We start from the raw sequence: 57,671 nt of genomic DNA on the forward strand, positions 1-57,671 counted from the left end.
ATGAACAAATGTCAGCTCTTTATCGAAGATGATCTTCGATTTAACAATGAACAAGAAGCGCTTACTTATATTAGTGAACAACTACAACAAAAAGGGATTGTCAAAAAAAGTCATTTAGAAGCATTGATAGAAAGGGAAAAAACATTTCCAACGGGTATTGCGCTTGATGGTTATGCGGTTGCCATTCCTCATTGTGAAGCTGAGCATGCTATATCGCCGGCTATCTTTATTGTTCGAACACGATCACCTGTTGCGTTTAATCGAGCAGATGAAGACAGTACTGTAGAAGTTTCATTAATCATTTCACTGGTCGTGACTTCACCAGAAGATCAACTCACGCTTTTAAAAGCATTATTTTCAAATTTACAAGATAAAGAGTTCTATCACTTCTTATTAAACGCACAGCAAGATCAGATAGCTGAGCGATTTAATAACGTGATATTTAATTAGAAAGTTGTTTAGGAGGCATTATGAAAAAAAAGATTATTGTTGCGTGTGGTGGTGCAGTTGCAACATCAACTTTGGCTGCAGAAGAGATAAAAGAACTCTGCAAAGAAAATAATATTAAGTTAGATCTTGTTCAGTGTCGTATTAATGAAATTAATACTTTTATTGATGATGTCGATTTGATCTGTACTACAGCCAGAATGGATCAAACTTTTGGTGATATTCCGATTGTACACGGTATGCCTTTTGTTTCGGGGGTAGGGATTGATCAGCTAAAAGATAAAATATTGTCGATTCTAAAAGGATAAGTATATGTTTACCGAAATTATGCAGTACATTTTGGATCTTGGCCCTTCAGTCATGTTGCCGATTGTGATTATTCTCTTTTCATTAGTGTTAAGAATGAAAGTGGGTGATGCCTTAAAAGCTGGCATTCATATAGGCATCGGTTTTGTTGGAATAGGTTTGGTTGTGGGTTTGCTCACAAGTTCAGTTGGACCAGCAGCAAAAGCCATGGCAGAAAGATTTGATATCAGTTTGAATGTTATTGATGTTGGTTGGCCCGGCGCTGCGCCGATGACATGGGCATCACAAATTGCTTTAGTTGCAATTCCCATTGCTATAGCCGTCAATATTGTGATGTTGGTTTCTAAACTCACTCGAGTTGTTAATGTTGATATTTGGAATATTTGGCATATGACCTTTACTGGTGCACTGGTTTATATCGCATCGGGATCCTACTGGTTAGGTATCGCAGGTGTGATTGTCCATGCCATTATTGCTTATAAGCTAGGGGATTGGTTTGCCAAAGATACTAAAGAGTTTTTTGAACTTGAAGGCATTGCTGTTCCGCATGGCACATCTGCTTATTGTGGACCAATTGCGGTATTTGTTGATGCTGTGATTGAGAAAATACCTGTTATTAATAAGATTAACTTTAACGCCGTTGACATGCAAAAAAGATTTGGCGCGTTTGGCGAACCGGTCACTGTTGGATTATTTATGGGGATCTTGTTAGGAATATTAGCCGGATATGGCGTTAAAGAGACATTACAACTTGCTATTCAAACAGCCGCAGTAATGTTATTGATGCCACGCGTAATTAAACCGATTATGGATGGCTTAACACCAATATCTAAACAGGCACGTAAACATTTACAATCTAAATTTGGTGGGCAAGATTTTCTTATCGGTTTAGATCCTGCTCTATTATTAGGACATTCAACCGTTGTTTCGGCTAGTTTAATTTTTATTCCTTTAAGTATTTTTATCGCCATTATATTACCAGGTAATGAGGTCTTACCCTTTGGGGATTTAGCAACGATTGGCTTCTTCATTGCGATGGGGGTAGCGATTCACCAAGGTAATTTATTTAGAATTATTCTTTCCGGTTCCATCATCATTGCTATCACGTTATGGATTGCTACACAAATGATTCCGCTTACGACCCAATTAGCCCTCAATGCAGGTACGATCAATTCCGATACCGGTATTTCAGTCGGTGCTATGGATCAAGGTGGATCGCCTATTACTTATATCATGGTTCAACTAGTCAATTTGAAACAACCTATTGGATTTATCACTATTGGAATTTTCTATCTTTTCTGCCTATTTTTAACATGGAAACGGGCTCGAAAATATCAAGTTACAACTGGGCAAAATTAAGTAAATAGAGGTGATAAACACAAAGCAATAAATTATTGGAATGAAGTTGATTTCTATGCTTTCACTGAAATGTCAGTGAAAGCATGCATTAACAAAATTGATTATTTAAAAAGGAACATAAAATGAAAGTGATTCTAGTCAATGAAGGAGGTACGTTATCTATAAAGGATATTCCAGTACCCCAAATAATCTCACCGGATCAGATTTTAGTTAAAGTCGCTTATTCGGGATTGTGTGGCTCGGATATACCTCGAATATTTCATCATGGCGCACATTTTTACCCTATTACACTGGGGCATGAATTTAGTGGTGTTGTGACAGAATTAGGTAGCGGTGTGACCGAATTTGAAATAGGTGATTTAATCTCATGTGCCCCTTTATTGCCATGTTTTGCTTGTGATGAGTGTAAAAAACATTATTACTCACTTTGTAAGCACTATACCTTTGTTGGCTCAAGAATAACGGGGGGATTTGCTGAGTACATTTTATTAAATAAAAAAAATGCCTTTAAATTGCCAAAAGGCGTTACACCACTTCAAGGGGCTTTTTTCGAACCAATGACAGTGGGAATGCATGCCATTTTATTAGCTGGTGGTTGCCAAGATAAAAACGTGGTCATTGTAGGCGGCGGTACAATTGGATTGCTTGCTATGCAATGCGCAAAAGCAATGGGTGCAAAAACGGTAACTGTTCTTGATATTAATGACGATCGCCTTCTGCTAGCTAAACGCTTAGGCGCAGATCAGGTCTATAACTCAAAAGACCTTACAGCAGATGAAATTTATCAAGCATTATCAATCAATCGGTTTGATCAGTTGGTATTAGAAACGGCTGGATCACCGATTACCGTTAAACTCGCCATTGAGATTGCTGGCCCACGAGCTCAAATTGGTTTGGTTGGCACTTTACATAATGATCTGACGCTTTCAGAAAAAATATTTAGTTTAATTTTACGAAAAGAACTACAAATTTTAGGTAGTTGGATGAATTATTCTGCGCCATGGCCAGGCAAAGAGTGGCAACTGGTAAGCCAATTTTTTGTGGAAGGAAAAATAAAACTGGATGAACTGGTTGCCGGTATCGGTGATTTTGATTCGTTTATTGAGCAAGTTACCAGTTTAAATGGGCGAGCCATGAATGGAAAAATATTGCTCAACTGCAATTAACTATTGATTAACGTCAATCATTGAAAATGAAAACTTATCTTTTGATTTTGTTTGTTATACACTGCTGAAAAGATTTCGAAAAAGGAAATATTATGAACGCAAGTGAAAGACGCCAACAAATTATAGATATTCTTAATATGAAAGGTACGGTATTGGTCAGTGATCTGTCAGAACAGTATGGTGTTTCTGAAGTGACCATTAGAACAGACCTTAGATTATTAGAAAAACAAGGCGTGCTAAGCCGATTTCATGGTGGTGCAACCAAAATTATTGACAATGATGACATCAAATCATTTAAAGAATTGCAATTAGAAGAACGTTATCAGCGATTTATTGAAGCTAAAAAACGCATTGCAATTGAAGCAGTTAAACATGTTAAAGAAGGCGATATTATTATTTTAGATAGTGGTAGCACCACGATGTTGATAGCTGAAGAACTGGTTAAATTAAAGCATATCACTGTCATTACCAATAGTCTTACCTCTGCTTTTATTCTCTCCGACAATAGTGACATTATGTTATTTATATGTGGCGGAACACTCAGACACAAGACTCGCTCTTTTCATGGAAAAATTGCTGAGCAATCGTTAGACGGCATCTCTGCTGATATTTTATTTGTCGGCGCAGATGGAATCGATGCAAAACGAGGAATAACAACGTTTAATGAAGGTTACACCATTAGTAATATTATGGCAAATACCGCTAAAAAAGTCGTCGCAGTTTTAGATTCATCTAAATTTGGACGCAATGGAATCAACATCGTGTTACCGCTCAATAAATTAGACACTATCATTACGGATTCGGGTATTGATGATAGGTGTCGACAAGAATTTGAGCAGCAAGGCGTCAATTTAATAGCGGTTTGAGATATTTTTCTGGTCATGGTGTACTACTTTTTTAAGACAATTGAGTGGAGCGAAAAACGTTATTTTCATCAATACGGTTTAAGTCTTTTTTAACCAGTTGAAAATAGGTGTTAGTTTAAAGATTACGGTTGCTCAATGGTTATTTCTCACAAAGCATTAACATGTAGGTGAGAATATGATATTAACGATTACAATGAATCCTTCAGTGGATATCGCATACCCTTTAAATAAATTAATTATTGATGATATTAATCGGGTATCGAATGTAAAAAAGACAGCTGGTGGTAAAGGGCTTAACGTGACCCGAGGTATAAAATTTTCTGGTATACCTGTTTTAGCCTCTGGCATTATTGGTGGAACAACTGGTGAATACATTAAAAAGCAGTTAGACAAAGATAACATTGCTTATTGCTTTTATATAACTAAACAGGAGTCAAGAAACTGCATTGCTATTTTGCATGAAGGCAATCAAACCGAAATTTTAGAGTCAGGCCCAGAGTTGGACAGTAATGATGTTGAACAATTTCTGAACCATTATGAAACCATGCTTGAGCAAGCCAAAATCATTACAATATCGGGGTCATTGCCTCAAGGTTTTCCCATCGATTTTTATGTTAAATTAATTGAACAAGCTGAAAAACGTCAAATTCCGGTGTTGTTAGATTCATCAGGCAAAATGCTCTATGCAACACTGATTTCAAAACACAAACCTTATTTAATCAAGCCAAATAAAGAAGAATTACAACAAATCATTGAGATGAAGATTGATGCGGATGATACCCATTCATTAATCCAAGCACTCAACCATCCGTTATTAAGTGACATTCCGATTATTGTTATCTCATTAGGGAAAAATGGAGCGTTTGTGCGTTGCCATCATCAATATTATCAAGCCTCAATTCCCCAAATTAAGGTCATTAATCCGGTGGGTTCAGGAGATATTACTTTAGCTGGGCTGGCAGTCAGCTTGCATGAAAATGAATCGATTGAAGTGATGTTAGCTCGAGCTATGACGATGGGAATGCTCAATGCCATGGAATCACAGACAGGGTTTGTGAATATGCGTCATTACGACCACTATTATCAACAAGTGAAAATTACAAAAATTATCTAAAAATATAAGGTTAATTAGGAGTAACTTATGTATCTTATTTCTAGTCAAGAGATGTTAAAAAAAGCACAACGTGAAAAATATGCCGTACCTGCGTTTAATATACACAATCTGGAAACCATTCAAGTTGTGGTTGATACAGCTAAAAAAATGGAATCACCGGTTATACTCGCAGCAACACCGTCAACTTATCAATATGCAGGCACATCCTACTTAATTAATATTTGCAAAACCGCAGCACAAATGCTGCGCTTTCCATTTGCGTTACATTTGGATCACCACGAAAACATCAGTGATATCAAAGAAAAAATTGAAGCGGGTATTCGCTCGATTATGATTGATGCGTCACATCATCCCTATGAAGAAAATATTGAAATTGTGAAAAAAATGGTTGAATTTAGTCATCAATATAATGCAAGTGTTGAAGCCGAATTAGGCAGGCTTGGTGGGCAAGAAGATGATTTAATTGTTGAAGATAAAGAGAGTGCATTTACAGATCCGGATGCCGCCAAAGCGTATGTCGAGCGCACAGGTATCGATTCGCTAGCTGTTGCCATTGGTTCAGCTCATGGGCTCTATAAAGGTGAACCTAAACTTGATTTTGAACGATTAGCCAAAATACGCGATAAAGTTGATATTCCACTGGTATTACATGGCGCATCGGGTATCCCTGAAGTGATGGTAAAAAAATCGATTTCCTTAGGCATTTGTAAAGTGAATGTGGCAACGGAATTAAAAATTGCTTTTTCAGATGCGTTAAAGCTAGATTTTAATCATCACCCTGATGCAAACGATCCAAGACATTATATGCAACCAGCTAAATTAGCTATGGCGAAAATTGTGGAAGAAAAAATTCGCATTTGTGGAAGTGCAGGAAAATTATAATAGAAAAGTATGGGTAATTAACTTGAAATGAGCGTTAATTTATTACACTGGCAGTCACTTACTGTCAGTTATTAATGGGGGGTATGTATTGTCACTAAAAAGTGATTTTCATAGTTATAATGGTGAACTCATTTTATTTTTACGAAATGAGTGACTCACGGCTAACATCAAAATACCTCGTTAGGTTTTAGGATTTGATAGAGTGTGCTTAAGTGACTTTTTAAGCACACGATCGACAAAATTAATGTTATTGGATGAGATGATTCAGCACTTGTTTAAACGTTGAAAATGAACAAAATCCATTAGCATTAATAGGACAATTTTCCATTTCTAATACGACTTTATGAGGTGGGTTTTGACGGTTTAATTGTACTAAATCACGGATCTGGTCGGTGGATTGATAAAAATATTCAATTTTCATCAGTGCTTCGCCATTGTGATTATTACGCCATTTTTGAAAGACAATTTTCCCACCAATAGGGGTGGTTTCAAACTGCTCTGGTAACGTGTAATGCTTAATTTTAATTGTTGAAAGTAGAGAGGCTACATTGGAATCATGTCCTACTAACAGCGTAAATTTAGGATGTACTTCATTTTCTGAAAAAGCGTGATTAATATAATTAACTAATTTTGCTGACACCTGTTTTGCCACAACGGGCGATCCAAATAAAACGCTATTGTAGTGCTCTTTGATCGCAACTAACTGTTCGAATTGTTGTTTATCCTTTATCTGCCCCCAAGCAATATCATGTAAAGGCGATCCTTCATAATATTGTAATATAAAAGCATCAGCAATGGATGTTCCCGTGCGAAGTGCGCCTGTTATGCCAGGTTCCTTGCCTTTTTCAATAATAAGCTCGGTGGGTAAATGTGCAAAATCACACTGTTTATGTGTAATACAATTGGTTGAATTAGAGTAATTTAGGATAGTCGACATGTCTTGATACGCTTTACCCAGTTTTTCATTCAGCCCTTCAATGCCTTTGGTATCGGCAGTTTGGTTAATTGAATTGATTGCGGCCTGTTTAAAGGCTGAACTATTATCATCAATGACAGGGAAAAATAGCGGATCCATGCTGCCAAGTTTTTCTTTATGGATAATCGGCACAAGACAACCCGGAAAAGCACCAACTGCAAAAAACTGTCCGGTGGCAATTGTGCGTTGCAAACTATTGGTATAAATATAAACATCTTGGTCGTTTGGACAACGATCTCGATTTAATAATTTGTTATCGACTAACCATTCACTGAAATAGTGACCAAAATAGCTTTCTAATGCTCCACCACGAGTCGTTAAATAACTCGCTGGGGTATCCCATTGCGGCCATTGATTGGGCGTGACTTTACCCAACGTACTATTAGGGCTAGCTAATGGTGCTCGCAAACCATGGCGACTAAAAACAACAACTTGTTCTAATGTAAAATCGTTCACTGTTTCGATAGCTGGTACATTGAAAGATAAAACAGTTGTTAATGCTATGATTCCCTTTAATATTATCTTTTTCATCTGATCTCCTAATTTGCTTAAATCAAAACTCAACTGCTATTAATGATGAGTTATTATTCAGGCATTTTCCATATTTATTAAACTTGTTTGGGGTGAGTGATATATTGTTCGTTGAATTGATTAGATTGATAAACGATATTGCCTTTGACTAAAGTTGCAATCAATTGATTTTGTTCGTTAAGAACAACCAAATTAGCGATTTTATCTGGCGCAATGCTACCCAATGTGTTGTCTATGCCTAATGCTTTGGCTGGGTAATAACTACCATGTAGCCAAGCCTTATCAAAAGAAGTATTAGTAAAGTTTGCCAAATTATTAACTGCACAATCAAGAGTTAATGTGCTACCTGCCAAGTTTCCATCATCGGTGCGAACAACATTATCTTTCATATGCACTCGCAACTGACCTAAATAATAGTCACCATTAGGCATACCCGTTGCACGCATAGCATCGGTGATTAAAAGTAAATTTTCTCCACAACACTTATGGGCAATTGCAACTGCGGCAGGGTGTACATGGTGACCATCAACAATCATTTCGGTTTGGCAATGATCTATGCTGAGAGCTGCACCCACTACACCTGGGTTACGATGATGTAATCCTGACATGCCATTATAGCAATGCACTACGCCACTTGCGCCTGCTAAAAGTGCAGCTTTTGTTGTTTGATAATCTGCATTAGTATGCCCAATCATGACCCGAATATTTTGATGACGTAACCATTTGATAATGGCTAAAGCATTGGGATACTCGGGCGCTAAAGCGATACACTTTAATGTTCCTTCGGCTAAGGTTAGCCATTTTTCAATTGTAGTGCGATCGGGGGCTTGCAGTAATGCTTCTGGGTGGGCACCTTTATGAATAGCATTAAAAAAAGGGCCTTCCAGATAAGAACCTAACAAAGTTGCGCCTGTTACGCCTTGCTGAATGCTGTTTTTAACTTGTCGTAGTGCGGCTTCGATTTTGTCATGGCTTTCTGTCACCGTCGTTGCCAAAAAAGCACCTACCCCATGTTGGGCTAAAAAATTGCTCATGGTATTGAGTGATTCATGGGTCGCATCCATGGTATCGGCGCCCATGACACCATGAATATGCGTATCAATCAGTGCTGGTAATAGTTTGATTTGATTAGGACACGGTTTATCACTCGGTGTGATATCCGTGATGATTCCGTTTTGAATGGTGACAATGACATTATTAAGCCAGCCAACCAGTGTTAACACCTTTTTGGCGTGGATTTGCTTAAATTCCATCAGAACACTCCTCATTTTTAGGTGATTTTTTTTGGTGCTCGTGCCATAAGCTCGTTATCGCTCTTTGCCCATTTTCAATGGTTTCTTGACGAATTGTTGCTAAGTCCAGATCCTCTCGCTGTAATAATATTTCAAGTAATAATGGCAGATTAGTCCCACTTATCACTTCAATATTATTATATTGATAACTCAACATGGCGGCTAGTCGAAAAGGCGAACCACCAACAATATCTGTCAAACATATCACACCTTGACCACGATCACACTGTTTTAATGCCGTATTTAACTGTTCTGCTAATTGTTCGCTACTCATGCCATCAGGAAAATTAACGGCATTAAATTGTGTTTGTTCACCAATGATTTGTGTTGCTGCTTCAAAAAGTCCGGTAGCAAAGCTACCATGACCTGTTAATATTACGCCTAACATAAATTTCCTCTATAAAATTCCCACTAATTTGCCGACCACACCAATAATCACCGTTAACCCAATTAATTTAACGGGTGAAAAGTTATGTTTCATCAAGTAATAAATAGTTAATGTAAATCCAAGTGGTAACAAATTCGGCATAAGTTTATCGAGCACATCCGCTTGTAACGCAATATGCGCTTGACCCGCATTAATTTCTAACGGCGTTGAAAAATGCACGTAAGAGGCAACCAGTGCACCAATGACGGTCATACCGACAATGGAGGCCGCGTGTGAAATACGCTTAGTATGGGATTTTAATAAAGGTAACGCACTGGTGCCAGCATGATAACCGTAATAAGCAAGTCCAAAACGTAGACCGAAATGGACTAAATTGAACATTAACAAAAAAATGATCGGACCAAACAGACTTCCTTCTAAAGCTAATGAGGCGCCAATCCCTGCGCAGATTGGTAATAAGGTGAGCCAAAATAGCGCATCACCGATTCCGCCTAATGGCCCCATTAAGGCAACTTTTACCGCCCGAATAGTCGATATGTTTTCTTTTCCTTTTTCCATGGCTAAGACTAATCCAGATAAAAAGGTCGCATCGAAAGGATGAACATTGATAAATTCCATATGCATGTGCATAGAATTTTTTAGATCATCCTTATTTTTATGAATTTTACGCAATGCAGGTAATACGGTAAAAAGCCAACCGCCAGCTTGCATCCGTTCGTAATTAAATGATGCTTGCAACGCCAATGAGCGAAACGCCATTCGGTTTATATCACCTTTAGTTAGTGTGACATCTTGGCTTTGGTCGGTAAACGTATCTGCCGAAACTTTACTTGTGGCGAGTGCTTGTGCCATACGTTTTTCTTCTTTATCTGCTATTTTTTGGTCATGATCATCATTAAATTCCATCTTCTACCTCCACTGAAGTTGCGCTTACAGACTTGTTACTGTCATGGTTATCACGGCTATAATTATAGAAATCAATCATTGCAATGGCTAAAGCACCTAACGCAATGGCTAAAATAGGTAAATTAAGATAGGTCACCCCCAGAAAACCTAAGATAAAGTAAGCAACATACGTTTTCTTCATCATAATCTTCATTAGCATTGCAAAACCAATTGCTGGCATCATTCCGCCCGCGACACTAAGCCCATCTAATAACCATTTAGGTGATTTTTCAACTAACGCGGTTGCTGCATCAGTACCAAAATAGATAGGTAAAAATGCGACAATGAAATAGAAACAAAATAGAATTATCATCCCCAGATAGTTCACCCACTCAATACCTTTAAAATTGAGCTGATCAACATAGCGATCACATTTGTGCATCATTGGCGAATAGAATGTAAATAAAAGGGTAATACAACCTTGTACCGCTATGGCAAAGGGAACAGCTATCCCAATGGCAACTTTAGGCTCGGTGTGCGTTAAAATTGCAAAACTGGTACCAATCACGCCGCCTATAACAACATTTGGAGGTTGTGCGCCGGCGAGTGGAACCATGCCCATCCAGACCAGTTCTAATGAACCACCCACATATAAACCTGTTTTTACATCACCCAAAATCAACCCAACTAACGGTCCAATTACGATTGGTCTGTGTAAATGCGTAAGTCCGTCAAATAAGTCTACGCCAGCAATACCGGCTAGTAGTCCTATCAATAAAGCATCCATTAACATAATTTGCCCCTCTTGCTATGATGATAGATTGAGTAAATCTGCTATTTTTTCGCCAGATTCGTCCGGTACACGGCGAACTTCGCAAGTGACGCCTAACTTTTCCAGCTCTTTAAAAGCAGCGATATCATTGTCATCAACGGATACCGTTTTATGGATCTGTTTTTTCCCTTCAGAAAAGTGCATATTACCAACATTGACAAATTTAATGGGTACGCCACCCTTAACTAGAGTTAGAACATCTTGAGGTGTTTTACAAACAATAAAGATTTTTTGACGTTCAGCTGCTTTGCCAATAATGTCGATAGTTTTTTGCAAGGTGAAATAACGCGTTTGAATTCCTTCTGCAATAACCATATCCATCAGATTTTGTTGTACCGGATCTTGCGCAGCGCTGTCATTGGCAACTAATAAAAGATTAGCGCCAAGCGCATTCACCCAAGTCACACCGACTTGACCATGAACTAAGCGGTTATCAATACGTGTCATAAGAATATTGGGAGTACTCATATTTTTATATCCTTTTATTTAAAGGTTTAATCGGATTGATGACTTAAATTTGATGAAATGGATAAATCGTCACACCTTTTACAACTCGATTCACTTCACCGGTAGGACAAGGATTGTCAGGGGTTAATCCAACACTCAGTGATTTTTCAAACGCTAACATTTGAGCAAAAACTAAGTAAGGAAAAATCAACCAACAATCGGAAAGATGACAATCAACCGACAATATTTGTTTATGCGTGCTCTGCTGACCGCTCAAAGCAAGTACATCTGTTGCGATACGATCGTGTTCTAACTCATTAAATAAATCGATATCGTATTGGTGGATATAAGCATCGTTAGAAAAGAAACATACCACTAAACTTTTTTCATTAATCATAAACTTAGGGCCATGGCGTAAACCTAATATTGAATCAAATCGGGTTGCAATTTTACCGGCAGTGAGTTCTAAAATTTTTAATGCGGCTTCTTGAGCGGTGCCAGTGAAGCAACTACTACCAACATAAATTACTCGTTCATGATTTTTTTGGGCTAATTGTTTTGTGATGGTTTGCCAATTTAAAAGTTGTTGCTCACAAATAGTGGCAATTTTCATGACTGCATCATTTGCATCATGAGTATCGATACCGCCTAAAAGCAGCAGTGTGGCTAATATCATGCTACTAATACTCGATGTCATCGCAAACCCAAGATCATGCGTTCCTTCTGGCAGGACTAATTGCAATATACGCTGAGCATTATTTTTTTGGTTAGCATAATCGGTTAATGCACAATTGGGATTACAGGTTAAAAATAGGTGATAGCAATCTGAAACGATTTGATCGGCTAATTTTACGGTTGCAACGCTTTCAGGGCTGTTGCCAGAACGAGCAAACGAGACAATTAATGTTTTTTTATGGGCAGATAGATATTGTAATGGATCAGCAACAATTTCAGTAGTGCCATAAGCATAAACATTGCGTTTAGTCTGTTCTCTTAGCCATGGTGCAAGGGCGACACCGCCAAAAGCGGAAGATCCCGCACCGGTAAGGATAATAACTAAATTCGGATCAGCCAGTAAAGGGGTTAGAAAGGTTTCTATTTGAGGTTGTTTTTGGGAAAGTAATTGAAGCAAATCACGCCAAATTTTAGGTTGTTGACAAATTTCTTTAGCCGTATGAATTGCGCCGTGTTGTTCTAACCACTCTTTCGAATAATTTAAATATTGTTGCATAATTGTGATCCTGTTCGTTAAGTCATAAAAATAAAAAAAGAGAAAAGTTTATAGATTGGCAATAACCACATTAATGCCTAATGTGTGTAATTGCGTTAAATATTCTTTTGGAATGTTTGAATCTGTAATCAGCGTTTCAATAGGATTGATTTTTTCAATCATACAGAAGCTTTTACGTCCAAATTTACTTGAATCCGTTATCGCAATGATTTGACCTGAAACTTGACACATGACTCGATTAACCGATGCTTCGCCAAAATTGGGTGTTGTGATACCTGCGCTAAGGTCGAAGCCATCAACACCTAAAAAAAGTTTATTAAAATGATACATTTTAAGTTGTTGTTCTACGGTTGGTCCCGAAATAGAAAAGGCTTTTTTTCGAATATTACCACCAGCAATGATGACTTCAATGTCAGTATTGATTGATAAATCGTAGGCAATATTAATTGCATTGGTAAAAACAATGAGATTTTGTTTTTCACGCAGATAAGGCACCATGGCTGCAGTTGTTGATCCTGAATCGAGAATAATGCGATCACCATCTTTAACCATTTCTGCCGCTTTTTGGGCTATCTTATTTTTAATGGTAGAGTTAATACGACTTTTATCTTGTAAAGGTCTATCAAAAGCGAAAGCTTTATTTAGCATAGCACCGCCATAGGAACGCAATACACAACCTTTTTGTTCTAAATGGCGAAGATCATTACGAATGGTGACAGTTGAAACTTTAAAAAGCTTACTTAATTTATTGACTGAAACGGTATTTTCTTTACCGAGTAAATAAATAATTTTTTCTCGACGTTGCAATGTATTCATTATTAAATCATTCATAACATAATTACTTGTTTTGCTTTCATTCTGTTATTCAATTTAAACATATGCAAAGGATCGAAAAATGATAGGTGAGTCACAAAACCGATTTTGGTTGTAAAAACGTGAAAACCTTTTCATTTGAAAGGAAGTGAAAGAAAGGGTAAGGGGAGTAATAATAACTTAAAAATAATATTGTATTGTTATTCAGTTAATTAGCAAACTTGAATGGATAATTAAAAATACTTAAATCATCAAAAAAATAACGTGTATTTCGTTTAATGAAGTGATGAAGATCACAAATTGGATAATTTGACCGAAATATTTAGAAATTTTATCAATAAAAAAGAAATGACGTTGAGTCCAAAGTTTAATACAGTGAAAGTCGTTATTGAAACCCAATGAGAGTTTCAATAACTTTATTAATGATTTAGCTTACGTCGGTTTTGGGTTGTGCAATGGATTTTTGCGTTCGTTCAAAAACGATCATCACCACAAACGCAATGACAGTTAAATAAATAATGAAAATGCCATAGGTAGATAGCATATCAATCAGTGAACGTCCTCGCATGGCGATATCTCGGAAGAATCGAAATAGCCAGACTAAAGGAAATGCATGACTAACATAGTAAGTCCAAAGTGGCATAATCCCGACCGCCATGGTTGATCCACCCATAATAAATCCTGGTGGCACTAAGAAAATCATTTTGCTTGCACCTTCACCTGGATTATTGGTTTTCCAGGAAAGTAAAAAACCTAACCAACCAAATGCAAGTCCGGTCATGAAAATGCTTGGTATAAAAATAAAATAGTTACCATCAAAACGTAATTGTCCAAAGATCACTAATACGGCGGTTATTAATGTTAATCCGGTCGTATAAAATAATGCATAAGGGACTGTTCTTGCTAATAGTGCAACAAAGCCTCTTTCTAAAACTGTATTCCACATGCCAGTGACTTTTAAACGACCGACAATCATTAAAGAAGTTAATCCATACGTCAGTGACGAAAAGAAGTAAACAAAATAGATAATTGTCGATATAGTGGAAGAGCTAGCTGGATTGAACATATATCGCGTTTTAAGTTGCATTGGCGATAAGGTGGCTTCAGTCCCTTCATGTCCTAAACCTAATGCAGACACTTTACCAACGCTAAGTTCAGCCCCTAACTCAGGAATATATTCATTTAAGCTTTGTAACACTTTGGCATTTTGTGCATCATTGGTATCATCGGCAAAATACCCTAAACGAACCGTTTGGTCACCTTTTTTAAGACTTTTCTCTAATCCTTTAGGAATATAAAGTACCCCTAAATTGCGATCGTGCGAAACTAAAGTGATAGGATTCACCGGTGATCGGATGACTTCGGATACTTCGATATAAGGCGAAGTATTGACTTTACTGATTAATTCCGTTGAATAATGTGAACCATCAAGATCAATAACTGCAATCTTACCTTCAAAAACGGCACCATGACTTAACACAATGGAAAAGATTAGCGCAACAATGGCTGCTAATCCTATTGCAACTTTATAATATGGAATGAAGTGACCTGACAACATTGCGTCAAGTTCTTCAAGCATAGATTTAATGATGTTTTGCATCATTGATCAACCTCGATTGTCATACCGGTTAAAAGTTTTGGAATAGATTCCATATATATTCTGACCTGATAAGAGGTTAAATCAGCTTGACCACGTTCACGTGTCATACGTAAATCCGCAAAAGAAGGTGCTGCGGTTGCAAAACGAACTTTACCTTTTATCTCTTTATCAAGCGCGATGACATTGGCTTTAACTGTTGTGCCCGGTTGGTAGTCATTTACCATTTTTTCGTTTACATAAATATCAATGTATTTACGATCGGTCTCTAATAACACTGCTGGTGCGCCTGTCGGAGCTAATTCACCATCTTCAAACATGATTTTTAATACTTTGCCATCTTCAGGAGCCGTTAATGTTAATCGTTGATAATTGATATGTAGCTGTTTTAAGTCAGTTTCACCTTGTGCAAGTTGTGCTTGGAGCTGAGCTAACTGATTTTGTCGATTTTGAAGTTTTTGTCGTGCAATAGCAACAGATTGTATTGTCATACCTGTTGCATTTCGAGTTTGCTCAAATTGATTAATTTGTTCGGGTGTTGCACCAATCATTAAGGTGGATAATTGGCTTTGAATCTGAACAACTTGCATTTTCGCAACCGTAAATGCATTACGGGCGGTATCAAGTTGCGATTGCGAGTTTCCCCCTGTTTTACGTAATTGGGTTTGACGATCAAACTCCATTTGAGCTAAATTTTGAGCTGATTTAGCGGCTTCTAAATTTGCTTTCACTTCTTCAATTTTACGCCAAGTGGATAATTCGGTTAAATTTGTTTCGTTTTCGGTGATCGCAATGGCAGCTTGTTCTTGAGCAACTGCCGCTTTTTGGCTGTCAACCTGCGCTTGTAGACGATCGATAGCTAATTTAGTATCGACATCTTCTAATTGCATTAACGGATCCCCTTTTTTTACAAATTGTGATTCTTCGACAAATCGTTTGATGACTTTTCCGCTCACATTTTGAAAGGCAATATTAATCTCATCTGCGGTTAATACGCCAGATTTAATGCTTTTAGCCACGGTGACGGCATCATTTCGAGAACCTAAAAAGATTAAAAAAGAGGCAACTGTTAGGATAACCAAAAATATAGCAGGGATTTTGATATTTTTTTTCATATATAGCTTATTTTCCATTTAATTAGTCAGCTAAGTATTTAGATAAATAAAATAGACTTTAAGTAAGCTTAAAGTCAGTTATTTTCGTAAAAGTTTACGCAACATCAATATTAAAGACTCTTGTTCTTGCGAGTTTAAAACTTCGGCAAAAGCACGAATCGATTTTAGGTGATTGGGTAATGCTTCTTGAATTAATTTTTCGCCAACTTCAGTCAATGAGATAAGTCGAGAGCGACCATCTTCACCACTTTTAGACATGGTGATTAATGGTGGAGTTGCAGCTAGCATTCGCTTAACCATAACTGACACGGTAGCAGGGGTAACACCTATGCGTAATGCCAAATCACTGGCACAGGTTTCACCTTCCGAAAAGAGTGACATTAATAATGCGAACTTACCTTCTGAAACATCATAATCTTTAGTCAGTTGTGCGTAAATGTTTGAACGGATTAAGTCAGCTGTGGTGATCAAGCTTAAGACCAGATCAACGCCTGAAACATCAACAATATCATCATTAAATCTTTGTGCTCGTGCTAACGTTTCACGAGACGGAAGCTTTCTTGACTTGTAATTCAATTATCATTACTCAATTTATTTAGTCGGCTAATTATACTATTTAAATTTTGATTAGCAACATTATTTAACCAAGGGTGATTGGATATTAAAGGTTAAAGCCTATCAGGGTAGGGATCCTAAATTTAATTGACGTTAAATATTTTATAATGCTTTGTTTTAAAAATAGTTATCCTTATTACTACTAAAGTGGTAATCCTTGAGGATAATTATAATCTGAGCAAAGTAACATAAAATGGAGCACAGCTATAAATTAAATAATTGAATTAAAATAAAATTGGAGCTTTATTATGAGTAAAACCAATCTCGTTATCATCGGTAATGGGATGGTTGGACATCGTTTTATTGAAGAAGTTATCGATAAAATGCAGTCTGATCTGTTCAATATTACCATCTTTTGTGAAGAACCTCGCCTTGCTTATGACCGTGTTCACCTTTCTTCCTATTTTTCTGACCACACTGCTGAAGCGCTTTCTTTAGTTCGTGAAGGGCTATATGAAGAAAATAACATTCAAGTATTACTGAATGAGCGGGCAATATTAATTAATCGTCAACGTAAAGAAGTTCACTCACACACAGGGCGAATTGTTCACTATGATAAATTGATTATTGCTACCGGATCTTATGCGTGGGTACCACCTATTAAAGGTTCAGATGGTGCAGATTGTTTTGTTTACCGAACCATTGAAGATCTTGATGCCATTCGTGAATGCGCAAAACAGTGTAAATCAGGTGCTGTTGTCGGTGGGGGGTTGTTAGGGCTTGAAGCTGCTGGTGCGCTGAAAAACTTAGGAATACAAACGCATGTCGTCGAATTTGCGCCAGTATTGATGGCTGAACAACTTGATGCCATGGGGGGTGATCAGTTACGCCGAAAAATTGAAGAGATGGGCGTTGGTGTTCATACCAGTAAAAATACCCAAGAAATTATTCATACGCCGTTAGGTAAGAAGATGCAATTTGCTGATGGTTCGTCGCTGGAAGTTGATTTTATCGTATTTTCAACAGGTATTCGCCCGAATGATCAACTTGCTAAAGCATGTCAACTTGAGATTGGTCAACGAGGTGGCATTGTGGTGAATAACCATTGTCAGACATCTGATCCTGATATTTACGCTATTGGTGAGTGTGCGTGTTGGCAAGGTAAAGTATTTGGTTTGGTTGCTCCGGGCTATAAGATGGCACAAGTTGCCTTAGCGCACTTAATGGGTGAGCCAATGCAATTTGAAGGCGCTGATATGAGCGCTAAATTAAAGTTAATGGGCGTTGATGTCGGTAGTATAGGGGATGCCAAAGGAAAAACACCCGCTAGCCGTAGCTATGTGTATTTAGATGAAAATGTACCGGTTTATAAAAAATTGGTCGTTTCGTCAGATAATAAAAAATTATTAGGTGCTGTATTGGTGGGTGATACGGCTGATTACAGTAATTTATTACAATTGATGTTAAATGAGATGGATCTTCCTGAGCATCCGGACACCTTAATTTTACCAGCTCATGCTGGGGCTAAACCCACAATGGGCGTCGAAGCTTTACCGGATACTGCACAAATTTGCTCATGTTTCGATGTGACAAAAGCAAAAATCATTAATGCGATTCACGCAGGTTGTCATACTGTAGCGGCAATCAAGGCAGAAACCAAAGCCGGTACAGGTTGTGGTGGTTGTATTCCATTGGTGACTCAGCTCTTAAACTCAGAATTAGCTAAACAAGGTATCGAAGTCAGCCATGCTTTATGTGAACATTTTAAATATTCACGCCAAGAATTATATCATTTAATTCGTGTTGAAGGATTAACTTCATTTAATGAAGTGATCAAAAAACATGGTACGGGTTATGGATGTGAGGTGTGTAAACCGACGATCGCCTCTTTATTGGCTTCATGTTGGAACGATTATATTCTCAAACAAGATTTAGTTCCGTTGCAAGATAGTAACGATATCTTTCTTGGAAATATCCAAAAAAATGGAACATATTCGGTTATTCCGCGTAGTGCCGGAGGTGAAATTACGCCAGAAGGCTTGATTGCGGTGGGGCAAATTGCTAAAAAATATCAACTTTATTCAAAAATTACCGGTTCACAACGTATCGGTCTTTTCGGTGCGCAAAAAGATGATCTACCCGCTATTTGGAAAGAGTTAATTGATGCTGGCTTTGAGAGTGGCTATGCGTATGCAAAAGCCTTACGAATGGCTAAAACCTGTGTGGGGAGTACGTGGTGTCGTTTTGGTGTTGGGGATAGTGTTGGTCTGGGTGTTGAACTGGAAAATCGTTATAAAGGGATTCGGGCTCCACATAAATTCAAATTAGGTGTATCGGGTTGTACACGTGAATGTGCGGAAGCACAAGGTAAAGATATTGGCGTTATTGCAACTGAAAAAGGTTGGAATCTTTACGTATGTGGTAATGGCGGGATGAAACCTCGTCATGCTGATTTGCTTGCTGCTGATCTCGATAGACAGACATTAATTCAATATCTTGATCGCTTTATTATGTTTTATATCCGTACCGCTGATAAATTACAACGCACTTCGGTATGGCTTGAAAATCTGGAAGGCGGGATTGACTATTTGCGTAGTGTAATTATCGACAATAAGTTAGGTATTAATGATGAGCTGGAAAGTGAAATGACTCGTCTGCGTAAATTGGTGGTGTGTGAGTGGAAAGAAACGGTTGAACATCCTGAAAACCAACAACGATTTACTCACTTTATTAACAGTAATTTGCGTGATGAAAATGTCAAATTTATTCCTGAACGTGATCAGCATCGACCTGCGACAGCCGAAGAACGTCAAGCAATGTTAGGAGAGCAATAATATGAGTCAATGGATAACAGTTTGTCAACTCGATGACATTTTACCGGAAACAGGCGTGTGTGCACTTGTCGGTCATGAACATGTTGCAGTATTTCGTCCTTATGATTCCGATGAAATTTATGCAATCAGTAATATCGATCCATTTGCACAAGCCAGTGTCTTATCTCGAGGTATTATTGGACAGCATGAAAATGACTTGTATGTTGCAAGCCCATTAAAAAAACAGCGTTTTCGTTTAAAAGATGGTTATTGCATTGATGATGCCGACTATTCAATTGCGCATTATGAAGTAAGAGTCAATACAGATGGTTTTGTTGAAGTTAAATCATCGAGTTAAAACAATTTTAAAGGTTTAGATAGTTATGTATACCGATACAATTAATAAATGTGCTGCCAATGCAGCACGTATTGTACGTTTAGCCAAAACTAACCCGATAGGGTTTTGGTTAAGTTCTGCTATGGCCGGCGCTTATGTTGGTCTTGGTATTATTTTGATCTTCACTTTAGGTAATTTACTTGATCCATCGTTAAGACCTTTAGTTATGGGGGCGACATTTGGTATTGCCTTAACGTTAGTGGTGATTGCAGGATCTGAGCTTTTTACTGGTCACACAATGTTTTTAACATTTGGCGTAAAATGTAAGAAAATTACGCATACACAGATGTGGCTAGTATTACCTCAAACGTGGTTAGCCAATTTATTGGGGTCTATTTTTGTCGCTGCTTTATATTTTTATGCTGCTACCCCATTATTATCAACCGATACCAGTTTAGTGCATAGTGCAGCATTAGCCAAAACGACCGCATCGGCTAGTGCGCTGTTTTTTCGTGGTATTTTATGTAACTGGCTAGTTTGTTTAGCTATTTGGATGGCAAATCGTGTTGAAGGCTCAGCTAAATTTATTGCGATTTGGTGGTGTTTGCTAGCATTTATTGCCTGTGGTTATGAGCATTCGGTGGCGAATATGACGTTATTTTCACTTTCATGGTTTGGTCATCATAGTGATGCTTATACCCTATGTGGAATTGGTCATAATTTACTTTGGGTATCGTTAGGTAACCTTGTTTCTGGCGTTGTTTTTATGGGCTTAGGATACTGGTATTCGACACCAAAAACTGAACGACCATAATCTTGGCTGAATTAAAAAGGATATATATTGAGGTTTTATGGATTATTTTCCACTATTTTGTAAGTTAGAAAATCGGGATTGTCTGTTAGTCGGGGGTGGTGAAATCGCTGAACGAAAAGCTCGGCTATTACTCGAAGCAGGTGCAAAGTTAACGGTTAACGCACTTGAATTTAATGAGCAATTTTTATGTTGGCAAGCGCAAAACCAGTTGATATTACAGCAAGGGGAATTTAATGCACAACTGCTTGATAATAAATGGTTAGTCATTGCAGCGACCGATTGTCCTAAAACCAATCAAACCGTCAGTCTCGAGGCTGAAAATCGCCGTATCTTTTGCAATGTTGTCGATTCGCCGAAAGATGCTAGTTTTATTATGCCTTCGATTATTGATCGTTCACCAATTATGGTTGCTGTGTCATCAGCAGGGCATGCGCCGGTTTTAGCTCGTCTATTACGAGAAAAACTAGAATCAATATTGCCTCAGCACTTAGGTAAATTAGCGCAATATGCGGGTTATTTACGAAATAAAGCTAAGCAAACCTATAAAACGCTCACAGAACGCCGTCGATTTTGGGAAAAGCTTTTTACTCATGATAGATTGGCACAAGCCATTGCCAATAATGATTCTGAACAAGTTGAAACACTAACCAATGAGTTATTTAATTTATCACTGGATCATCGTGGTGAAGTGGTTTTAGTGGGCGCAGGTCCCGGTGATGCAGGCTTACTGACTTTGAAAGGATTACAGCAAATCCAACAAGCCGATATTATTGTGTATGATCGATTGGTTTCGGATGAAATTATGAATCTTGTCAGGCGGGATGCTCAGCGTATATTTGTTGGCAAACGGGCAGGGTATCACTGCGTGCCACAAGAACAGATTAATCAAATTTTGTTAGAACAAGCGCAAAAAGGGTTACGTGTTGTCCGTTTAAAAGGGGGCGATCCGTTTATTTTTGGGCGAGGGGGCGAAGAGCTGGAAACGTTGTATAATGCTGATATTCCATTTTCAGTTGTACCGGGAATCACTGCTGCATCGGGGTGTTCTGCATACAGTGGTATCCCTTTAACACATCGAGATTATGCGCATAGTATTCGTTTAATTACCGGGCATTTGAAAGATGGTAGTCATCTTGATTGGCAAAGTTTAGCGGCTGAAAAGCAGACCTTAGTGTTCTATATGGGGCTGTCTCAAGCTGAAAATATTAGTCAACAATTAATCAAACACGGTATGAATGCTAATACGCCCGTCGCTATTGTTGAGGAAGGTACCAGTACCAAACAAAAAGTGGTAACAGGTTTGCTTGGTGAGTTAGCTAAAATCGCTTTGCAAGCATGTAGTCCAAGTTTGATTATCATCGGGCCTGTTGTTGCATTACGAGAAAAACTCAATTGGTTTTCAAATCATTAATTTAAACAGGCAAGTCTATTACTTTACAGCATAATGGTCTTGCCTGTTATCTAAACGTATACTGCCTTATATCATCATAATTTAAGGGATGACAGCTTTTAAACTTTTCGATCGAGTTAAGTATAATCAATTATCTTTAATTAATGCATTACTCTTTGCTCTGTAAATACCATACGGTCATTTCCATGCGTGATTTAAAATTTAATTTTTTAAAGATACTTTTTACATGTACTTTTACGGTACTTTCAACAATATCCAGATCTTTGGCAATGCGTTTATTCGAAAGCCCTTGCACTAGCAGATTAAATATTTCATGTTCTCGAGGCGTTAATAAGTTTATATCGTGAATTTGTTTGGTTGTTGGTTCGCCGCTGTGTCGCATATAGTGAAGGATAATATGCGAAATTGCTTCATCCATAATGATTTTACCTTCCGCAATATCTTTTAGCGCTTTAATAAAATCTTCTGGCTCCATATCCTTTAACAGGTAACCATCCGCTCCACTTTTGAGTGCGGTAATGATATCTTCTTTGGCATCCGATACCGTGAACATAATGATGCGACTGGAGATATTTTTTTCCCGTAAATAGCGTAGTATTTCTAACCCACTAACATTTTGAATATTGATATCCAGTAAGATCATATCGGGATCGAGCTTTTCAGCGAGTTTTATCCCTTCCGTTCCAGACCCCGTTTCGCCAATCACTTCAAAATGGCTAACGGTATTGATTAATTGTTTTACACCATTTCTAAGCATAGGGTGATCGTCAATAAGTAGTATCGAACTTTTTATCTGGTCCATGGGTTATTCTTCTATTATCGTAAATGGAATGGTCTTATTGGCTTTAAATATTACCATAACTTGCGTGCCTTTTTGTGGCTCAGTATTAATTGTTAGATTACCATTTAGGATTTCTGCTCTGTCTCGCATAATCACCATACCATAATGATTATCCTGCTTAACATCAGTTTGAAAACCAATACCATTATCGCTAACACTGACTGTGATAATCTGATTATCATCAATGGTTAACGCAATGATAACGTGTGATGCTTGTGCGTGTTTGTACACATTGTTTAGCGCTTCTCGAATAAATTGTAATAAATGAAAAGCATGTTTGCTTTTAATGATATTGAGCGGTAATTGATATTCAAGTTGGATATTAAATTTTAGTTTTTGGTTAAACTCTTCAATCATCTCCATTAAGCTAGCATAAAAACCTGTTTGATTGAGCCGCAAACGAAAAGAGGTTATTAATTCACGTAACTGCGAATAGGTGATATTGACCTCTTTTCGCATTGTTGCTAATAGTTCAATACTACTTTGTGATGTCAAATCAGATTGCATTTGTAGACAGCTAAGATGTATTTTTAAACAGGATAGTGATTGCGCAATTGAATCATGCAACTCTCTTGCCATTGCTGATCGCTCTTTCATTAATAAATACTGCTTTTGTTGCTCTATTTGTCGATCGAGCATCATTGCCGTGGACATCTGCTCGATAAGTCCTGTTATTAAGTTTTCCTGCTCGTCGCTAAGGGTAACATCTGTCGGTTGAATGGCAAATAATATGCCATATTTTTCACCATTGTCTTGAAGATACCAATAACGTTGAAATCCATGTTGTTGAGAATGCTTTGATTCGGTTAAACAAGCACAGCAATGCGGATTTTGGCAGAAAGGTAATTTCTGCTCATTGTCATAACTAATTTGTTGGTAATGTTCAGGGTTTTCCGATTCATAAAATCGGATTTGAAATTGAGTGAGTGGTACAAGTTCTTCTAATTGACGTAAAATCATTAAAAAACGTTCACATAATGGCTTTGATGTATGGAGCTGTTTGGTGGCGTGATATTGAAATGAGATGATGTTATTAGTTTGTTGCAATTCAGCCGTTTTTTCAGCCACCCGTTCTTCAAGGATTAAATATTGAGATTCGATTTGATCAGACATGTTATTTAACGCTAACCCTAACAAATCGAATTCATTTTTTCTGGAACGTAGCGGAAAACGTTCACTAAAATTGTGTTTTGAAATAGCCTGAGCCATATTAATCAGTTTGCGCCAAGGGGCGAGAAGATAACGACGCAAATAGTAAATCTGAGCAATAAGAAAGACCACAATAATGATAATAAATAATTGTTGCAGACGAGAAATATAATGAATCTGGTTTTCGGTCTTCTGATCGATCTTATGTACTAAATAATTGGTTTTGATAACAAATTGATCGATATCCGTTTTTATCTCATCGATGTTTTTGGCTTGTGCAATTTTTATCGCAATTTCAGTACGCCATTTATTATGTAACTCATTGAATTCATCTATTAAATCATAACGTTCAAAAAGGGCTAATTGTTGCTTTGACGACGTTATTTCACTAAAAATATTTAAACGGTCATTATCATGTTTATTAAGGGGAACCATTGATAAAAGTTGATAACTTTTCATACGAATTAGCCCTAATTGATTAATCATATAAGCGCTACCTTTGGTATCATTAGCGACTTGAATAGATAGCGATAACGCAATTAACGCAATGGTGCCTAAAAAACACATTAATAGCGACAAACGATTAATAATTGAAGCATGATAGCGAGTTTTATTATTGGTTGTTTTAGTACTCAGCATAGAATTACAATAAATTAACTAAGAAATAATGATTTATCCGTATTGTAACGCTAAAACGATATCTTGCTGATCTTTTTTGTAACTTTTTGCGATCTTTTAGTAAAGACTGCTTGCAACAAGGATAAATTTTGCGTAAAATTCACGCCCTATAAGATTAATCAATGCAGACATATATGCTAAATCAGGAATAGTCTGCTTTTTATTGCGGAGTTAAGTATGTACGCAGTTTTCCAAAGTGGTGGTAAACAACACCGAGTCAGCGAAGGACAAGTCGTTCGCTTGGAAAAAATTGAAGTCGAAACAGGTGCAGAAGTTGTTTTCGATAAAGTTTTAATGGTAGCAAATGGTGAAGACATCAAAGTTGGTGCTCCGTTTGTTGAAGGTGCAACAATTAAAGCAGAAATTGTTGAGCACGGTCGTGGCGATAAAGTGAAAATTGTTAAATTCCGTCGTCGTAAACACTATCGTAAACAACAAGGTCACCGTCAGTGGTTCACTGATGTGAAGATCACTGCAATCGCTTAATAGGAGTATCGAACAATGGCACATAAGAAGGCTGGTGGTTCATCACGTAATGGTCGTGATTCCCAGAGTAAACGTTTAGGTGTTAAACGTTATGGTTCTCAAGAAGTTCTTGCTGGTAATATTTTAGTACGTCAACGTGGAACTCAATTCCACCCAGGCACTAATGTAGGTTGTGGTCGTGACCATACCTTATTTGCTTTAATTGACGGACAAGTAAAATTTGAAGTTAAAGGACCTAAAAACCGTCGTTATGTTAGTGTAATTGCTAACAGCTAATAAAAAGCGGTTTAACGTTTATGGAAGCCTCACAGCTATTGTGGGGCTTTTTTCATTTCTTGAATTCATATAATATTAGTTAATATGATAAAACAGCAAAATGTTAAATTAGGTTTTGCCTTAGCCATGTTAACAGCGGTTATGTGGGGGCTAGTGCCGATTGCAATGAAATATGCATTGGTGGTTATTGACCCATTAACGTTAGCGTGGTCTCGATTGGCAATTTCTGCCGTCGGTATTACGATATGGTTAGCTTATAAAAAACAATTTCCTAATTTAGCGATGTTTAAAAAACGTCGACGTTTTATCTTATTAATGATTGCCGGATTTGGATTACTTGGTAATTTTGCGTTATTTGCAAGTTCTGTTCAGTATCTTTCTGCGACAACGGCTCAAGTTGTAGGTCAAATGGGTATTGTAATTTTTATGATTTCAAGTGCGTTTGTTTTTAAAGAGCGATTAAGACCAACGCAAATAATGGGTATTTCGGTATTGCTAATTGGATTAGGACTATTTTTTAATAAAAATATTACCGTTCTATTTGCTAATATATCGACTTATGGCATTGGTGTTTGGCTTGCTTTACTTGCTTCAATTTCATGGGCAGCTTATGCATTGGCACAAAAAGTGTTATTACGTAAATTACGTGCAGAACAGTTACTTTGGCTAATTTATCTTATTTGTACGGTATTTTTATGGCCATTGGCATCGCCAACAAAAATCGCTCATGCCGATGCAACGCAGTTATTTGCCATTATCTTTTGTGGTTTAAATACCATTATTGCTTATGGCGCATTAGTTATGGCAATGGAACGTTGGCAAGCTGCACAAGTTAGTGCAATTACCACATTATCACCGTTGTTTGCATTAATTTTTTCAGATTTATTTGCCGTAATTTGGCCAGAAAAATTTGCTATGCAGTATTTAAATATTTTAGGTTATATTGGCGCAGTATCAGTCGTTGCTGGTGCGATGTTTGCCACAATTGGGCACTATTTATGGCATCCAAGAAAAGGCTGGCTAATTAACCAGAAGAAAGAGGAAGAATAATGAAATTTGTAGATGAAGCTTCAATCCGAGTCGAAGCCGGTGATGGTGGCAATGGTTGCGTAGGTTTTCGTCGAGAAAAATACATTCCCAAAGGTGGCCCTGACGGTGGTGACGGTGGTGACGGTGGTGATGTCTATTTTATTGCCGATGAAAATCTCAATACTTTGGTTGATTTCCAATTTGAAAAAAATTATCGGGCAGAGCGTGGGCAAAATGGACAAGGTTCAGATTGTACCGGTAAAAGAGGCAAAGATATTACCGTAAAAGTGCCCGTTGGAACTCGAATCACAGACAAATATACGGGTGAAATTATCGGCGATTTAACGCATCATCAACAAAAAGTGTTAGTCGCAAAAGGTGGGTTTCATGGCTTGGGTAATGCACGATTTAAATCTTCAGTGAATCGGGCTCCAAGGCAAAAAACCGATGGTACGCCCGGTGAAAAACGTGATGTACTGTTAGAATTATTGCTACTTGCTGACGTCGGTATGCTTGGTTTACCTAATGCCGGTAAATCCACATTTATTCGATCAATTTCAGCAGCTAAACCGAAAGTCGCTGATTATCCGTTTACGACTTTAGTGCCAAGTTTAGGCGTGGTAAGAATGGATAATGAGCAAAGTTTTGTTGTTGCGGATATTCCGGGATTAATTGAAGGTGCTGCGGACGGTGCTGGTCTGGGTATTCGTTTTTTAAAACATCTTGAACGTTGTCGAGTTTTAGTGCATTTAATTGATATTGCACCAATTGATGAATCTGATCCTATTGAAAATGCGAAAGTCATTATTCAAGAACTTCATCAATATAGTGAAAAACTTGCCAATAAACCTCGTTGGTTGGTATTCAACAAAATGGATGTTTTAGGTGAAGAAGAAAGTGCTAAACGTGCTGCCGAAATCGCTAAAGCATTGGATTGGGATGACAAATATTATGTTATTTCAGCGGTCAATCATGAAGGGGTAAAAGCTTTATGTTGGGATCTGATGGATTATATGAATGCTCATCCACGTGAAGAAGAGCAAGAAGAAACATCACCAGAAAAAGTTGAATTTATGTGGGATGATTATCACCAACAAGCTATGGATGAGGCTTTTGATGACGACGACGATGATTTTGATGATTGGGATGAGAGTGACGAAGAAGGGGTTGAATTCATCTATCAAAAATAGTAATAACCTAAAATAAGTTAAACTTATCACTTCAAATTATCAACTAAAAAATCAGCATTGCTAAAATACAGGGTGACATAGCCCTGTATTCCTCTCTATTATTCTCACGCTAACACAATGATTTCATATTAAAAAACTTTTATTTTAAATTTTTTCTGTTTTTTTGAAAAAAGTCAAAAAAAACGCTTGCTTTTAATAATGAGAATTATTATCATTAAGATGTACTTGATTAGAGCGTCGCAAGACTTCTGAAAAAGTATGACATTGCTCACATTGCTTCCAATGTTTGCCAGCCTAGCGCAACTATGCTGGCTTTTTTATTTTAAAGTGATTTTAAATCCGATGTTTTGATAACTAATTGATCGTCAATAACCATTTTCCATTGACCGTCCTCAAAATAAGGAGGCGTACTTACTTTAAATAAAGAATTTAAACCTAAAATCCCTACTTTAAAATCATCACCAATAAATTCTTGTATCGGTCCTTTAATGGTTGTCGTCACCCCATCTTTTTTATAATTGTAATTAACTCTGGCGTCTTTAGCTATACTTATCACCATATATTCACCTTGCCATGTGCCAATATAGTTACTTTTTTCGGGTGGAATTGCATCAAGTTCGTTACATGCAGTAATAAAGATGGCAAGTATTAGAAGTAGATAAACATGTTTTATTTTCTTTAATAATTTCAAGTTGTTATTCCCTATGTGTTTAACATTTATTTTTAGTTATTAATTGTATCAAATAAAATAAGTAATGCTGCACTGCCGCCAAATTCTTTCGGTGCTTGATGAAAACAAATGATATTAGGATGCTGGGCTAACCACATTGGCGTCTGTTTTTTTAAGATGTTTTTACCATGTCCATACATGATACAAGCACAATGTGCGTTTTCGCTTAAGCAAGCAGTAATAAGCGATGCTATTTCTTTTTTCGCTTCTTGCTGTGTTAATCCATGTAGATCTAAAAAAAATTCAGGTTCATAAAATCCACGACGTAATTTTTTAATCTCATAAGGATCGGCGTTGTCATGACTATAACGAATGGGATCGTCTTGTAAGAGTGGTTGATAATCATCCGAAAAATAAAACTCAGCATGATTTTTTTCGTGTTGTCGTTTTTCAATCGCAATGGCTTTTTGAGACCGTTTTAAGGGTTTATGAACAACGGTATCTTGTGCAAGTTTTTGGGTATTGCCAATGCTACTTTTGAATAAGTTTATCTCTTCTTGAGTTAATTTAAATTTTTCAGTCATTGATAATTACTCTGGGTAAACTTTTTGTTTGAATTCACATAAATCTTCAATCACACAAGCCCCGCATCGAGGTTTTCTGGCGATACAAGTATAACGTCCATGCAAAATTAACCAGTGGTGACAATTTATTTTGTACTCTTTGGGTACCACTTTCAATAATTTTTCTTCCACTGCCTCAACGGTTTTTCCGGGTGCAAAGCCTGTGCGATTGCTGACACGAAAAATATGAGTATCAACCGCAATCGTTGGCCAACCAAAAGCCGTATTTAGCACTACATTCGCTGTTTTTCTGCCTACACCGGGTAATGCGATTAATGCATCAAAATTTTCTGGCACTTGACCTTGATATTTCTCAACTAAAATCTGACAGGTTTTGATAATATTATCTGCTTTACTATTGTATAAGCCAATGGTACGGATATAACTTTTGAGCTTATCAACCCCAAGCGCTAAGATTTGTTCCGCTGTATTAGCAATTGCAAATAAAGGTTTGGTTGCTTTGTTTACACTCACATCGGTTGCTTGTGCAGAAAGAACAACAGCAATGAGCAATTCGAAAGGGGTTTGATAAACAAGTTCAGTTGTTGGATCTTTAATGTGATCTTTTAATCTTTCTAAAATTTGAATACGAGTTGATTGTTTCACAGAGTATGATAAATATAAATAACATGCCTGATATTATATACTTTATTTGTATAAATATTGTAGGTTAAATTTAATTTTTAGCTAAAAGTCACTTTATGCGACAATAATTAAAATTACGGCAAAATAACAATCTCAATGACCTATCTGAAAAATTTTAGCGTGACGGATTGTCAGCTTAGTTATATTCATTCATCGCCTGCTTTTTAGCATGTGGTTTTTATGATAAGCTACTCCACTATTTTTTAATTTCATCAACAAGGTTTTTTAGAAATATGTCCTTACCAATGATTGTCACCTTTGCTATATACATTTTAGGAATGATTGCGATCGGTTTTTTTGCCTTTCGATCAACGCAAAACTTTGGTGATTATATTTTGGGGGGGCGCCGTATTGGTAGTGTTGTCACTGCGCTTTCGGCTGGCGCTTCGGACATGAGTGGTTGGCTATTAATGGGGCTGCCAGGGGCTGTTTTTTTATTCGGTATTTCGCAAAGTTGGATTGCAATTGGTTTGATAATTGGGGCTTACTTAAACTGGTTACTGATTGCCGGTCGGTTACGTGTTTTTACTGAAATTAATCATAATTCCTTGACCTTACCCGACTATTTTGCTCGCCGATTTGATGATAAAAGCGCTTTGCTGCGTATTATTTCAGCGGTAATCATTCTTATCTTTTTTACGATTTATTGTGCATCAGGCGTTGTTGCGGGTGCAAAACTTTTTGAAAGTACCTTTGGAATGAGTTATGGTTGGGCAATGTTAGCTGGTGCTGGCGCAACAATCGCTTATACTTTTATAGGTGGTTTTTTAGCGGTCAGTTGGACGGATACTATTCAAGCGAGTTTGATGATGTTTGCACTTATCTTAACTCCCGTTATGGTTATGGTGAACGCAGGTGGTTTTACCGATGCCTTAGCAAATATTGAATCGCTCAATCCTGATTATACCAACATCTTTGCTCACATGGATTTTATCGCTATTATTTCATTGCTTGGCTGGGGGCTTGGCTATTTTGGGCAACCGCATATTTTAGCTCGCTTTATGGCGGCTGACTCACATGATGTGATGAAAAATGCCCGTCGAATTAGTATGACTTGGATGATTTTATGTTTAGGTGGTGCAATAACGGTAGGATTTTTTGGTATTGCTTTCTTTGCTAATCATCCAGAGTTTTCAGATCTCATTAATAACGGTAAACATGAACGTATTTTTATCGAGTTATCCAAATTACTGTTTAATCCATGGGTTGCTGGTGTTTTATTAGCGGCGATTTTGGCTGCGGTGATGAGCACGTTAAGTTGTCAGTTACTCGTCTGTTCAAGCGCATTAACGGAAGATTTTTATCGAGCCTTTTTTAGACCGAAAGCAAAACAACGTGAACTTGTTTGGGTTGGACGAATTATGGTTTTACTGGTATCGGTCATTGCCATTTTGTTAGCAATTAACCCTAATAATAGTGTCTTAGATTTAGTTAGTCATGCATGGGCAGGATTTGGTGCTGCCTTTGGCCCCATTATTGTGTTTTCAGTATTTTGGTCACGCATGACACGCAATGGCGCTCTAGCAGGTATGATTACAGGAGCGGCAACAGTATTGCTTTGGATTAATTTTAATTGGTTTAATCTTTATTCACTTATTCCGGGTTTCTTATTTGCGTCTTTAGCGATAGTAATCTTTAGTTTATGTGATAAAAAACCGAATGAAATAGTGGAAGATCATTTTAAACAAGCGTATAAACGTTATCATAATAAAGTAGAATAGATTTCAATAAAAATAGAGTTATCCAAAGTCAAATTTCAACGTAATAAAATTTTTATAGGTAAAATAACATGACAAAAAATGTGATCAAACAACTGCAAGAGCGAGGATTGATTGCTCAACTGACAGATGAAAAAGCACTCATGGAACTAATTGAACAAAATCCCATAGCGCTTTATTGTGGTTTTGATCCCACGGCTGATAGTTTGCATCTAGGTCATTTGGTACCATTACTTTGTTTAAAACGCTTTCAGTTAGCCGGTCATAAACCGATTGCGCTTGTTGGCGGCGCAACAGGTTTAATTGGTGACCCGAGTTTTAAAGCCGTTGAACGTAAATTAAATACTCAAGAGACTGTTGTTGAGTGGAGCGAAAAAATTAAACAACAAGTTTCTCCATTCTTAGATTTTAATTGTGGTGCAAATGCAGCGATTGTCGCTAATAACTATGATTGGTTTGGTGGCATGAATGTATTAACTTTTTTACGTGACATTGGTAAATATTTTTCAGTTAACGCCATGATTAACAAAGAATCAGTCAAACAACGTATTGATCGTGATGAAGCTGGGATTTCATTTACTGAGTTTTCTTACAGTTTATTACAATCTTATGATTTTGCTTGTTTAAATAAAGATCATAATGTGGTGTTACAAATTGGGGGATCAGATCAATGGGGTAATATTACTGCCGGTATTGATTTAACTCGTCGATTACATCAAAAACAAGTTTATGGTTTAACGGTTCCTTTAATTACCAAATCTGACGGTACAAAATTTGGTAAAACGGAAAGCGGTGCGGTTTGGCTTGACCCTAAAAAGACCAGTCCATATAAATTCTATCAATTCTGGATTAATACCGCTGATGCTGATGTTTATCGTTTCTTAAAATTCTTTACTTTCATGTCATTAAATGAAATTGATGCACTTGAAGAAGAAGATAAAAATAGCGGTGTGGCACCAAGAGCACAATATGTTCTTGCTGAAGAGGTCACACGCTTAGTCCATGGTGAAGAAGGCTTAATGGCAGCCAAACGGATCACTGAAAGTTTATTCTCAGGAAAATTAGCCGATCTATCTCAAGCCGATTTTGAACAATTGGCGCAAGACGGTATGCCAACGATTACGGTTGAGGGCGATATTGATTTGCAACAAGCGATCGTTAATGCACAGTTTGCACCGTCAAGAGGCCAAGCCAGAACAATGATTGAATCTAATGCGATTTCAGTTAATGGTGAACGTAACGCGACAACAGATTATCATTTTTCACAAGAAGATAAGCTTTTTGGACGTTATACATTACTTCGTCGAGGTAAGAAATATTACTGCTTACTAATTTGGAGTTAATTTATGAAAAATATACTATCTATTCAGTCACATGTTGTATTTGGTCATGCAGGTAATAGTGCTGCTGTATTCCCTATGCGTCGTGTGGGAGTAAATGTATGGCCTTTAAATACTGTGCAATTTTCAAATCATACGCAATATCGTCAATGGACAGGCACGGTAATGCCAGCATCACATTTAACTGATATCGCCGATGGCATTAATGCCATCGGTGAACTTAAACGATGTGACGCAGTATTAAGTGGTTATATGGGATCCCCTGAACAAGGTAGTGCCATAACCGAAATAGTAAAAAAAGTAAAAGCTGTAAATCCCAATGCAATTTATCTTTGTGATCCTGTTATGGGGCATCCTGAAAAAGGTTGTTTTGTTGCGCCTGGCGTATCTGAATTTTTGTGTAATACTGCATTACCGATAGCAGATATGATGGCGCCTAATATTTTGGAGCTAGAAGAGTTAAATGGAAAACAGCCAATTAATAACGTTGAAGAAGCGGTATTTGCATGTAAAGCACTTTGTAAAAAAGGGCCTAAAGCGATTTTAGTTAAACATTTAAGTCGTGCGGGATATCGTAAAGATCGTTTTGAAATGTTACTCGTCACAGAACATGAAGCATGGCACATTGAGCGCCCTTTAGTTGACTTTGGCGTGAGACAGCCTGTTGGTGTAGGCGATATGACGAGTGGATTGTTTTTAGCGAATATTTTGCTTGGTAAATCGCTGGTTGAGGCGTTAGAACATACCACTTCTGCGGTTTATGCTGTTATGCTTGAAACCTTGAAACTCAATGAATATGAGCTTCAATTAGTTGCCGCTCAAGATGAAATAGCAAAACCTTCACAATGGTTTAATGCGAAAAGAATTGATTAATTTTAAAAATATGTAAAAATGGATCCAATTTAATTTATTTTTAATTCTTAACAAAAATGAGGGGATGATGGAAGACAATATTTCTTTGGGTAAGATGCTTTCCAATTTACGTAATAATATGGGATTAACTCAAGAAGATATTGCCAATAAGATCCATGTTCGAAAGGCAGTGGTCGAAGAAATTGAAAACGATCAGCGAGTTCATGCCCCTCTTGTCTTTGTTAAAGGTTATATTCGTTCTTATGCTGAAATTGTTGGTTTATCTGAGGACGAGTATCAACCTTATCTAGAAAAAATGTCAAAGCAAAATGCATCCGAAACAAAAATAAAGCAACTCATTCCTGCCCTTGAACCTAGAAAAAGAGGAAAGCGGATTTTATTTTTTAGCTTATTTGTAGTGGTTTGTATAGTTGGTGTAACTATTTATTATTTTAATAAAGAAAGTAAAAATAATTATGTAGAAGTGAGTCATTACATTTCGCCATCATCATCGAATCACGTTAACAGTTAGCAAATTTTCTTACTCGTATACAGACATTTGATGCAAATCTTGTTAAGATCACAAGCTAGTTATTTTGTTATATCATTAGGCGTGTTATGAGTCATCAGGATTCACCGATAATCAGACGAGAATCTACCCGAATTTATGTCGGCAGTGTACCTATTGGTGGTGGTGCGCCCATTGCCGTTCAATCCATGACGAATACCCGTACGACGGATGTTGAAAAAACTGTTGCTCAGATTCAAGCACTTGAGCGAGTAGGTGTCGACATTGTTCGTGTGTCGATTCCAACAATGGATGCGGCAGAAGCGTTTAAATTGATTAAACAACAAGCGAAAGTGCCACTTATTGCAGATATTCACTTTGATTATCGTATTGCTTTGAAAGTAGCAGAATATGGCGTGGATTGTTTAAGAATTAATCCGGGAAATATCGGTAATGAATCAAGAATTCGAGCAGTTGTTGATTGTGCTAAAGATAAAAATATTCCAATAAGAATTGGGGTTAATTCCGGATCACTTGAAAAAGATATTCAAGAAAAATATGGCGAACCTACGCCACAAGCAATTGTAGAATCAGCGATGCGTCATGTTGACATTTTGGATAGGCTTAATTTCGACCAATTTAAAGTGAGTGTGAAAGCGTCAGATGTATTTACGGCGGTGGATGCCTATCGACTTTTAGCTAAACAGATAAAACAACCTCTACATTTGGGGATTACTGAAGCTGGTGGCGTTCGCAGTGGTGCAATTAAGTCGGCAATAGGTTTAGGTTTGTTATTATCTGAAGGTATTGGTGATACATTGCGTGTCTCTTTAGCCGCTGATCCCACTGAAGAAGTTAAAGTCGGTTTTGATATATTAAAATCATTGAGAATTCGATCTCGTGGTATCAACTTTATTGCTTGTCCGACCTGTTCAAGACAAGAGTTTGATGTCATTAATACAGTCAATACGTTAGAACAACGTTTAGAAGATATCATTACACCAATGGATGTATCGATTATTGGTTGTGTTGTTAATGGGCCAGGTGAAGCTTTGGCTTCAACGATGGGTGTTGCTGGCGGTCATAATAAAAGTGGCTTTTATGAAGATGGTGTACGTATTGGTCGTATTGATAACGAACAGATGATCGATGAACTGGAAGCAAAAATTCGAGCTAAAGCATCAATACTAAAAAACAGAATTGCAGCAACTGAACTATAATTTTATTAGATAGCGAATACATAAATGACAGAGAAAAAAATCCAATCTATACGGGGAATGAATGACTTACTCCCAACAGATAGTGCGAGTTGGCAACAAATTGAAAAAATTGTTAAAGGTGTTCTAAATAGCTATGGCTATAATGAGATAAGAACCCCCATTGTTGAAGATACTGCGCTATTTAAAAGAGCCGTCGGTGAAGTGACGGATATTGTCGAAAAAGAGATGTATACTTTTAATGACCGTAATGATGAAAGTATCACTTTACGTCCCGAAATTACTGCGGGTTGTGTTCGTGCGGGCATTGAGCATGGGCTTTTTTATAATCAAGAACAACGTCTATGGTATTTAGGGCCTGCATTTCGTTACGAAAAACCGCAAAAAGGTCGCTATCGCCAATTTCATCAATTTGGGGTTGAAGTTTTTGGGCTTGAAGGACCTAATATTGATGCTGAACTGATTTTATTAACCGCAAGATTCTGGAAAGCACTTGGTATACAGGATCACACTTCGTTAGAATTAAATTCAATTGGCTCTCTTGAAGCTAGAGCGAACTATCGTCAAGCACTCGTTGATTTTCTTGAACAACATAAAGATAAATTGGATGAAGACTGCTTACGTAGAATGTATACTAATCCATTACGTGTACTCGATTCGAAAAATCCAGTCGTACAAGAATTACTTAATCAAGCGCCAAAACTATTTGATTATTTGGATGCGGAATCGAAAGAACATTTTGAAGGCCTGTGTCGTTTACTGGATAAAGCAGGAATAAAATACAATATTAATCAAAGATTAGTAAGAGGATTAGACTATTACAATCGTACAGTATTTGAATGGGTAACAAGTAGCTTAGGTGCTCAAGGTACTGTTTGTGGTGGGGGGCGTTATGATGGATTAGTGAGCCAGTTAGGTGGTCAATCAACGCCAGCTGTTGGTTTTGCAATGGGACTTGAACGATTAGTTTTACTTGTTCAAGCTGTCAATCCTTCATTAAATCGAGATAATTCGATTGATATTTATATGATCTCCTCGGGAGATGAAAACACGATTTCAGTAGCACAATGTGTTGCTGAATTATTACGTGACGGTTTACCTGATAAACGAATTGTGACTAATTATGGAACGTCTAATTTTAAGAAACAATTTGCCAAAGCAGATAAATTAGGTGCTAAAATAGCGGTTATTGTTGGTGAAAACGAGTTAGCGAACCAAACGGTAACTATCAAAAATTTACAAACAGGTGAACAAACTGAAGTCGCGCAAAGCGATATTGTTCAAACTTGTTTGGCAATGATATAAATCTAAAGGAAATAGGAGATAAGCGTGAGTTATCAATCGTCAAGTGAAGAACAAATGTGGGCTTTAAAAGAGTTTCTTGCGAAAACGTGGAAAATTATTGTTGCCGTTATTGTCATCGGATTATTGGCTTATTATGGTTGGAATTACTATCAATCAAATCAAGTTAAAAAATTGGAACAAATGTCAGATCGTTATGAGCAACTTGTAAAACAGTTAGATCAGACAAAACCGGAATCCGTAAATGATTTAGTTGCTTTTGCAAAAGAGGGGGATAGCGTTTATAACGTTTTTGCTGATCTTTTTGCGGCTAAATTTTATATCGAAGTAACAAAAGATTATGCAGGTGCTCAAGCATTATTGACTGATGCTTTATCTAAAACAAAAGCGGAACCGGTAAAATCCGTTATTAATATTCGTATTGCACGTGTGCAGTATCAACAAAACCAATACCAAGAAAGTTTAGCAACGTTAGATAAAGTTAACAATGAAGCTTGGGAACCAGTGATTAACGAAATACGGGGCGATATATTAACCAAAATGTCTCGTTATGCTGAGGCGATAGATGCCTATAAAATTGCGCTAAAATCAGCGGCAATGATAAGTTCAGAGCCAAATATTAAAATTAAACTAAATCAAGCTGAATATTTACAAGCTAAACAAACAGTTGAACAAGATAAACAAACTGCTGAAGAAAAAGCAGAGCAAGAGGATCAGTCAAAGACTGAAACGGAAGAAAATAAAAATTAATTTATCCTGCTATAAGGGTCTATACAATGAAGTTATCTAAATGTTTTTTAACCAGTGTTTTTATGTTTTCACTTGCTGGATGCTCGATATTTGGAGGAGAAGAAGAAGTTATTCAAGTTTCACCTTCTCCTATAGTCAGTAACCAATTTACTATTCACCAATTATGGCGTAACAGTACTGCAGGAAATACTCGTATTTATTCATTATTAGGTCCTGCTAGTTATGATAATGTTATTTATGCAGCGAGCCGAAGTGGAGAGGTAAAAGCAGTTGATTTAACGACGGGTAACACATTGTGGAATGTCGATTTATCTAAAAGTACACTTTTCAGTAGTAAAACAGCGCTCTTTTCTGGTGGTGTAAGTGCCGATGAAAATTATGTTTATGTTGGCAGTGAACGTGCTGTTGTTTATGCTTTAGATCGTCAAAACGGAAAAGTCGTCTGGGAAAAATCAGTTAAAGGAGAAGTCCTTGCTCGCCCGGTATCATCTGATGATAAATTAGTGGTTCATACCGCTAATGGTATATTACAAGGGCTTAATCGTGAAACTGGTGACGAACTTTGGGAAGTGACTTTTGAAGTTCCGGCATTATCATTAAGAGGTAACTCAACACCAGTCATTGCCCATGGTGCAGCTATCTTTGGTGATGATAATGGTCGAGTAAATGCTTACTACATTAATGATGGTCAATTAATTTGGCAACAACGTATTTCACAACCGACTGGTTCAACAGAAATTGCAAAATTAAATGATGTTGATTCAACCCCTGTAGTTGAAGGAAATACTGTCTATTCTGTTGGATTTAATGGTTATGTTGCTGCACTGGATTTAAGTAATGGTGAAGTCATATGGCGTAAAAAAATAGGTTCAACACACAGTTTTGCGGTTGATAAAAATCGATTATACGTAGTAGATCAAGATGATAATATTCAATCATTATCAAAAACGGAAGGTGGCGTACTTTGGACGCAATCAAGTTTTACACACCGCCAATTGACTGATCCAGTCATTTATCAAGATTATGTCGTATTTGGTGATTTTGAAGGTTACCTGTATTGGTTAAATGCTGAAACAGGTGAACTTGTAAATAAAATAGAAGTAAGTAGTAGCGGAATAATCGCTAAACCATTGGTGGTTGACAATAAACTGATTGTTCAAGTCAAAAATGGTGATATTTACGCTTTCACAAAAAATTTAAGTAATTAGAGAATAAACATGGTACCTGTTGTAGCACTAGTTGGTCGTCCAAATGTTGGAAAATCAACTTTATTTAATCGGTTAACAAGAACACGTGATGCGTTAGTCGCAGATTTTCCTGGATTAACCCGTGATCGTAAGTATGGACGAGCTGAAATCAAGGGCCATGAATATATTGTAATTGATACGGGTGGAATTGATGGCACTGAAGAAGGGGTTGAAAGCTTTATGGCTGACCAATCCTTACAAGCTATCGAAGAAGCCGATATCGTTCTGTTTTTAGTCGATGCAAGAGCGGGTGCTATGCCGGCAGATCATGCGATCGCTAAACACTTGCGTTCTCGTCAAAAGGCCACTTTTTTAGTTGCCAATAAAATTGATGGTATTGATGCTGATACGGCTATCTCAGATTTTTACTCATTAGGTTTAGGCGATATCCACCCCATAGCGGCAAGTCATGGGCGTGGTGTCAGTTCTTTGATTGAAACGGCGTTGGAACCTATTTTTCAATTTAAAGATCACGATGAAGATGACTTTAATGAAGACCAATTGCCACCAGATTTATCAGAATCTTATGACGATGTTGACGAAGATGATGTTGAATCACTGATTAATCAACCGATTAAAGTGGCTATTGTCGGGCGTCCAAATGTAGGTAAGTCAACACTAACTAACCGAATTTTAGGTGAAGAACGGGTTGTGGTTTATGATATGCCAGGTACAACTCGAGATAGTATCTATATACCAATGACTCGTGACGAACGAGAATATGTTTTAATTGATACGGCAGGGGTGCGTAAACGTGGTAAGGTAACGCAAACTGTCGAAAAGTTTTCAGTGATTAAAACATTACAAGCGATTGAAGATGCAAATGTTGTCATATTGGTGATTGATGCCAGAGAAGGTATCTCAGATCAGGATTTATCATTACTCGGCTTTATCATCAATAGTGGGCGTTCACTTGTTATTGCTGTCAATAAATGGGATGGGTTATCACAAGACATCAAAGAGCAAGTTAAAGCAACACTAGATGACCGACTTGATTTTATTGATTTTGCCCGTTTGCATTTTATTTCGGCTTTACATGGTAGTGGTGTGGGTAATTTATTTGATTCAATTCAAGAAGCTTATGAATGTGCAACCCGTCGGGTAAATACTGCATTATTAACCAAAATTATGCAAATGGCACAAGACGATCACCAACCACCTCTCGTTCGTGGACGTCGAGTAAAACTCAAATATGCCCATGCCGGAGGCTACAATCCACCTATTGTGGTTGTTCACGGAAATCAAGTTGAAGATCTTCCTGATTCTTATAAACGATATTTAATGAACTATTTTAGACGCTCATTAAAAATTATGGGAACGCCGATTCGAATTCAATTTAAAGAAGGGGAGAATCCTTTTGAAGGTCGAAAAAATAGTTTAACGGCATCACAACAACGTAAACGACGTCGATTGATGAAACACGTTAGAGGTCGTAAATAGTTTATGTCAAAAAAAAATATAGCAGGGCAAAGTCAAGAAGGCTTGTGCCCTAAATGTCATCATAAAATGGATGTTATGTCTGCCCAGCATTACGTTTGTGCTCACTGTAAACAACATTTTGTCGAACACTATATATGCCCCACTTGTCATCAACCTGCTCAAATGATCAAAGGCTGTGGTGCCATAAATTATATTTGTCCAACTGATGGATTAATCTCCAGCAGTAAAGTGATATTTCAATATTTACCAGAATAGAAAATCTATCTATATAAAAACCATAAGAGGTTATTTCATGCGTATTATTTTATTAGGTGCACCAGGTGCGGGAAAAGGAACTCAAGCACAATTCATTATGAAAAAATATGGTATTCCTCAAATTTCAACTGGCGATATGTTACGTGCAGCAGTGAAAGCTGGTACGCCACTTGGTCAACAGGCTAAAGAATTAATGGATGCCGGTAAACTTGTTACTGATGAACTCGTGATTGCATTAGTGAAAGAACGTATTGCACAAGATGATTGTGCAAATGGGTTTTTATTAGACGGATTCCCTCGAACTGTACCCCAAGCTGATGCTATGAAATCAGCAGGTATTAATGTTGACTATATACTTGAATTTGATGTGCCTGATTCTGTTATCATTGATCGAATGAGTGGACGCCGAATTCATGCGCCATCGGGACGAGTTTATCATGTCCGTCATAATCCACCAAAAGTAGAAAATGTTGACGATATTACGGGTGAACCTTTAACAACTCGCAAAGATGATGATGAAGAGATTGTCCGTAAACGCCTTGTTGAATATCATCAATTAACTAAACCTTTAATTGATTACTACCAACATGAAGCGAAAGAAGGTCGTGCAAAATACTACCGCATTGATGGTACCCAATCTGTATCTGATGTGACAAACGAACTTGTTAAAATCTTAGATTAATTAATCGATTGCTAAAAAAGCCAGTTATACATTTGTTATCTGGCTTTTTAATTTTGATTATAGTGTCGCTTTTAATGCCTGTGCTAAATCAGAAATAATATCATCAATATGTTCTATCCCAATAGACAAACGAATCATTTCTTGACTTACTCCTGCCTTTTTCAGTTCTTCATTATTAAGTTGTCTATGCGTAGTTGATGCAGGATGACAAGCTAATGAGCGTGTATCGCCTATATTGACCAGACGAATAATTAATTTTAGTGCATCAATAAATTTAGCGCCTGCAGGTTTTCCACCTTTAATACCAAACGATAAAATGCCAGCAGGTAAATGATTATCCATCTGTTTTACCACTAAATCATGTTCAGGATGATTGCTAAGACCAGCATAGTTAACCCATTCAACTTGTGGGTGTGAGATTAGATATTTTGCAACGTTGAGTGCATTTTGACAGTGGCGTTCCATGCGCAAAGAAAGGGTTTCAAGCCCTTGTAGTATCAAAAAAGTATTAAATGGCGATAGTGCAGCGCCCATATTGCGTAAAGGGATTACTCGACAACGTGCAATGTAAGCCGCATCACCAAAGGTATCCGTATAAGAGACACCATGATAAGATGGATCTGGTTGATTAAGCATTGGATATCTATCCGCATATTTTTTCCATGGAAACCGTCCTGAATCAACGATGATTCCTCCAAGACTATTACCATGCCCACCAATATATTTAGTTAATGAATGCACGACAATATCAGCACCAAATTCAAATGGTCGACAAAGTGCAGGACTGGCAACGGTATTGTCGACGATTAACGGAATACCATGCCGATGTGCGATGTCGGCAAGTTGGCTTAAATCAACAATATTACCTGCAGGATTGCCAATACTTTCGCAATATATGGCCTTGGTTTTGTCATCAATTTGCTGTTCAATAGCCACTAAATCATTATGAGGTGCAAATTTGGTTGTAATACCAAAATTAGGTAAAGTATGGGCAAACAAATTATAAGTGCCGCCATATAATTGCGAAACAGAAACAATATTTTCGCCAGCAAAGGTAATTGCTTGAATAGCATAAGTGATAGCCGCCATGCCTGATGCAACAGCTAAAGCACCAATACCACCTTCAAGCGCAGCGACTCGAGCTTCGAGTACGGCGTTAGTTGGGTTGGTAATACGGGTATAAATATTGCCAGCGACTTTTAAATCAAATAAATCTGCGCCATGCTGTGTATCATCAAAAGCATAAGAGGTTGTTTGATAAATGGGAACAGCAACAGCATGAGTAGTGGGTTCAGGGGTATAACCTGTGTGAAGTGCAATGGTTTCTGGTTTCATGATCGAGCCTCGTCGGAATAACAAGGCTCTATTTTGTACAAAAATTGATGAAAAAGTAAAGTGTTATAAAACCATTCTTACAATATCTATTTCACCTAATTCTTTATATAAATTTTCAATCTGATCAATGTGTGTTGCATTAATAGTAATCGACACAGAATGATAATTCCCTTTACTGCTAGGTTTGATTGACGGACTGTAATCACCCGGTGCGTGACGTTGGATAACGGACACGACTTTATCAACCAGTTCTGGTTTAGCTTCTCCCATGACTTTATAAGTAAAAGAACAAGGAAAATCTAATAATTCTTTTAAATTTGTTTTCTGTTGCATAATTTTATGTTTCTCACGTAATCGGTATGTTTGGGGTATTACTACCAGGAATAACAGTCATATATAGGCGCTTTGATGTTCTTCAAGTGATCAAGCATAAACTTCGCTTCTTAAAGTATTCAAATTGATCTATGATAGATTAATTTTATCACAGCTTAGTTAGCATTATCCTATAAATTATAAAAAAGGTTGAAAAATATGTTAGCACACTCCGATGATAGAGAACCTTTTGGTACATTGTTAGGTTATGCCCCAGGTGGCGTTGCCATTTACTCTTCTGATTATGAAACATTAGACCCAACTCAATACCCTGATGATGCCTCTTTTCGAAGTTATTCCGGGCATGAATATATGGGATATAAATGGCAATGCGTTGAATTTGCAAGGCGTTTTTTATTTCTTAATTATGGTATTGTGTTTACTGATGTCGGCATGGCTCATGAAATTTTTTCACTTCGTGTCTTAAGACAAGTCATCAATGAAGCGATATTGCCTTTACAAGCTTTTGCTAATGGTGGTAAGAAAAACCCCGAAGCTGGCGCATTACTTATTTGGGATGATGGTGGTGTTTTCGATAGAACGGGTCATGTTGCTATTATTACCGAAGTCTTTGAAGATAAAGTTCGGATAGCTGAACAAAATGTTATTCATACCCGATTACCAATTGGTCAACATTGGACTCGTGAATTAAGGATGACGGTCACCGACAATGGTTATTTGTTACATGATACGTTTGACGATACCACCATATTAGGTTGGATGATACAAACCGAAAATACACAATATAGTCTACCACAACCAACCGTACCGGCGCCTTTACTGGCTATTCATAGTCAACATATTGAAAATCAAGGTCAATTTGATATTAACTGGCTTAATGAGCAAGATAGTTTAGAAAATGCTTATATCCAAGCGGCAGGGCATGCAATTAGTCATGATGATCACTACCGATATTTCACTATTTCTGAAAGTGCCGAGCAAGAACTTATTCGAGCGACCAATGAGTTACATCTTATGTATTTACATGCAACCGATAGAGTACTAAAAGATGATAACTTGCTGATGAATTTTAATATCCCCGAAATTTTATGGCCTCGTTTGCGACTGTCATGGCAACAACGACGTTATCAAATGATAACCGGTCGGCTAGACTTTTGCATGGATGAACGAGGCTTTAAAGTTTATGAATATAATGCTGATTCGGCATCGTGTCATACTGAAGCTGGACAGATACTACAAAATTGGGCAATACAAGCTGGGCTAAATGTTGGCGTAAACCCTAGTGCTGGGTTGCTTAACGCATTAGCGAGTTGTTGGAAGCATAGCGATGCACAAGCTTTTATCCATATTATGCAAGATAATGATAATGAAGAAAATTATCATGCTTTATTTATGCAAAAAGCCCTGACACAAGCAGGATTTAAGAGCAAAATTTTACGAGGTTTGAGCGGCTTAAAATGGGATAAACGCGGTCGGTTAGTTGATGATGAAGATCGTCAAGTAACCTGTGTCTGGAAAACATGGGCATGGGAAACCGTATTAGAACAACTTCGTCAAGAAAGTGAAGCCCAAATAGCCGGATTACCAATACGGACTTGGCATCCAGAAAATGCGGTAAGGTTGATAGACGTTCTTTTACGTCCCGAAGTCACTGTATTTGAACCTTTATGGACAGTTATTCCAAGCAATAAAGCGATTTTACCGGTGCTGTGGTCTTTATTTCCTAATCATCGTTATTTATTAGAGTCTACATTCGAACTTAATAAAAGTTTAGAGAAAAAGGGGTATGCCGTTAAGCCGATTGCAGGGCGGCGGGGGAGTGATATTCAATTAGTCAGCAGCAAAGAAACCATTTTGGGGAAAACTGTCGGTAAATTTGCTAAACAAGAAAACATCTATCAAGAATTGTGGTGTTTACCGAAAGTCGATGATCGTTATTTGCAAATCTGTACTTTCACTGTCGGCGGACATTATGGGGGAACGTGTTTACGTTCTGATCCATCCTTAGTCATTCGGGGAGATAGTGATATGCAACCATTACGAGTATTGACTGATGATATGTTTTTAAAATGACTATTATGGTAAGGTAATTTTGCAGTATGTAAAAAATAAAGTAAAAAAATCTTAACTTATCCTATAGATACCAATTACAACAGCTGGATTTTTCTGTTAGAATTAAAAGATTACAAAAATATCATATGATAATGGAATGGAAAGGTCAGTATGGCAAATACACTACTTAGAACTGGTGATATTAAAGATTTTAAAATGCTTGGGCATGACGGTAAAGCTGCTTACCTAGTGGCAACCCAAATTCGTGAAATGTTCAGAGTAAAAATAGGTAAACAATATGCCGACTATTTAGCCATTCCACAACGTAATGATCAAGGAAATAGGGTTGATTGGTATATTCCTTTTGATTCGGCTCAATATGATATTGTGCCTTGGTCATCTGCCAGCGAATCAGAACAGCAATCAGCGCTTCAATTGTTGGCAGCATTTGAACAAAAGGTAGTTGAGCTAGGCAAACAATTAGCTAATAATCCAAACCTTGAAGGCGATCAATTGCTATTTAGCCGCCTAATTTATGATCCTAATCACCGTGAGGACAGCCAAGAACCAAATCTTATGGCGATTCGGTTTCCAAGCAATGAATATATTTATATCGTTAATGGCAAGCCTGTTATTACTTTTTGGGGATTTATTAATCCACAAACTCAACTAACCCAATCACCTTTCAAATGTTTAGAACAATCAGAAAGCACAGCACCTTATGTTACTGAACAAATTGACCCCCCGATAACGTCTAAACGTCCTTGGTGGAAACGTTGGTGGATGTGGTTATTAATGCTGTTGCCACTATTATTGTTATTATTACTACTGTTTTTATTACGAGGGTGCTTTTATCACCCTGAATCATCAATTACACCGCCATTGTCAGTCGATAATGCGGTGAATGTACCGGTTGAGACTGATCGGGACAAAAAACCAGAAGATAAAAAAGGTGAGAATCCTATCCGTGATGTGAATGTTATTCATAGACCGGTGGGTACTAACATAAATCATGATTCGGTGTTAAATACTGACAATCGTAATGACGTAGTTGGTACAACTGTTACAGAAGGTAACATTGATGTGACTGATACGCTCAACACGCCTACCACATTACCTGTCGATAGTCATGGTGCAGGTGATGATAATCCGCCAATTCATGACATAACGCCTGATAATGCAGGTACGACTTCTGATGTTGATAACACTAATCAAAATGAAAACCAGAATCAAAACACAGCAGCTATGGATACCAATAACGCTACACAATCCCAAAATTTAAGTGTACCACCAGATGCAATTAAGCAAGGTTCTATGGATTTTCTTAATGGACAATGGACAGTAGGTGGTGGAATCCAAGATAAATCAACGGGTAAACCATTACGTTTAAACTACAGTTTTGATCAAGGAAATGGTGAAGTTACGGTAATACGTAGTGATGGTGTGAAATGTGTTGGTAAAGTTGGTAGTGGTTTTCAAAACTCAAATTTAAGTATAAAGAGTAATACTGAAGCGCTTTGTAGCGATAATACAAAATATCAATTACCGAAAATAGAGTGCTCAACAAACAGTAACAATCAAACTGATTGTAAGGGAAATTATAATAATGGTACATCGTTCCCGTTAACGATGAAAAAACAATAGGGTAGTATATGCTTCCAGAATTACGCAATTATGGTCAAGAAGTGACTCTTATCATGAACAGTGGTATTCAGTTTCTTGATTTTGCACTTAAAATAGATTGGAAAGACAGCCAATGGCGCAATAAAGCGAATGGGTGCTTTATTGATCCGTCCGAAAGTGGTGCATTGATTCGATTACTAGAAGATGTCGAAAATGGTCAATTTTTTAGTCCTGACAACCCCACTTTTGCGGTTACCCCCACACAAGAAATTAGTGTCGATCAATCCCTAAAATTGTATGACGGTGTTTGGTTACCGATTCCTGTTTTACGGTCGATTCCTCCAGAACGATTTGATAAAGGTCCTCATAACTGGAGCAGAGTAAGAATTGTCAGTATTCCTCAAGGTGAAGATCCCGATGGTAATACGCATCGTATAACATTTGCGTTTGACACTAAAATCTTTGCTAATTTGGATGATGTTGCTTATCTTGCTCCAACTGAAAATGACGTAATGACAGGTGCGATTTTTAGTCTGGCGCACCGCTCTGATCATGTGTCATGGTTTTTAGAACTCAAATGGATTTCTAGTTGGTTAATCGATCTGTTTGAAGAATTAGCGCAGCAACCTGAACGCTTAAAGATGCATAAGGATGATATCCAGCAAGAAATGAATAATAAGGCTTATTATGGGCACTATCTTAATATCATTAATTTGCTCGGTGAAACATTAAATCTACCAACCATTAAAATTGTTTCTAACAATAAAAATGATATTGTGAAATCGATTCCTGTCGATATGATTTTAGATGTGGGTAATTCACGAACTTGTGGCATTTTGATTGAAGATCATGTTCAAGATAAAGACAGTCTTAATCATCGCTATGAATTGGAGATACGCGATCTAACCAGACCGGAATATATCTATAACGAACCATTTGAAAGTCGAGTTGAATTTGCACAAACCTTTTTTGGTAAAGAACACTTTTCGCTACAGAGTGGTCGACGAGATACCTTCCGTTGGCCTAGTATTGTTCGTGTCGGTAAAGAAGCAAGCCGCTTAGCTAGTCGCCGTGAAGGCAACGAAGGTGCAACCGGGCTTTCAAGTCCAAAACGTTATTTATGGGATCAAGATAAGTACGAACAAGGTTGGCGTTTTAACTCTTATTATGTAAAAAGCGATCATGAACCTTTTGCAACGGCAGAGCCCTTTTCAAATTTAATTAATGAATATGGTGAAGCCCTACATATTCTTAATAACAATATTCAAGAAGAATATGATCGTAAAATACCGGTATTCCACCCTAAATATTCACGTAGTTCGCTCATGACGTTTATGTTATGCGAAGTATTGATGCATGCTTTAATGCAGATTAATAGCGTTGCGCAACGTAATAAACTTGAACATGCTAAAACGCCACGTAATTTACGTTCAATTATCTTAACGATTCCGCCCGCTATGCCAAAACCCGAACAAGCGATATTTAAAAGTTGTGTGTATCAAGCTATTGGACTTGTTTGGAAAAGTTTAGGTTGGGATAATTCGGATGATAATATTGATTTTACTCATCCGGAAGAACTTAAACATATTTGGCCAAACATACCGGAAGTTTATATTCAATGGGATGAAGCAACCTGTGGTCAAGTAGTTTATCTTTTCAATGAAACACAAAATAATTTTAACGGACGTAGTGAAGAATTTATTGCTTCAATTGTTCGACCTGACAAAACCAATAAGCAAAAAGTTACCATTGCGACGGTGGATATCGGTGGGGGTACAACCGATTTAGTCATCAACGATTACCATTTAGATTATGGTGCAAACGGGCAACAAAACAGTAGTAATGCCTATATTGTTCCAAGTCAGCGTTTTCGTGATGGTTTTAAAGTAGCGGGTGATGATATTTTACTTGATATTATTCAAGATATTGTTTTAACCTCGTTAACCAACGGCTTAAAGCAGGCAGGACTTGCTGATCCAAGCCCAATCTTGTCAACGATTATTGGTTCACAACAACTTTCTATTCAAGATGCGGTTTTACGTCAACAACTGACATTACAACTGTTTACGCCGATAGGTTTGCGAATCTTGAAAGAGTATGAAATTTACGATCCTTTACATAGTGAACAGCAGGTATTTAGCGCAAGTTTTAAAGAATTATTAGAGCATCATGTTATGACTGATAGTGTGCTGAATTTTATTAATGAGCCAATCAAGCGTGCATTAAATAATCCTGACTTTTCAGTGCTTAATTTGAATATTGAGATTAATCTCAAACGAATTCATTACCTGTTTATACGTGGTGATTATTACAATATTTGTAAAACGTTTGACGCATTGTCCGAAATCATCAGTTGTTATCAATGTGATGTGCTGTTATTAACTGGACGCCCTTCACGCTTACCGGGTATTCAAAGTTATTTTCGATCTCGTTTGTCTATCCCTGCAGGGCGAATCTTGCCACTCCATGGTTATTATACGGGCGGATGGTATCCATTCCATAAACAAGAACGCATTGATGATCCTAAAACCACCGCTGCTGTAGGCGCTATGCTTTGCTTCTTAAGTAAGAATTTAAGGCTACCTAATTTCTATTTTAGATCAACAAATATGGATCTTTATTCAACAGTCAAATACATTGGATTGTTGGATAATTTAAACATGATTAAAAATGAAAATGTCTATTACCGAGATATAAATTTAGATGATCCTGATTATGATTTTCCTGATCTATCTTTTGAAATACGAGGTACAACACGGCTAGGTTTTAAACAACTTGAAGTTGATCGCTGGCCGGCTTCTCCGATCTATATTTTGACCATTGAAAACGGCGATGTTGCTCGGCGTTTAAGTGCTCAAGGCGTGGTACTTGAAGTGACCTTAGGTATTAAAAATAGGCAAAAAATGGTCGAGAATTTTTATATTAAAGACATAAAAGCATCTGATGGACGAGCTTGCAATAAAAACCAAGATGTTAAACTGAGTTTAAATACAATGGTTAACTCCGGTTTAATCAGTACCCAATATTGGCTTGATAGTGGAATGATAAAACGATGAATAACATAAATGAACAACTGCCTAAATCTTGGGAACACGTTTACCATGCATCAGCAGAAGCAATTGAATGGGTTAATCAAACACGTCATTCATCCAAACGTTTAAATAGTGAAGCAGATAATTTAATTCTTGATTTACGCCGTTTGCGTAATAGCGCTAAACGATTAGGTGAGGTCTCTACCAAATCGGTTGCGGTCGGTTTTTTTGGACTTTCTCAAGCAGGAAAATCATACCTGATTTCGGCACTTGCCGCAGGGGATAATGGCAAACTTGAAACGGTTGTCGATAACCAAATTTTAGATTTTATCGATCATGTCAATCCGGTAGGAAGTGGTAAAGAAGCGACAGGTTTAGTCACGCGTTTTAGTCGAACCGCTAAAGGTGGAATTGCCAACTATCCGTTAGAGTTAAAATTGTTTAGAGAGATAGAAATTGTCAAAATATTAATTAATGCTTTTTTTAAAGATTTTGACCAGCAAAAAGTCTCTAATAAAATTGAATTTTCACAATTAAATCAGTTAATCCAACGGTTGGAAAATAAAAAACAAACCAGTTATGTCGGCGGTATATCGGAAGATGATATCGTTGAACTTTACGATTATTTGTCTGAAAATTTCGGCAACGCTTTAGAAGGTTTAAAAGGGGGATATTGGGAAAAAGCAGTACATTTACTTCCTTATCTATCTGTTTCTGAACGAGGCGAGCTGTTTGCGGTATTATGGGGTGGAATTGCAGAGCTAACAACAATCTATATTCAGCTTGCTAATACGTTATCTCGTTTACATCATGCTGAAACTGTGTATGCGCCGTTAACTGTTTTGATTAAAGAGCAAAATGGTACTAAATCGCAAATTGACAGTATTATGAATGTAGACATCTTAGAGCGATTAAACACCGATAAAGATTCATCGGTTACGATAACGCCTATTAACGGTAAACCAACGGATTTATCTTTGGCGCAACTGGCTTTTTTAACAGCGGAATTAATCTTTCCATTAGTAAACAAAACGCGAGTTTCAACATTTGAAAAAGTTGATTTGCTTGATTTTCCGGGATATCGAGGACGCTTGAATTTAATCTCGATTTCAGATGTTAAAGAAGGTAATCCCATTTCTCAACTATTATTACGGGGTAAAGTTGCCTACTTATTTGAAAAGTATACCGATAGCCAAGAGATGAATGTATTAGTGGTTTGTACACCTTCTGATAAGCAATCTGATGTGAATGATGTTGGGCCGGTGCTTGAACGGTGGATCGGTAAAACACAAGGTGAAACACCTGAAAAGCGAGCAACCAAAGAAGTTGGCTTGTTGTGGGCGATTACCATGTTTGATAAACGGATATGTACATCGTTGACCTTGTCGGAAGATAATCTTAAAAATAGTTGGGGTAAAGGTGGATTATTACAACAAACTATTTTAGAACGTTTTGGAAGTTATGATTGGCTAATGAATTGGTCAAATAATCAGAAATTCAACAATGTTTATTTGGTTCGTAAACCTGGTTTTGATGTACCGTTTTTAAATGTCGATCCTTCTTCACGCCAAGAACTGTCTCATAATGAGAATTATCAGACTAAAATGGACGTATTAAAAAAGACTTTTATCGACAATGTTGATGTTCAAGAATATGTATCTCAACCAAAAGAAGCGTGGGATGCCATGCTTAAACTTAACGATGGCGGTATAGGTCGAATTAGTCAATATTTAGAAAAAGTAGCGATTACTGAAGTAAAACAACAACGTATTGTTGAGCAATTAAATGAAAAAATTGATTACATCACAAATATGCGTTTTGATACGTGGTACCAAGCTGGTAGTGATGAAGAACTTGGTAAGAAAAAACACGTTATCGCAGATGTGGTGAAAGAGTTGCAGGGTAAAGCATTGTTATTAGGTGAATTACTCAAAACTTTAGAATTGCCGGATCAAACAATTCGAGCTTTGTATCATTCCAACCATGTAGAAAACCAGATAGCTAAAGATAATGATGATAATTTAGTCGGCAATTTATCCAATGATTTTGGCTTTAATACTGAATTTGACCTTTTTTCGGACATGAATAGCAATTTAACCAGTAAGCCAGCAGTGACTTTGCCGACTGAATCTAAATTTGCTAAGAGTGTTTTTACAACTTGGTTAGAGCACTTAAGAAATATCGTGCTGGATCAGCATATTTTACAGTTTTTTGGTTTAAGCCAAAAATCATTATCTTTTATTGTTGAAGAGCTTATTACAGGAGCCAATCGTTTGAAGATTGAACAAAATTTAACTGAAAAAATCTTAAATAACGAAAATACTGGCAGTAAACGTGATGATCTTGAATCAAGACAGATAAGTACAATTCATACTCAATTATCTGATTATATTGCGTGGTTAGGTTTTATTGAAGGTCAGGTGGATAACATTCCAATGAGTCGTGTTAATCATGGCAAGCGTATATTTGCATCACCGTTAAATGAGTTTGTTATGCAATCATCTCACCAGTTGCCAAAATTGGATAATAATACTAAAAATTATTCTCAATTTGCGATATTTGATTGGTTTATAGCTTTTGCTACGCTTGCACAAGAAAATGTCGGACATCATGCCGGACGGGAAATAAGTCAGGAACAAAATAGTCGTCTGGGTGAGATTTTGGCATGTTTTAAACAATCACAAATTAAATTGGATGATTTCTTGTAAATTAATGCAATAACAAAGTGAAGTGACAGGATAGAGGACATTATGGCATTAAGAATCGAATTAAATGGTTATAAACCGGGTATAGCTAAATTTTTGGCATATAAATGGAATGGTAGTGCTGATATTGAAATATTGATTCAACGTAATCAGGATAGTTATTATTTGTCTGGATTAAATCAATGGAGTCCAGAAAAAAGTTGGCATACGTTGGCTGATATGACTGTCGAACATGAACAATTAACCGGGCTTGTTGGTGAATGGCTGGTTGATTCGTTATTAACTCAAGAAAGTACTGCACGATTTTTGGTACAGATTCGTGATAAGCAAAACGAAAATTACAGTGACCGAGGCGTCATTAACATAGCTGATGGTGTGATGACGTCAGCTGCATTAAACACGGTTACTACTATGTCTGATACGCATCTTGAACCTGAGGAGTGTGTAGATGTAATCCCCGATGACGAAAAAATGGATGGCGAAACACAAACCATTTACGAGCCTGAAATCGAAGAACAAATTATCGAAGAACCTGTTGAACCCGTCGTTGAGGAAGTCGTTACATCCGTACCCACATCTGAAACTGTAACGGATGAGACGTTGACACAACCGATTAAACAAAAAAGAAAATCAGGTTTAATATTCGGCTTGATCATTGCTATTTTACTGTTAATTGTTATGGGTATCGCAATTTGGTATTTTCTATTCTTCCAAAATCAACAAGCTAAAGACGCTGAACCGGCTATGTTAGGTCAATGTAGTTTAAGTCAAGTAGGTGATGATGATCTCACTTTTATTCAAAAATGTTTGCAAACTAAACCACTAACTCCAATGATTATTCAGTTGATCAATGATGCTAAAAAAGCAAAAAAATGTAATATTGCTCAGCGGTTGTATGCTAATCAATCACAAGTAAATTCAACCATTGCCATTTTGTATGCCAAAGAATATGACGAAAAGTATTATCAAGCTAATAGCTGTTTTGAAGCTGATAAAGAAACGGCTATTTATTGGTACGAAACCGCATTGAATAATGATCCCGATAATAAAGACGTAAAAGCACGGTTAGCTGAGCTACAAAAGTAGGTAGGAACAAAAATGGAAAATTTAGCTATCTCAAAAATTATGTTTGTATTGAGCTTAACTTGTTTACCCTTGATAAGTTTTGCCAATGAACCGCTTAAACAGCAAGGTAAAACAACACTGTATCAACGCGTACTAAGTACGCCAACGTGTGAGTTAAAAAAAGATATTAGCGAGGTTACAGGACAGCAAGTTCCTGCATTTTCTCGCTATTATGTTTATGAACGAAAAAATCAAAATAACCAAGAATGGTTAAGTGTTGGGCCTGATTCCTATGGAAAAACGGTAGGTTGGATTAATGGCTCATGCGCAATTGAATGGAATATGCAAATGACCTTGGTTTTTACTAATCCGGTTGAACGTGATCCTTTGCTATTTTTTAAAGATAAAGATTCACTCACGGCAATTGTTGATTCTGAACATCCAGAAACATTATTAAAACCCATTCGTGAGGCATTAAACGTTAACCAAACTTCGCCAAAAGTTATCGCTCAAGAGCCGGCGGAATTTGTTGATTTTAAAAATAACTTCTATTTATTACCTATTTTACAAGGTGAAGAGGTCATGAATGGACAAGGGTTTTATGAGCGTATATTAGAAGTCGCCTCTGTCAGTAAACAAGATAAATTAGTGGCAACAACTCAGAACGTTAAGTCATCCACTACCACTCAAAAAACAGATGATAATACTAATCAAGTCGCTCCTTTTAAAGCTGCAATTGTGTTTGTGATAGACTCAACGATTTCCATGGATCCGTATATTTCAAGAACCAAAGAGGCCGTTGAACGCGTTTATCAGCATATTGAAAAAGAGAAGTTACAAGATCAAGTTAAATTTGGCTTGGTGTCATTTCGATCAAGTTTAACCGCATCCGATAAACTTGAATTTGTCACAAAAGTTTTTGCCGATCCAAACCAAGTAAAAAATCGTGAAGATTTTAAAAAACTCAGTGCATCACTTAAACAAGCCTCGGTATCAACGGCTTATTTTGCCGAAGATTCATTTGCGGGGGTTGCACAAGCGTTGAATGATATTAATTGGAACAGTTTTGGTGCGCGTTATATGATTCTTATTACGGATGCAAGTGCAATTCCGGGGGATGATAAACTTTCAAGCACCGGTATGGATGCTGCGCAATTAAGGCTTGAAGCACAGCATAAAGGGGTTGCGATTTATGCATTACATTTAAAAACGTCAAGTGGCGAAAAAGATCACCAAATTGCTGCGACGCAGTATTCTGATTTAACGTACAATGATTTTATTCATAAATCACTTTACTACCCTGTTAATGCCGGTAATGTGAATGAGTTTGGTCAAAAAGTTGACTCTTTAGCCAAAGCCTTAGCCGAGCAAGTGAAACTTGCTTATAAAGGTGAAGCGTCAATAGGTAATGCGATTAATGCTAAAGATAGTAATGCCGATATGTTAAATGATGCATTATTACTGGGTAAAGCTATGCAGTTGGCTTATTTAGGTGAAACTAATGGGTCTAAAGCGCCTTCGGTCTTCAAAGCGTGGATTGCTGATAAAGATTTTATTAAACCCACTATTCCAACAGCTGAACCTCGAATCTTATTAACTAAATCTCAATTAAGTGATTTAAGCGATATTGTTAGTAAAATCGCCAATGCAGCAAATGATGGATTAATTTCTGCCGATGATATGTTTTCGCAGCTACGATCGGTTGCTGCTGCTATGGGGCAAGACCCAAGTAAATTAAAATCGAACGCAGTCACAAAAATTGCCGATTTGGGGTTACTTGGGGAATATTTGGATAATATCCCTTATAAAAGCGATGTAACTGGGTTGGATCAAGAGACGTGGAAAAGTATGAGTGGTCTTGAGCAAGAAAAATTTATTCGTAATTTAAATAGTAAAATTCGTTATTATCAGAAATGTAATGCGGATGTTGATCGTTGGATTTCATTAGCGGAAGGTAGTGATCCTCGTGAAAATGTTTATCCTATTCCTTTAGAGATGTTACCGTAAACAGATGCTAACGATAAAAAAACTTGCAATCACGCGCTCAACTGGTAAATCTTTTTTTAGTGTTAACCTTTCTGCGCTGACCGTTAAAGCGGGTGAGGTGGTTATTATTCGAGGTGATAGCGGTTCGGGTAAAAGCACATTACTTGAAATGATAGGTATGATTCTAAAGCCTGACCATATTGGTTGCTACAATCTTACTATGGATAATGGTGACGTTGATATTGCTCAACTAATCCAACACGATAAACTGGATAAGTTAGCGGATATGCGCGCAAATTATTTGGGCTTTATGTTGCAAACAGGCGGATTACTCCCTTTTTTAACGGTGCATGATAATATTTTGCTTTCAGTAAATGTGTTACAAAAAAAGGTGGATAAACAACGATTTGATTATTTAGTACAAAAGTTGAGTATTTCACACTTGTTAAGTAAATATCCTAAACAACTCTCGATTGGTGAAAGACAGCGAGCTTCTTTTATTCGTTCAATTATCCATAAACCTGCACTATTACTGGCTGATGAACCGACTTCAGCGCTTGATCCTTATAATGCCAATTTATTATTTGATTTAATAATTGAGCAAGCTCAACAGGATAATATTGCTGCCTTGATTGTGACCCATGATTGGCAACGTATTGCTGATAAAGGATTATTTACTTTAACGTCTCAAATTACCTCTTCCCATTCATCCGAATTTTTACCCTTACAAGATGAGGTATAAGCGATGATCACATTATTATCGAAATGGCGGCTTATTACTTGGTTATCTTTGTCGGATTTATGGTACGACAAGAAGGTTTCATTTTGTATTATTGCATCGGTGATCTCGGTAATTACCCCACTGTTGCTACTCTTTAGCTTAAAATATGGTGTTGTTTCACAGCTTCGCCAGCAGTTACTTAATGATCCGCAAAATATAGAAGTTAAAATTGTGGGTAATTTACAGTTAGATCATTCAATGTTTGAATGGATTGCCCAACAACCTGAAACAGCGTTTGTGGTTCCGTTGACACGTTCTCTTAATACTCAAGCTGATTTAATGAAAGATAATCGTCATTTTGTTAATAATGCTGAAATTATTCCGACAGCTAAAGGTGATCCTATAACCCAAAGTTTACCGCTCTTGCATCATGAACAACAGATTTTAATATCCGCTTTAGCCGCAGAAAAAATGCAGGCAAAGGTTGGTGATAAAGTAAAAATGGTTGTGACAAGGCAACTCGATGGCAAACTGGAAAAAGGTATAGTCGAGTTAGAGATCATCGGAGTGATTCCCGAAATTTATTATAGTCGGGCTGCCGCATTTGTGTCTTTAGCGCTTTTAATTGATATGGAACATTTTTATGATGGTTATCAAATAAATATTTTTCAATCAACCACAGGGCTTGTTAATCCGCCAGAACATAACTCATTTGCCAGAGCACGTATTTATGCAAGGTCACTTGATGATGTAGCGCCTTTGTCTTATAAACTACGTCAACAAAATATTGAAACACGTACTCAAGCTAATGCGATAGAAAATATGCAAGCGATAGATCGGGTTCTCAATTTTATATTTAGTGTCATTGCAATAACGGCTGTATTAGGGTGTATTTTATCTTTTACAGGATCATTTCTATCTAATATTGAACGTAAACGCAAAGATATCGCTTTGATGCGATTACTTGGATTTAAATCAAAAGGGATTATGCTTTATTTAATGACTCAAGCCATGATGCTAAGTTGTTTGGCATTTATCATTTCTTGCCTACTTTTTTTATTTGGCAACTATGCCTTTAATTTTGTGTTAGGTAAAAATTTAGTTTCACATCCAGTAGTTAGCCAATTACAATTTTATCATTTTATTATCGCATTTTTACTTACTTTATTGATATCAGCTATTGTAGTAACGGTAGGAGGTCGACGTGCTGTTAAGATTCAGCCAGCAGAAAGCTTGCGCGAAGTATAATCATAAAAAATGGCATTATTGGGGACTAATCTTAAGTTTTATCCCTTTATGCAGTTATGCTGAGCCTTGGGAGAGTAAGTTTTATAATCCTAAACCTGCCAGTGATGATGTGATTTTGCCGATGCCTTGTGATGGGCGTTTGGTGATGAAAAGGGTATTTACGCCTACCAATAAACCACTTGATGATGTAAAAGTAATTTTAGGCAGTAATCAAAAAGAGTTAGGTTTTGCTGAATACGCAACACCTAATTATATTTCTGGTAGCTTTTCTAATGAAAACGAAGAAAGGTATTATTTAATCGGTAAATATGAAATTACAGCACTACAATATCAAGCGGTGATGAATGATACTTGTCCAACGGCTAAAGTGAGTTTGATTTTCCCTATGACTAATATTAGTTGGTTTGATGCTATTGCATTTAGTAATAAATATAACCAATGGTTACTGGAAAACCAATCTCAATTAAAAGCGTTGCCAAAAGGCTATGTACGTTTG

The 57,671-nt window shown here is 37.2% G+C and carries 53 protein-coding genes (1 of these 53 cut by a window edge); 35 read left to right on the plus strand and 18 right to left on the minus strand.

Annotation, left to right across the window (positions count from 1 at the left end; all coding sequences use genetic code 11):
• From gatA to ACGH6R_RS07750, 7 genes are all read left to right on the plus strand, one after another.
• Positions 1-450 carry a PTS galactitol transporter subunit IIA gene (gene gatA, locus ACGH6R_RS07720; RefSeq protein ID WP_411599308.1) on the plus strand — a complete coding sequence of 150 codons (450 nt, stop codon included), beginning with the start codon at positions 1-3 and terminating at the stop codon, positions 448-450.
• 20 nt (positions 451-470) lie between these two features.
• On the plus strand, positions 471-755 hold the full coding sequence (gatB, locus tag ACGH6R_RS07725) for a PTS galactitol transporter subunit IIB (RefSeq protein WP_220216354.1): 285 nt from the start codon (positions 471-473) through the stop codon (positions 753-755).
• 4 nt (positions 756-759) lie between these two features.
• A complete protein-coding gene (locus ACGH6R_RS07730) occupies positions 760-2,112 on the plus strand; it encodes a PTS galactitol transporter subunit IIC (protein WP_267350333.1) in 1,353 nt (450 codons plus the stop codon).
• Between the two features lie 122 nt (positions 2,113-2,234).
• On the plus strand, positions 2,235-3,278 hold the full coding sequence (locus ACGH6R_RS07735; protein WP_411599309.1) for an alcohol dehydrogenase catalytic domain-containing protein: 1,044 nt from the start codon (positions 2,235-2,237) through the stop codon (positions 3,276-3,278).
• Positions 3,279-3,370: 92 nt separating this feature from the next.
• Entirely contained in the window at positions 3,371-4,144 is a 774-nt protein-coding gene (locus ACGH6R_RS07740; protein ID WP_411599310.1) for a DeoR/GlpR family DNA-binding transcription regulator, read from the plus strand.
• A 175-nt stretch (positions 4,145-4,319) separates the two neighbouring features.
• A complete protein-coding gene (locus ACGH6R_RS07745; RefSeq protein WP_411599311.1) occupies positions 4,320-5,258 on the plus strand; it encodes a hexose kinase in 939 nt (312 codons plus the stop codon).
• Positions 5,259-5,285: 27 nt separating this feature from the next.
• The gene (locus ACGH6R_RS07750; RefSeq protein ID WP_411599312.1) at positions 5,286-6,140 is read left to right on the plus strand and encodes a tagatose bisphosphate family class II aldolase; all 855 of its coding nucleotides are present in this window, start codon (positions 5,286-5,288) and stop codon (positions 6,138-6,140) included.
• Positions 6,141-6,387: 247 nt separating this feature from the next.
• On the opposite strand, the gene agp is transcribed toward ACGH6R_RS07750, so the two are convergent.
• From agp to ACGH6R_RS07805, 11 genes are all read right to left on the minus strand, one after another.
• Positions 6,388-7,647: a bifunctional glucose-1-phosphatase/inositol phosphatase gene (agp, locus tag ACGH6R_RS07755; protein ID WP_411599313.1), complete on the minus strand. Its 1,260-nt coding sequence runs from the start codon at positions 7,645-7,647 to the stop codon at positions 6,388-6,390.
• A gap of 77 nt (positions 7,648-7,724) precedes the next feature.
• Positions 7,725-8,900: an N-acetylglucosamine-6-phosphate deacetylase gene (gene nagA / locus ACGH6R_RS07760; RefSeq protein ID WP_411599314.1), complete on the minus strand. Its 1,176-nt coding sequence runs from the start codon at positions 8,898-8,900 to the stop codon at positions 7,725-7,727.
• Positions 8,890-9,327, minus strand: coding sequence for a PTS galactosamine/N-acetylgalactosamine transporter subunit IIA (agaF, locus tag ACGH6R_RS07765; RefSeq protein WP_220216362.1), 438 nt, complete (start codon positions 9,325-9,327; stop codon positions 8,890-8,892). The genes nagA and agaF overlap by 11 nt, the downstream gene beginning before the upstream one ends.
• Positions 9,328-9,336: 9 nt before the next feature.
• Positions 9,337-10,233, minus strand: a complete 897-nt coding sequence (locus ACGH6R_RS07770; protein WP_411599315.1) for a PTS system mannose/fructose/sorbose family transporter subunit IID — start codon at positions 10,231-10,233, stop codon at positions 9,337-9,339.
• Entirely contained in the window at positions 10,223-11,005 is a 783-nt protein-coding gene (gene agaW, locus ACGH6R_RS07775) for a PTS N-acetylgalactosamine transporter subunit IIC (RefSeq protein WP_411599316.1), read from the minus strand. The genes ACGH6R_RS07770 and agaW overlap by 11 nt, the downstream gene beginning before the upstream one ends.
• A gap of 15 nt (positions 11,006-11,020) precedes the next feature.
• Positions 11,021-11,512 (minus strand): PTS N-acetylgalactosamine transporter subunit IIB, encoded by a 492-nt coding sequence (gene agaV, locus ACGH6R_RS07780; RefSeq protein ID WP_220216365.1) that lies wholly within the window; start codon positions 11,510-11,512, stop codon positions 11,021-11,023.
• Positions 11,513-11,555: 43 nt separating this feature from the next.
• The gene (locus ACGH6R_RS07785; protein WP_411599317.1) at positions 11,556-12,722 is read right to left on the minus strand and encodes an SIS domain-containing protein; all 1,167 of its coding nucleotides are present in this window, start codon (positions 12,720-12,722) and stop codon (positions 11,556-11,558) included.
• 48 nt (positions 12,723-12,770) lie between these two features.
• Positions 12,771-13,541, minus strand: a complete 771-nt coding sequence (gene agaR / locus ACGH6R_RS07790; protein WP_363317347.1) for a transcriptional repressor AgaR — start codon at positions 13,539-13,541, stop codon at positions 12,771-12,773.
• A gap of 421 nt (positions 13,542-13,962) precedes the next feature.
• Positions 13,963-15,138: an ABC transporter permease gene (locus ACGH6R_RS07795; protein WP_294826155.1), complete on the minus strand. Its 1,176-nt coding sequence runs from the start codon at positions 15,136-15,138 to the stop codon at positions 13,963-13,965.
• On the minus strand, positions 15,135-16,247 hold the full coding sequence (locus ACGH6R_RS07800; protein WP_411599318.1) for an HlyD family secretion protein: 1,113 nt from the start codon (positions 16,245-16,247) through the stop codon (positions 15,135-15,137). The genes ACGH6R_RS07795 and ACGH6R_RS07800 overlap by 4 nt, the downstream gene beginning before the upstream one ends.
• 78 nt (positions 16,248-16,325) lie before the next feature.
• Positions 16,326-16,823, minus strand: coding sequence for a MarR family winged helix-turn-helix transcriptional regulator (locus ACGH6R_RS07805; protein WP_220216370.1), 498 nt, complete (start codon positions 16,821-16,823; stop codon positions 16,326-16,328).
• Between the two features lie 287 nt (positions 16,824-17,110).
• Between ACGH6R_RS07805 and nirB the strand changes: the two genes are divergently transcribed.
• From nirB to cysG, 4 genes are read left to right on the plus strand one after another with little or no spacing between them, the layout of a single operon-like run.
• Positions 17,111-19,636: a nitrite reductase large subunit NirB gene (gene nirB / locus ACGH6R_RS07810; protein WP_294826149.1), complete on the plus strand. Its 2,526-nt coding sequence runs from the start codon at positions 17,111-17,113 to the stop codon at positions 19,634-19,636.
• Between the two features lies 1 nt (position 19,637).
• Positions 19,638-19,973 carry a nitrite reductase small subunit NirD gene (nirD, locus tag ACGH6R_RS07815; protein ID WP_267350354.1) on the plus strand — a complete coding sequence of 112 codons (336 nt, stop codon included), beginning with the start codon at positions 19,638-19,640 and terminating at the stop codon, positions 19,971-19,973.
• A 25-nt stretch (positions 19,974-19,998) separates the two neighbouring features.
• On the plus strand, positions 19,999-20,766 hold the full coding sequence (gene nirC, locus ACGH6R_RS07820) for a nitrite transporter NirC (RefSeq protein ID WP_267350355.1): 768 nt from the start codon (positions 19,999-20,001) through the stop codon (positions 20,764-20,766).
• A gap of 37 nt (positions 20,767-20,803) precedes the next feature.
• Entirely contained in the window at positions 20,804-22,177 is a 1,374-nt protein-coding gene (gene cysG / locus ACGH6R_RS07825) for a siroheme synthase CysG (RefSeq protein WP_220216374.1), read from the plus strand.
• Between the two features lie 148 nt (positions 22,178-22,325).
• On the opposite strand, the gene narL is transcribed toward cysG, so the two are convergent.
• Positions 22,326-22,979 (minus strand): two-component system response regulator NarL, encoded by a 654-nt coding sequence (gene narL / locus ACGH6R_RS07830; RefSeq protein ID WP_220216375.1) that lies wholly within the window; start codon positions 22,977-22,979, stop codon positions 22,326-22,328.
• Positions 22,980-22,982: 3 nt separating this feature from the next.
• Positions 22,983-24,806 (minus strand): nitrate/nitrite two-component system sensor histidine kinase NarX, encoded by a 1,824-nt coding sequence (gene narX / locus ACGH6R_RS07835; protein WP_267358864.1) that lies wholly within the window; start codon positions 24,804-24,806, stop codon positions 22,983-22,985.
• A gap of 216 nt (positions 24,807-25,022) precedes the next feature.
• Here narX and rplU point away from each other — a divergent pair, with 216 nt between their 5' ends.
• From rplU to cgtA, 4 genes are all read left to right on the plus strand, one after another.
• Complete coding sequence (gene rplU / locus ACGH6R_RS07840) at positions 25,023-25,331, plus strand: 50S ribosomal protein L21 (RefSeq protein WP_025314436.1); 309 nt, start codon at positions 25,023-25,025, stop codon at positions 25,329-25,331.
• A 15-nt stretch (positions 25,332-25,346) separates the two neighbouring features.
• Entirely contained in the window at positions 25,347-25,607 is a 261-nt protein-coding gene (rpmA, locus tag ACGH6R_RS07845; protein WP_025314437.1) for a 50S ribosomal protein L27, read from the plus strand.
• Positions 25,608-25,691: 84 nt separating this feature from the next.
• Complete coding sequence (locus tag ACGH6R_RS07850) at positions 25,692-26,657, plus strand: DMT family transporter (RefSeq protein WP_220216377.1); 966 nt, start codon at positions 25,692-25,694, stop codon at positions 26,655-26,657.
• Positions 26,657-27,826, plus strand: a complete 1,170-nt coding sequence (cgtA, locus tag ACGH6R_RS07855) for an Obg family GTPase CgtA (RefSeq protein ID WP_411599320.1) — start codon at positions 26,657-26,659, stop codon at positions 27,824-27,826. Before ACGH6R_RS07850 ends, cgtA begins: the two co-directional genes overlap by 1 nt.
• Positions 27,827-28,148: 322 nt before the next feature.
• Here cgtA and ACGH6R_RS07860 read toward each other — a convergent pair whose 3' ends face one another.
• From ACGH6R_RS07860 to nth, 3 genes are read right to left on the minus strand one after another with little or no spacing between them, the layout of a single operon-like run.
• A complete protein-coding gene (locus tag ACGH6R_RS07860; protein WP_411599321.1) occupies positions 28,149-28,517 on the minus strand; it encodes a hypothetical protein in 369 nt (122 codons plus the stop codon).
• Positions 28,518-28,549: 32 nt separating this feature from the next.
• Positions 28,550-29,080, minus strand: a complete 531-nt coding sequence (smrB, locus tag ACGH6R_RS07865) for an endonuclease SmrB (RefSeq protein ID WP_411599323.1) — start codon at positions 29,078-29,080, stop codon at positions 28,550-28,552.
• A gap of 6 nt (positions 29,081-29,086) precedes the next feature.
• Positions 29,087-29,725 carry an endonuclease III gene (gene nth, locus ACGH6R_RS07870; RefSeq protein WP_220216381.1) on the minus strand — a complete coding sequence of 213 codons (639 nt, stop codon included), beginning with the start codon at positions 29,723-29,725 and terminating at the stop codon, positions 29,087-29,089.
• Positions 29,726-29,997: 272 nt separating this feature from the next.
• On the opposite strand from nth, the gene putP reads away from it, so the two are divergent.
• From putP to adk, 11 genes are all read left to right on the plus strand, one after another.
• Positions 29,998-31,485, plus strand: coding sequence for a sodium/proline symporter PutP (gene putP / locus ACGH6R_RS07875; RefSeq protein ID WP_065558621.1), 1,488 nt, complete (start codon positions 29,998-30,000; stop codon positions 31,483-31,485).
• Between the two features lie 68 nt (positions 31,486-31,553).
• Positions 31,554-32,825, plus strand: coding sequence for a tyrosine--tRNA ligase (tyrS, locus tag ACGH6R_RS07880; protein WP_220216382.1), 1,272 nt, complete (start codon positions 31,554-31,556; stop codon positions 32,823-32,825).
• A gap of 3 nt (positions 32,826-32,828) precedes the next feature.
• Entirely contained in the window at positions 32,829-33,695 is an 867-nt protein-coding gene (pdxY, locus tag ACGH6R_RS07885; RefSeq protein WP_065558623.1) for a pyridoxal kinase PdxY, read from the plus strand.
• Between the two features lie 67 nt (positions 33,696-33,762).
• Positions 33,763-34,206, plus strand: a complete 444-nt coding sequence (locus tag ACGH6R_RS07890; RefSeq protein WP_065558624.1) for a helix-turn-helix domain-containing protein — start codon at positions 33,763-33,765, stop codon at positions 34,204-34,206.
• Between the two features lie 86 nt (positions 34,207-34,292).
• Positions 34,293-35,402 carry a flavodoxin-dependent (E)-4-hydroxy-3-methylbut-2-enyl-diphosphate synthase gene (gene ispG / locus ACGH6R_RS07895; protein WP_267350370.1) on the plus strand — a complete coding sequence of 370 codons (1,110 nt, stop codon included), beginning with the start codon at positions 34,293-34,295 and terminating at the stop codon, positions 35,400-35,402.
• A 24-nt stretch (positions 35,403-35,426) separates the two neighbouring features.
• Entirely contained in the window at positions 35,427-36,704 is a 1,278-nt protein-coding gene (gene hisS, locus ACGH6R_RS07900; protein WP_267350372.1) for a histidine--tRNA ligase, read from the plus strand.
• Positions 36,705-36,728: 24 nt separating this feature from the next.
• Positions 36,729-37,451 carry a YfgM family protein gene (locus tag ACGH6R_RS07905; protein WP_267379751.1) on the plus strand — a complete coding sequence of 241 codons (723 nt, stop codon included), beginning with the start codon at positions 36,729-36,731 and terminating at the stop codon, positions 37,449-37,451.
• 26 nt (positions 37,452-37,477) lie between these two features.
• Positions 37,478-38,659 (plus strand): outer membrane protein assembly factor BamB, encoded by a 1,182-nt coding sequence (bamB, locus tag ACGH6R_RS07910; protein WP_267379753.1) that lies wholly within the window; start codon positions 37,478-37,480, stop codon positions 38,657-38,659.
• Between the two features lie 9 nt (positions 38,660-38,668).
• The gene (gene der, locus ACGH6R_RS07915) at positions 38,669-40,138 is read left to right on the plus strand and encodes a ribosome biogenesis GTPase Der (RefSeq protein ID WP_411599325.1); all 1,470 of its coding nucleotides are present in this window, start codon (positions 38,669-38,671) and stop codon (positions 40,136-40,138) included.
• A 3-nt stretch (positions 40,139-40,141) separates the two neighbouring features.
• Positions 40,142-40,393, plus strand: a complete 252-nt coding sequence (locus ACGH6R_RS07920; protein WP_267350379.1) for a zinc-ribbon domain-containing protein — start codon at positions 40,142-40,144, stop codon at positions 40,391-40,393.
• 37 nt (positions 40,394-40,430) lie between these two features.
• On the plus strand, positions 40,431-41,075 hold the full coding sequence (gene adk / locus ACGH6R_RS07925) for an adenylate kinase (RefSeq protein WP_267350381.1): 645 nt from the start codon (positions 40,431-40,433) through the stop codon (positions 41,073-41,075).
• 57 nt (positions 41,076-41,132) lie between these two features.
• On the opposite strand, the gene ACGH6R_RS07930 is transcribed toward adk, so the two are convergent.
• Both ACGH6R_RS07930 and ybeD read right to left on the minus strand, forming a co-directional pair.
• On the minus strand, positions 41,133-42,410 hold the full coding sequence (locus tag ACGH6R_RS07930; RefSeq protein WP_411599327.1) for a bifunctional O-acetylhomoserine aminocarboxypropyltransferase/cysteine synthase: 1,278 nt from the start codon (positions 42,408-42,410) through the stop codon (positions 41,133-41,135).
• A gap of 63 nt (positions 42,411-42,473) precedes the next feature.
• On the minus strand, positions 42,474-42,743 hold the full coding sequence (gene ybeD / locus ACGH6R_RS07935) for a DUF493 family protein YbeD (protein ID WP_065558632.1): 270 nt from the start codon (positions 42,741-42,743) through the stop codon (positions 42,474-42,476).
• 198 nt (positions 42,744-42,941) lie between these two features.
• On the opposite strand from ybeD, the gene gss reads away from it, so the two are divergent.
• The 9 genes from gss to ACGH6R_RS07980 form a co-directional block, all read left to right on the plus strand.
• Positions 42,942-44,816, plus strand: coding sequence for a bifunctional glutathionylspermidine amidase/synthase (gene gss, locus ACGH6R_RS07940; protein WP_411599328.1), 1,875 nt, complete (start codon positions 42,942-42,944; stop codon positions 44,814-44,816).
• 150 nt (positions 44,817-44,966) lie between these two features.
• Entirely contained in the window at positions 44,967-46,439 is a 1,473-nt protein-coding gene (locus tag ACGH6R_RS07945) for an SrfA family protein (protein WP_411599330.1), read from the plus strand.
• 8 nt (positions 46,440-46,447) lie between these two features.
• Complete coding sequence (locus ACGH6R_RS07950; RefSeq protein WP_411599332.1) at positions 46,448-49,474, plus strand: virulence factor SrfB; 3,027 nt, start codon at positions 46,448-46,450, stop codon at positions 49,472-49,474.
• A complete protein-coding gene (locus ACGH6R_RS07955; RefSeq protein WP_411596722.1) occupies positions 49,471-52,158 on the plus strand; it encodes a putative virulence factor in 2,688 nt (895 codons plus the stop codon). The genes ACGH6R_RS07950 and ACGH6R_RS07955 overlap by 4 nt, the downstream gene beginning before the upstream one ends.
• A gap of 42 nt (positions 52,159-52,200) precedes the next feature.
• On the plus strand, positions 52,201-53,241 hold the full coding sequence (locus ACGH6R_RS07960) for a hypothetical protein (RefSeq protein ID WP_411599334.1): 1,041 nt from the start codon (positions 52,201-52,203) through the stop codon (positions 53,239-53,241).
• Between the two features lie 12 nt (positions 53,242-53,253).
• Positions 53,254-55,227 carry a vWA domain-containing protein gene (locus tag ACGH6R_RS07965; RefSeq protein WP_411599336.1) on the plus strand — a complete coding sequence of 658 codons (1,974 nt, stop codon included), beginning with the start codon at positions 53,254-53,256 and terminating at the stop codon, positions 55,225-55,227.
• 4 nt (positions 55,228-55,231) lie between these two features.
• Positions 55,232-55,948 carry an ABC transporter ATP-binding protein gene (locus ACGH6R_RS07970; RefSeq protein WP_411599338.1) on the plus strand — a complete coding sequence of 239 codons (717 nt, stop codon included), beginning with the start codon at positions 55,232-55,234 and terminating at the stop codon, positions 55,946-55,948.
• 3 nt (positions 55,949-55,951) lie between these two features.
• Entirely contained in the window at positions 55,952-57,175 is a 1,224-nt protein-coding gene (locus ACGH6R_RS07975) for an ABC transporter permease (RefSeq protein WP_411599339.1), read from the plus strand.
• Positions 57,132-57,671 carry the beginning of an SUMF1/EgtB/PvdO family nonheme iron enzyme gene (locus ACGH6R_RS07980; protein WP_411599341.1) on the plus strand. 1,068 nt of this gene lie beyond the right edge of the window, so the window shows 540 of its 1,608 coding nt (coding positions 1-540); its start codon is at positions 57,132-57,134; the stop codon falls past the right edge of the window. Before ACGH6R_RS07975 ends, ACGH6R_RS07980 begins: the two co-directional genes overlap by 44 nt.

It is taken from the genome of Gilliamella sp. CG13, assembly GCF_046635805.1.
GTDB classification, from domain to species: domain Bacteria; phylum Pseudomonadota; class Gammaproteobacteria; order Enterobacterales; family Orbaceae; genus Gilliamella; species Gilliamella apicola_I.

What these genes read in the sequence shown, in the direction of transcription:
- ACGH6R_RS07890 (WP_065558624.1), top strand. Translation starts at nt 33,763, where the DNA reads ATGGAAGACAATATTTCTTTGGGTAAGATGCTTTCCAATTTACGTAAT.
- ACGH6R_RS07800 (WP_411599318.1), bottom strand. Translation starts at nt 16,247, where the DNA reads ATGAAAAAAAATATCAAAATCCCTGCTATATTTTTGGTTATCCTAACA.
- gatA (WP_411599308.1), top strand. Translation starts at nt 1, where the DNA reads ATGAACAAATGTCAGCTCTTTATCGAAGATGATCTTCGATTTAACAAT.
- cgtA (WP_411599320.1), top strand. Translation starts at nt 26,657, where the DNA reads ATGAAATTTGTAGATGAAGCTTCAATCCGAGTCGAAGCCGGTGATGGT.
- ACGH6R_RS07945 (WP_411599330.1), top strand. Translation starts at nt 44,967, where the DNA reads ATGGCAAATACACTACTTAGAACTGGTGATATTAAAGATTTTAAAATG.
- nirC (WP_267350355.1), top strand. Translation starts at nt 19,999, where the DNA reads ATGTATACCGATACAATTAATAAATGTGCTGCCAATGCAGCACGTATT.
- agaF (WP_220216362.1), bottom strand. Translation starts at nt 9,327, where the DNA reads ATGTTAGGCGTAATATTAACAGGTCATGGTAGCTTTGCTACCGGACTT.
- gss (WP_411599328.1), top strand. Translation starts at nt 42,942, where the DNA reads ATGTTAGCACACTCCGATGATAGAGAACCTTTTGGTACATTGTTAGGT.
- agaW (WP_411599316.1), bottom strand. Translation starts at nt 11,005, where the DNA reads ATGTTAATGGATGCTTTATTGATAGGACTACTAGCCGGTATTGCTGGC.
- ACGH6R_RS07960 (WP_411599334.1), top strand. Translation starts at nt 52,201, where the DNA reads ATGGCATTAAGAATCGAATTAAATGGTTATAAACCGGGTATAGCTAAA.
- ybeD (WP_065558632.1), bottom strand. Translation starts at nt 42,743, where the DNA reads ATGCAACAGAAAACAAATTTAAAAGAATTATTAGATTTTCCTTGTTCT.
- nirB (WP_294826149.1), top strand. Translation starts at nt 17,111, where the DNA reads ATGAGTAAAACCAATCTCGTTATCATCGGTAATGGGATGGTTGGACAT.
- ACGH6R_RS07970 (WP_411599338.1), top strand. Translation starts at nt 55,232, where the DNA reads ATGCTAACGATAAAAAAACTTGCAATCACGCGCTCAACTGGTAAATCT.
- pdxY (WP_065558623.1), top strand. Translation starts at nt 32,829, where the DNA reads ATGAAAAATATACTATCTATTCAGTCACATGTTGTATTTGGTCATGCA.
- rpmA (WP_025314437.1), top strand. Translation starts at nt 25,347, where the DNA reads ATGGCACATAAGAAGGCTGGTGGTTCATCACGTAATGGTCGTGATTCC.
- putP (WP_065558621.1), top strand. Translation starts at nt 29,998, where the DNA reads ATGTCCTTACCAATGATTGTCACCTTTGCTATATACATTTTAGGAATG.
- ACGH6R_RS07975 (WP_411599339.1), top strand. Translation starts at nt 55,952, where the DNA reads ATGATCACATTATTATCGAAATGGCGGCTTATTACTTGGTTATCTTTG.
- ACGH6R_RS07770 (WP_411599315.1), bottom strand. Translation starts at nt 10,233, where the DNA reads ATGGAATTTAATGATGATCATGACCAAAAAATAGCAGATAAAGAAGAA.
- ACGH6R_RS07730 (WP_267350333.1), top strand. Translation starts at nt 760, where the DNA reads ATGTTTACCGAAATTATGCAGTACATTTTGGATCTTGGCCCTTCAGTC.
- ACGH6R_RS07795 (WP_294826155.1), bottom strand. Translation starts at nt 15,138, where the DNA reads ATGATGCAAAACATCATTAAATCTATGCTTGAAGAACTTGACGCAATG.
- ACGH6R_RS07930 (WP_411599327.1), bottom strand. Translation starts at nt 42,410, where the DNA reads ATGAAACCAGAAACCATTGCACTTCACACAGGTTATACCCCTGAACCC.
- smrB (WP_411599323.1), bottom strand. Translation starts at nt 29,080, where the DNA reads ATGACTGAAAAATTTAAATTAACTCAAGAAGAGATAAACTTATTCAAA.
- ACGH6R_RS07735 (WP_411599309.1), top strand. Translation starts at nt 2,235, where the DNA reads ATGAAAGTGATTCTAGTCAATGAAGGAGGTACGTTATCTATAAAGGAT.
- ACGH6R_RS07955 (WP_411596722.1), top strand. Translation starts at nt 49,471, where the DNA reads ATGAATAACATAAATGAACAACTGCCTAAATCTTGGGAACACGTTTAC.
- ispG (WP_267350370.1), top strand. Translation starts at nt 34,293, where the DNA reads ATGAGTCATCAGGATTCACCGATAATCAGACGAGAATCTACCCGAATT.
- narX (WP_267358864.1), bottom strand. Translation starts at nt 24,806, where the DNA reads ATGCTGAGTACTAAAACAACCAATAATAAAACTCGCTATCATGCTTCA.
- cysG (WP_220216374.1), top strand. Translation starts at nt 20,804, where the DNA reads ATGGATTATTTTCCACTATTTTGTAAGTTAGAAAATCGGGATTGTCTG.
- gatB (WP_220216354.1), top strand. Translation starts at nt 471, where the DNA reads ATGAAAAAAAAGATTATTGTTGCGTGTGGTGGTGCAGTTGCAACATCA.
- nirD (WP_267350354.1), top strand. Translation starts at nt 19,638, where the DNA reads ATGAGTCAATGGATAACAGTTTGTCAACTCGATGACATTTTACCGGAA.
- ACGH6R_RS07950 (WP_411599332.1), top strand. Translation starts at nt 46,448, where the DNA reads ATGCTTCCAGAATTACGCAATTATGGTCAAGAAGTGACTCTTATCATG.
- tyrS (WP_220216382.1), top strand. Translation starts at nt 31,554, where the DNA reads ATGACAAAAAATGTGATCAAACAACTGCAAGAGCGAGGATTGATTGCT.
- ACGH6R_RS07850 (WP_220216377.1), top strand. Translation starts at nt 25,692, where the DNA reads ATGATAAAACAGCAAAATGTTAAATTAGGTTTTGCCTTAGCCATGTTA.
- agaV (WP_220216365.1), bottom strand. Translation starts at nt 11,512, where the DNA reads ATGAGTACTCCCAATATTCTTATGACACGTATTGATAACCGCTTAGTT.
- nagA (WP_411599314.1), bottom strand. Translation starts at nt 8,900, where the DNA reads ATGGAATTTAAGCAAATCCACGCCAAAAAGGTGTTAACACTGGTTGGC.
- rplU (WP_025314436.1), top strand. Translation starts at nt 25,023, where the DNA reads ATGTACGCAGTTTTCCAAAGTGGTGGTAAACAACACCGAGTCAGCGAA.
- bamB (WP_267379753.1), top strand. Translation starts at nt 37,478, where the DNA reads ATGAAGTTATCTAAATGTTTTTTAACCAGTGTTTTTATGTTTTCACTT.
- ACGH6R_RS07745 (WP_411599311.1), top strand. Translation starts at nt 4,320, where the DNA reads ATGATATTAACGATTACAATGAATCCTTCAGTGGATATCGCATACCCT.
- ACGH6R_RS07785 (WP_411599317.1), bottom strand. Translation starts at nt 12,722, where the DNA reads ATGCAACAATATTTAAATTATTCGAAAGAGTGGTTAGAACAACACGGC.
- narL (WP_220216375.1), bottom strand. Translation starts at nt 22,979, where the DNA reads ATGGACCAGATAAAAAGTTCGATACTACTTATTGACGATCACCCTATG.
- agp (WP_411599313.1), bottom strand. Translation starts at nt 7,647, where the DNA reads ATGAAAAAGATAATATTAAAGGGAATCATAGCATTAACAACTGTTTTA.
- der (WP_411599325.1), top strand. Translation starts at nt 38,669, where the DNA reads ATGGTACCTGTTGTAGCACTAGTTGGTCGTCCAAATGTTGGAAAATCA.
- ACGH6R_RS07740 (WP_411599310.1), top strand. Translation starts at nt 3,371, where the DNA reads ATGAACGCAAGTGAAAGACGCCAACAAATTATAGATATTCTTAATATG.
- adk (WP_267350381.1), top strand. Translation starts at nt 40,431, where the DNA reads ATGCGTATTATTTTATTAGGTGCACCAGGTGCGGGAAAAGGAACTCAA.
- hisS (WP_267350372.1), top strand. Translation starts at nt 35,427, where the DNA reads ATGACAGAGAAAAAAATCCAATCTATACGGGGAATGAATGACTTACTC.
- ACGH6R_RS07920 (WP_267350379.1), top strand. Translation starts at nt 40,142, where the DNA reads ATGTCAAAAAAAAATATAGCAGGGCAAAGTCAAGAAGGCTTGTGCCCT.
- ACGH6R_RS07750 (WP_411599312.1), top strand. Translation starts at nt 5,286, where the DNA reads ATGTATCTTATTTCTAGTCAAGAGATGTTAAAAAAAGCACAACGTGAA.
- ACGH6R_RS07965 (WP_411599336.1), top strand. Translation starts at nt 53,254, where the DNA reads ATGGAAAATTTAGCTATCTCAAAAATTATGTTTGTATTGAGCTTAACT.